Below are 57671 nucleotides of genomic sequence, written 5' to 3'. Positions count from 1 at the left end.
GACTTGAGCTACCTGGTTTCGCAAAAAGGCCTGCAAACCTGCATCACCGAGATGGCCGAGTACATCCGCGCCGACTACCTGCGCTGGCAGGACTTTGAAAAGTGCGCGCGCCTGGCCAACCATTCCCCCGAGGGCGTGATCGAGTTGATGCCGGTGTCCGACGCGTCGCTCTACGCCTTCAAATACGTCAACGGCCACCCGAAAAACACCCAGAGCGGCATGCTCACCGTGATGGCCTTCGGCGCCCTGGGCGATGTGGACACCGGCAAACCGGTGCTGCTGGCGGAAATGACCCTGACCACCGCGATCCGCACCGCCGCCACCTCGGCCCTGGTGGCGCGCTACCTGGCCCGGGACAACAGCCGCAGCATGGCGCTGATCGGCAACGGCTCCCAGAGCGAATTCCAGGCCCTGGCCTTCCACGCGATGCTGGGCATCAATGAAATCCGCCTGTTCGACATCGACGCCAAGGCCACCGCCAAGCTGGCCGCCAACCTGAAAGCCTTCCCGGCGATCAAGGTGATCCTGGCCGGCAGCGTGGCCGAAGCCGTGAAAGGTGCCGACATCGTCACCACCGTGACCGCCGACAAGGCCTACGCCACCATCCTGACGGACGAGATGATCGAACCGGGCATGCACCTCAATGCCGTGGGCGGCGACTGCCCGGGCAAGACCGAGCTGGACCGACGAATCGTCGAACGTGCGCGGGTGATCGTCGAGTACGAACCGCAAAGCCGCATTGAAGGCGAGATCCAGCACATGCCGGAAGATTCGCCGGTCACCGAGCTGTGGCAAGTGATCAACGGCCAGGCCCCGGGCCGCGAAAATGCGCGCCAGGTCACCCTGTTCGACTCGGTGGGTTTTGCCATCGAAGACTACTCCGCCCTGCGTTACGTGCTGGACGTGGCCAAGGCGCTGGACGTGGGCAGCGAACTGGAACTGGTGCCGGACCTCGCCGACCCCAAAGACCTGTTTGCCCGCCTGGCCCAAGCGCCGGCTGCACAGCAGAAAAAGCGCGCCTGAGACCGCTCTGGCCTGCCGCTTTGCGTGAGGGGCAGGCCGGAAAAAACCAATCGACAAGCCGATTTAGCGGGTGTCGCAGCCGTTTCCGCTGCCGCTCGCGTTTTAACAGCACATTCCGCGCGCCGCAGCGGGGGTAAACGACACAAAAAACGCACCATCTTGAAGCATTCTCTCTGCCAAGAAACAGCCCAATGTGGAGAGGGAGCTTGCTCCCTCTCCACAAAAGCCAGCTCGCCTTAGCTTTCAGCTTTCTACTGCCCTGACATCAATTACAAAATATAGGGAATACACATGACTCCGCTCCGATCACTTTTCGCTGCGCTGCTCCTGCCATTGGCCGCCACCGCTGCCCAGGCCCAGGAATGGAAAGAAATCCGCTTTGGGGTCTTCCCCGAATACCCACCGTTTGAATCGGTCGCCGCCGACGGCAGCCTGCAAGGCTTCGACATCGACCTGGGCAACGCCATCTGCGCCAAGCTTGAAGTCAAATGCGTATGGGTCCACAACGAATTCGACGGCATGATCCCGGCCCTGCGCGCGCGCAAGTTCGACGCCATCATGTCCTCCATGGCCGTGACCCCGGCCCGCCAGAAAGTCATCGACTTCAGCGACCGCCTGTTCCTCAGCCCGACCTCGGTGATCACCCGCAAAAGCGCCGACTTCGGCGACACCCCCGAGTCCCTGAAAGGCAAACAGGTCGGCGTACTGCAAGGCTCGCTGCAGGAAGCCTACGCCCGTGCGCACCTGGCCAAGCTTGGCGCGCAGATCAAGGCGTACCAGTCTCAGGAACAGAACTACGCCGACCTGCAAAACGGCCGCCTCGACGCCACCCTGACCGACAAGCTCGAAGCCCAGCTCAACTTCCTGTCCAAGCCTGAAGGAGCCGACTTCAAGACCGGCCCGGCGTTCAAGGACCCGACCCTGCCGCTCGACATCGCCATGGGCCTGCGCAAGAACGACAAGGACCTGGTGGAGCTGATCAACAAAGGCATCGCCGCCGTCCAGGCCGATGGCACCTACGCACAGATCCAGAAGAAATACTTCGGCGATCAGGACATCTACAACGAGTAAAAACAACGCCCCCCCCCGTAGCAGCTGTCGAGCGCCAGCGAGGCTGCGTTGGCCGCACTGCAGCCCTCGAGCCAAGCCAAGTACAGAGGCGCGCCTGACGCAGCCTCGCTGGCGCTCGACAGCTGCTACGGGGGGGTAGTTAGAGATGCGTTGTTTCACCCCACAGAGATCTCCCCTCCATGAATGAATTCCTCAACTTGCAAGGCTTCGGCCCGCTGCTGGCTCAGGGTGCCTGGATGACGGTCAAGCTGGCGTTCCTGGCGCTGGTGCTGAGCCTGTCCCTGGGCCTGATCGCCGCCGGCGCCAAGCTCTCCAGCGTCAAGCTGCTGCGGGTTCCGGCCACGCTCTACACCACGCTGATTCGCAGCGTGCCGGACCTGGTGCTGATCCTGCTGATTTTCTACAGCCTGCAACTGTGGCTGAACGACCTGAGCGAAATGCTCGGCTGGGCCTACTTCGAAATCGACCCGTTCACCGCCGGCGTCATCACCCTCGGATTTATTTACGGGGCGTATTTCACCGAGAACTTTCGCGGGGCGATCCTCAGCGTGCCCGCCGGCCAGTTGGAAGCCGCCACCGCCTACGGCCTGAGCCGCTGGCAGCGCTTTCGCCTGGTGCTGTTCCCGCAGTTGATGCGCTTTGCCCTGCCGGGCCTGGGCAATAACTGGCTGGTGCTGCTCAAGTCCACGGCACTGGTGTCGATCATCGGCCTGTCGGACCTGGTCAAGGCCGCACAGAACGCCGGCAAGACCACCAACGACCCGCTGTATTTCCTGATCCTCGCGGGCCTGGTGTACCTGGTGATCACCACCCTCTCCAACCGCATCTTCAAGCGCCTGGAACGGCGCTACAACGTGGGCATCAAGGGGATGGCACGATGATCGAACTGATCCAGCAATACGGCCTGGCCTACCTCTTCACCGACGGCAACGGCTTTTCCGGGGTGGCCATGACCCTGTGGTTGTTCATTATCTCGGTGGTACTGGGCTTCTTCCTGTCGATCCCGCTGGCCATCGCGCGGGTGTCGGAGCACTTCTGGATTCGCTGGCCGGTTGAGGTCTACACCTACCTGTTTCGCGGCACGCCGCTGTATATCCAGTTGCTGATTTGCTACACCGGCCTCTACGGCCTGGACGTGGTGCAGGACAACGCCCTGCTCAACCAGTTTTTCCGCAATGCGCTGAACTGCACGCTGCTGGCGTTTGTGCTGAACACCTGCGCCTACACCGTGGAAATCTTCGCCGGGGCGATTCGCAACATCCCCCACGGCGAGATTGAAGCGGCCAAGGCCTACGGCCTGCACGGCTGGCGCCTGAACCTGTTCGTGGTGGTGCCCGCCGCGCTGCGTCGCGCATTACCGGCCTACAGCAACGAAATGATCCTGATGCTGCACGCCACCTCCCTGGCGTTCACCGCCACCATCGCCGACATCCTCAAGGTGGCCCGCGACGCCAACGCCGAGACGTTCCTGACGTTCCAGGCCTTCGGCATCGCGGCCCTGTTGTACATGCTGCTGTCCTTTGCACTGGTGGGCCTGTTTCGACTGGCCGAACGTCGCTGGATGCGTTTTCTTGTTCCTACCCGAGGCTAACCCATGACTCAGTCCGCGCAGGCCCTGGCCGCTTATCCCACCGATGTACGCCCTGCCTCCAAACCGGTGGCCGTGGCCGAAAACGCCAACGTCAAACTCCAGGTCGAAGGCCTGCACAAACGCTATGGCGACCATGAGGTGCTCAAGGGCGTCTCCCTCAACGCACGCAATGGCGACGTGATCAGCCTGATCGGCGCCAGCGGCTCCGGCAAAAGCACGATGCTGCGCTGCATCAACTTCCTCGAACAGCCGGACGCCGGGGTCATCACCCTGGACGGCATCAGCATCGAAATGCAGCAAGGCCGCGCCGGCACCCGCGCGCCGCACCAGGCGCAACTGCAGAACCTGCGCACCCGCCTGGCCATGGTGTTCCAGCACTTCAACCTGTGGAGCCACATGACCGTGCTGGAAAACATCACCATGGCCCCGCGCCGGGTGCTGGGGGTGAGCGCCGCCGAGGCGGAAAAACGCGCACGGATGTACCTCGACAAGGTCGGCCTGCCGGGCCGGGTGGCAGACCAATACCCGGCATTCCTTTCCGGCGGCCAGCAACAGCGGGTGGCCATCGCCCGGGCCCTGGCGATGGAACCGGAGATCATTCTGTTCGACGAACCCACCTCGGCCCTCGACCCTGAACTTGTAGGAGAAGTCCTTAAAGTCATACAGACGTTGGCTGAGGAAGGTCGTACCATGCTCATGGTCACCCACGAAATGGGCTTTGCCCGGCAGGTGTCCAGCCAAGTGCTGTTTCTGCACCAGGGGCGCGTCGAGGAACAAGGCGCAGCGGAAATCCTCGACCAGCCGAACAGCGAACGCCTGCAGCAATTTCTTTCCAACCGATTGAAGTGAACACCACACACCATGGATACCAAGGCCACCGGATCGAACGCCTCCCCTGTGCTGGACCGCATCGATGAAGCCATCATCGACGTGTTGCGGCACCAGGGGCGCATCACCTACGAAAAACTCTCGTCGCTGGTGCACCTGACGCCCAGGCCGTGCCTGGAACGGGTGCGTAAACTGGAGCGACGCGGGGTGATCCGGGGGTATGGGGCAATCATCGATGTACAGATGGTTTCGCCGGGGTTGTCACTGCTGGTGCTGGTGGCCCTCTCCAACCAGAGCGGGCGCTCGGCGCAGAAGGCCTTCGAGGCCTGCGTCAAAGCCTGCCCGCAAGTGTTCGAATGCCAGTTGATCAGCGGGCCGTTCGACTACAGCCTGCGCATGCGCTGCCGGGACATGGAGCACTATCGGGTGCTGACGGAAACCTGGTTGAACAACGACGAATTGCACATTGATAAATTGGTGGCGCATCCGGAGTTGGCGGTCGTAAAAAACACCGCGACTGAACTGGCCTGAACCTCATTCCCCGAAACACCGAAGATCAACTGTAGGAGCTGGCTTGCCGGCGATAGCATCACCTCGGTCTAACTGAAATACCGAGCCGCCTGCATCGCTGGCAAGCCAGCTCCTACATTAACCGTGCCCGCTTGAGATTCTCTTGCCCGGCCTGGCCCCAATCATCTTCGCCTGCCCATCCCGCTGCTTGCCCGTACGCGCCTCGCTGATCAACCCCGGAATCAACTTGCCCTCCGGCAGATTCTTCCAGAACCGGCTCGGCAAATGCCCTTCCATCACCTTGGGATTCAACCGCGCCGGGTTAAAGATATGGCTGTAATACGTCAACCACATCGCACTGTGGGGATCCTCGACATTCTGCGCCAGTTGCTGCCACTCCACCGGGCACTGCCGCTGGTGAGTCAACTGCTTCCCATCGTAATAAACCCCATCCAGCGGTGTAGCGATCATCCAGCGATGGCGCCCCATGCGCCCGACAAAATGCTGACTGGCCACCTTCAAGATATCGTGAGCCGGCTCATGCCAGGCCACATACTCCGGCAACTCCACCCCCGCCCCCGCCGGCAATGCGATAAACCGCACAAACGCATGCAGGTGATGGGCCTCGCGCTGCACCTGCTTGATCCGCCGCTGCAACTCGCTGCCCAGCTTGTCACCCGACATCATCGCCGTGCGATCACCATGGCTCACGCGCCATAACACCTCATACAGCAGGCTCCAGCGCTGCTCACCGTGATAACACGCGGCAGACTCCAGCAGCTCCAGCAGCGCCTTGGGAATCCGCGCCTGGAACGGCCCGCACTCGGCCGGGTACTGCTCGTCGGTGGCAAACAGGTCCGCCACCTCGGCCACGCCCCAACTCACATGGCTTGGGTCAATCTGATGGCTGAGCAACCAGCGCGCCTGCTCGCGCCAGGTGCCGAACAGGTTGTCGCACTCCAGGCTGATCATCCCCACAGCCCCATCTGCTGCGGCTGCGGGCGATCCCGCAGTTGCTCACGCAGCAGCACGCTGGTGCTTTCCGCCTGCTGCGGGTGGTAGTCGCTGGTGATGAAAAACGGCTTGGCCTTGGCCAGCACGCAACGCATGCGCGCCAGGTCTTCGAAGCGGATCTTGCGCTGGCGGCGCAGGTCCACCAGCCGCTGGGTGGTGCGCAGGCCGATCCCGGGTATACGCGCAATCAGCGTCGCCTCGGCGCGGTTCAGGTCCAGCGGGAACACCTCGCGGTGCTCCAAAGCCCAGGCCAGTTTCGGGTCGATGTCCAGGGCCAGGTCACCCGGCCCTTCGAACAGTTCATTGGCGCTGAACCCGTAGCTGCGCAGCAGGAAATCCGCCTGGTACAAGCGGTGCTCGCGCATCAACGGTGGCGCGGCCAGGGGCACGCTTTTGGGGCTATTGGGAATCGGGCTGAACGCCGAGTAATACACCCGGCGTAACTTGAAGTTGCCGTACAACGCCTCGGCGCTGTGGAGGATGGTGCTGTCGTCGGTGTCATCGGCGCCGACGATCATCTGCGTGCTCTGCCCCGCCGGCGCAAAACGTGGTGCGCGGGGTTCGTTGAGTACGGTCTGTTCACCGGTGTAGATGGTTTGCATCGCCTGCTTGATCGAAACAATCTGCTTCTCGGGCGCCAGGGTCTGCAGGCTCTTGTCGGTGGGCAACTCGATGTTCACGCTCAGGCGATCGGCATAGCGCCCCGCCTCGGCAATCAGCGCCGGGTCAGCTTCGGGAATGGTCTTGAGGTGGATATAGCCGCGAAAGTCATGCTCTTCGCGCAGCAGTTTGGCCACCCGCACCAACTGCTCCATGGTGTAGTCGGCCGAACGGATGATGCCGGAGCTGAGAAACAGCCCGCTGACGCAGTTGCGCCGGTAGAAATCGAGGGTCAGGGTCACCACCTCCTCCGGGCTGAAGCGTGCACGGGGCACGTCGCTGGAGCGGCGGTTGACGCAGTATTGGCAGTCGTAGAGGCAGAAGTTGGTCAGCAATACCTTGAGCAAGGATACGCAGCGACCGTCGGGCGTGTAGCTGTGGCAGATGCCCATGCCATCGGTGGAACCCAGCCCCGCCTTGCCCTCCGAGCTGCGCTTGGGCGCGCCGCTGCTGGCGCAGGACGCGTCGTACTTGGCGGCGTCGGCGAGGATGCTGAGCTTTTCGATCAACTGCATGGGGCTTCTACCGATACTGGTTTTTTGTACAGTATCAGCAGCTGCGCGCCAATTCCAGTGCCGTCTGTAGGAGCGAGCTTGCTCGCGAAAAACCTGAGAGCGCCGCGTTGAATCAGGATGCCAGCGTTATCGTTGGCGACCTTCGCGAGCAAGCTCGCTCCTACAGTGGGCAGTGGGCGGTCCTCAGCTAGCCGTCGCCAGTAAGAGGTCCTGCACCGAACGGCTCTTGCCGCGGTTGCGATCGTGCTCGTACAGCGACGCGGCAATCTCGTCGGCACGGATCGGCAAGATCGACAGCAAGGTGTCGCTCAAGCCATGGCTGGCCTGGCTGAAGCCCTGCATGTAGATGCCGGCCTTGCAGCGCTCGTCGGTGACGATGCGATAGTCGCGGCTGACTTCGAAGTCGCCCATATAGTCGGCCAACGGCGCCAGCAACTGACGGTGCATCTGGCGTTCGTAACCGGTGGCCAGCACCACGGCGTCGTAGTGGTTGAGGCTGGTCTCGCCAGTGGCGTTGTTGCGCAACGCCAACTCGACGCCCAGCGGCCCGGCCGTGGCTTTTTCCACGGTGGTCAGGGTACGGAACGCGTGACGGGCAATGCCGGAGACTTTCTGGCGGTAGAAGATCCCGTAGATGCGCTCGATCAGGTCCAGGTCCACCACCGAATAGTTGGTGTTGTGGTACTCGTTGACCAGGCGCTCGCGCTCGCTGCCGTTCTGCTGGAACACCAGGTCGGTGAATTCCGGCGAGAACACTTCGTTGACGAACGGGCTGTCGTCCGCAGGCTTGAGGGCCGAGCCGCGCAGGATCATGTCCACCTGCACCGACGGGAAACTGTCGTTCAGGTCGATAAAGGCCTCAGCCGCGCTCTGGCCGCCGCCGATGATCGCAATGCGCATCGGCTTGCCGTCCACACACGGCTGCTGGGCCATGCGCTCCAGGTACTGGGAATGATGGAACACCCGCCCGTCCTCCTTGAGCGCCTTGAAGGACTCGGGAATGCGCGGCGTGCCGCCGGCGCTGACCACCACCGAACGGGTGGTGCGCACATGCTGCTCGCCCTGCCCATCCCGGGAAATCACCCGCAGCGCCTCGACCTGCTGCTGATGCAGGATCGGCTCGATGGCCAGCACTTCCTCACCATAACGGCTCTGCGCCTGGAACTGCCCGGAAACCCAGCGCAGGTAGTCGTTGTACTCCATGCGGCACGGATAGAAGGTGCCCAGGTTGATGAAATCCACCAGGCGGCCGTGGGCTTTCAGGTAATTGACGAAGGAATACGGGCTGGTGGGGTTGCGCAGGGTCACCAGGTCCTTGAGGAAGGAAATCTGCAATTCGCTCTGGGTCACCAGGGTGTTGCCATGCCAGCGGTAGTCGGCCTGCTTGTCGAGAAACAGCACGTCCAGCTTGCCCTGGGCTTTCTCGCGTTCCTGCAGGGCGATGGCCAGCGCCAGGTTCGAGGGGCCGAACCCGATACCGATCAGGTCGTGAACGGCGGGCGATGCAATTGCCTGTGTCATTCCAGTGTCCTCTGGATAAGCCCCGTGGCAGTGGGGCGGGAAAGCCTCAGAGACCTGAAGGCACAGCAACAGGTCGTGTGTTGATAGGAGACGAGGACAATGAAAAAAAATTTAGCTGGCGCTGGAATCAGTGCGCATCCCACTCACGCATGCGCGCTCGGCAATGCTTCATGGCATTGACGATGTGTTTTTCCACCAGCGCGCGGGAAATACCCAGGCGCCCGGCGATTTGCAGGTGGGACAGACCATCGATCTTGCGCAGCAGGAAGCTGTCGCGGCAGAGCGCCGGCAACTCCGCCAGCGCGCGCTCCAGCATCTCCAGGCGCTGGTCGTGGTCCAGGCAGTGATGGGGCGAAGAAAGCGCAAAGCGCTCCTCGCTGTCGAGTACTTCCAGAGGTTCATCCTGGCGCAGAGCGTTGCGTCGATGACCGTCGATCACCAGGTTCAGCGCCGTGCGATAGAGAAACGCCCGGGGCTGCTCGATCGGAACCTCACTGGCGCGCCCCAGCACCCGCACATAAGCGTCATGCACCACATCTTCGGCCACCTGGCGGTTGCCCAGCTTGGCGTTGAGGAAACACACCAGCTCGCGATAGTAGTTTTCCAACATGACTCCCGGCCGCCTGGGGGCGGCATTAGGTCCTTTGAGTACGAAGATAACGGCCGATTCGGTGATGCAGCACGATGATGGCAGTTTGAGGCATGTGTAATTTATAGTAATTCTCATCTAGTTTTAAACAAGACTTGCATAAACGACCCAATAATTTATCTCCAGCACCTGTAACCGCATATGTAACAGCCTAAATTTCCGGGCAAATTCCTCGTTTACCTTGCAGCTTCCCGCACCTGTTGCTTGATCGGCGGCCCCAGGCTTGTGTCCTGAGGCGACCCGAGTGAGTGGCAGCCCGACCGTCCCTGGCTGGAACCCTGCATGAACCGTCCCCGACAAACCCGGCGCGCCCTGGTTGTGGCACTTTGCCTGATCCCGATGATGGCCGTCGCTGCCTGGCAATTCATACCGCCCGGGCGCGACAAATTCGCCACTCTTGAAGTGCGCCGCGGCGATATCGAAAGCAGCGTCACCGCCCTCGGTACCTTGCAGCCCCGGCGCTATGTCGACGTCGGCGCCCAGGCCTCCGGGCAGATCCGCAAGATTCATGTTGAAGCCGGCGCCCAAGTCAAGGAAGGCGACCTGCTGGTGGAGATCGACCCATCCACCCAGCAAGCCAAGCTCGACGCCAGCCGCTTCTCCGTGGAAAACCTGCAAGCGCAATTGCAGGAGCAGCGCGCACAACATCAACTGGCCCGGCAGAAGTACCAGCGCCAGCAGCGACTGGCAGCCGGCGGTGCGACCCGCGAAGAAGACGTACAAACAGCCCAGGCGGAGCTCGACGCCACCCAGGCGCGCATCGACATGTTCCAGGCACAGATTCGCCAGGCCCAGGCCAGCCTGCGCAGCGACCAGGCCGAACTGGGCTATACACGCATTTACGCGCCTATGTCCGGCACCGTGGTCGCCCTTGATGCGCGCGAAGGCCAGACCCTCAACGCACAACAACAGACGCCACTGATCCTGCGGATTGCCAGGCTATCGCCAATGACCGTCTGGGCCGAAGTCTCGGAAGCCGATATTGGCCACGTCAAGCCGGGCATGACGGCCTACTTCACCACCCTCAGCGGCGGCAACCGGCGCTGGACCAGCACGGTGCGGCAGATCCTGCCGGTGCCGCCCAAACCACTCAACGAAACCAGCCAGGGTGGCGGCAGCCCGAGCAGTTCGAGCAAGAGTGGCAGTGGTCGCGTGGTGCTCTACACCGTGTTGCTGGATGTGGACAACGCCGATAACACGTTGATGGCCGAAATGACCGCCCAGGTATTTTTTGTCGCCAGCCAGGCCAGCGACGTGCTGACCGCGCCCGTTGCCGCACTGCAGGTAGGCGCCCACGCTGACAGGCAGCTCGCCCGGGTCGTGACCAGGGATGGCAGCATCCAGGAGCGCGAAGTGCGAGTCGGCATCAGCGACCGCCTGCGGGTGCAGATCCTCGACGGCCTCAATGAAGGTGACCACCTGCTTATCGGCCCCGCTGATGGCAGCGGAGGTTGAATGTTGCCCCCTCTGATCGAACTCAAGGACATCCGCAAATCCTACGGTGGCGGCGACAGCCCGCAAGTCGACGTGCTGCGAGGGATCGACCTGTCGATCCACGCCGGTGAATTCGTGGCGATTGTCGGCGCCTCCGGCTCCGGCAAATCCACACTGATGAACATCCTCGGCTGCCTCGACCGCCCCACCGCTGGCGACTACCTGTTTGCCGGGGAAAACGTCGCCCACCTGGGCAGTGACGAACTCGCCTGGCTGCGCCGTGAAGCCTTTGGTTTCGTATTCCAGGGCTACCACCTGATTCCCTCAGGATCAGCCCAGGAGAACGTCGAAATGCCGGCGATTTATGCTGGCATCAGCGCCGCTGAACGCCACGCCCGCGCCAGCGCCCTGCTCACCCGGCTGGGGCTGGCAGAGCGCACAGGAAACCGCCCTCATCAGCTGTCGGGCGGCCAGCAGCAAAGGGTATCCATCGCCCGGGCACTGATGAACGGCGGCCATATCATCCTCGCCGACGAACCCACCGGCGCCCTCGACAGCCACAGCGGCGCCGAGGTCATGACCCTGCTGGACGAGCTCGCCAGCCAGGGCCATGTGGTTATCCTCATCACCCACGATCGTGAAGTGGCGGCACGGGCCAATCGCATCATCGAAATCCGCGACGGGCTGATCATCAGCGACAGCGCCGACACCTCGCACACCAAGCCCGCGCTCACCTCGGGCGCCTTGCAAGCGGTAGACCTGCGCCAGCGGCTGGCCAGCGGCGCCGAGCACAACGGTGCGTGGAAGGCCGAACTGCTGGACGCCGTGCAAGCGGCCTGGCGCGTGATGTGGATCAACCGCTTTCGCACCGCACTGACCCTGCTGGGCATCGTGATCGGTGTGGCCTCGGTGGTCGTGATGCTGGCGGTAGGCGAAGGCAGCAAGCGCCAGGTAATGGCACAGATGGGCGCCTTTGGCTCGAACATTTTGTATGTCAGCGGAGCGGCGCCCAACCCGCGCACCCCGCCTGGCATCATCACCCTTGGCGATGTCGCCGCCCTCGCCTCACTGCCTCAGGTCAAACGCATCATGCCAGTCAATGGCGCCGAAGCCGGTGTACGGTTTGGCAACGTTGACCATATGGCCTATGTCGGCGGCAACGACACCAACTTCCCGGCGATTTTCAACTGGCCAGTGGTCGAGGGCAGTTACTTTACCGAGGCGGATGAGCACGCCGCCGCCACCGTGGCGGTCATCGGCAAAAAGGTCCGTGACAAATTGTTCGGTGACGCCCGCAACCCCATCGGGCAGTACATCCTGATTGAAAACGTACCCTTCCAGGTAGTGGGCGTGCTTGCCGAGAAAGGTGCCAGCTCCGGCGACAAGGACAGCGACGACCGCATCGCCATTCCCTACTCCGCCGCCAGCATTCGACTGTTCGGCAGCTACAACCCCGAGTACGTAGTGATCGCCGCGAGCGACGCGCGGATGGTCAAGGAAGCGGAGCAGGCGATTGACCAGCTACTGGTGCGGCTGCACAACGGCAAGCGTGATTTTCACCTGACCAACAATGCCGCGATGATCCAGGCCGAAGCCAGGACCCAGAACACCCTGTCATTGATGCTCGGCGCAATTGCCGCGATTTCGCTGCTGGTCGGTGGGATCGGCGTGATGAATATCATGCTGATGACGGTGCGCGAACGTACCCGTGAAATTGGCATCCGCATGGCTACCGGTGCACGCCAACGCGATATTTTGCGCCAGTTTCTGACCGAGGCAGTGATGCTGTCGGTGGTCGGGGGCATAACCGGGATTGGACTGGCGCTGCTGGTCGGCGGCGTGCTGATCCTCAGCGACGTGGCAGTCGCCTTCTCGCTGGTGTCGGCTGTCGGCGCCTTCGCCTGCGCCCTCGTCACCGGCGTCATCTTCGGCTTCATGCCGGCCCGCAAGGCGGCTCGACTTGACCCGGTCACGGCCCTTACCAGTGAATGAACGCCCTATGAAAGCACACTTGACGCTCCTCGCCGCCAGCCTGCTGCTCGCGGCCTGCAGCAACCCTGCACCACGCCCGGACAGTGGCTTGCAAGCACCCGTTGCCTGGAACGAAGCCGCCGACAGCCGGGTACGCGACAACCGGCAATGGTGGATGAGCTTCACCAGCCCACAGCTCAACCGCCTGATCGAGCAGGCGCGAACCGGCAGCTACGACCTGGCGAGCGCCACCGCCCGCGTGCGCCAGGCCCAGGCCAGCGCCGTAATCGCAGGCGCACCGTTGCTGCCCGAACTCAAGGGTGGGCTGAACGCCAGCCGCCAGAAACTGTTGCATGGCAAGGGCTACAGCCAACTGAGCGCCGACAGCGATGACAGGGCCGTGGATTACTTCGACGCCAGCCTGACCGCCACCTATGAGATCGACTTCTGGGGGGGCAAGCGCGCTGCCCGTGACAGCGCCTTACAAGAGGTGCGCGCCAGCGAGTTTGACCAGGCCACCGTGGAACTGACCCTGCTCAGTGGCGTCGCCACCCTTTACACCCAAGTGCTGGCACTCGGCGAACAGTTGCATATTGCCGAACTCAACCTGGCCAATGCACAAGACGTACTGGCGCTGGTGCAGACCCGCTATGACTCGGGGTCTGCAACGGCCCTGGAGTTGGCGCAGCAAAAGAGCCTGGTGGCTACCCAGCAGCGACAACTGCCGCTGGTGCGCCAGCAAGCGCAGGAAGCCCGGGTCAGCCTTGCCGTCTTGCTGGGCCAGCCGGTCCAGACGCTGACCCTGGACCCGCAACCCTTCAATCAACTGACCTGGCCAGACATCGCGGCCGGTGTTCCCAGCGAACTGTTGAGCCGACGCCCGGACATCGCCAGCGCCGAGGCGCGACTGGCAGCGGCCCAGGCCAATGTCACCGTCGCACGCGCTGCCATGCTGCCCAGTGTGACCCTCACCGCCAACCTGGGCTCGGGTGCCGACCGAGCCGCCGACATCCTGCGCAGTCCGTTTTACAACCTCACGGGCGGCCTGATTGCCCCGATCTTCAACAATGGACGCCTCAGTGCCGAGCGCGACAAGGCCAGCGCGCGCCAGGAGGAGCTGCTGCAAACCTATCGTGGCGCGATCATCAACGGCTTTGCCGACGTGGAAAAGGCCTTGAGCAACATTCGCGGACTGGACGAACAACGCCAATGGCAGGACGAGGAGTTGCGACAGGCCCAGACCGCCTTCCAGATTGCCCAGAGCCGCTATCAGGCCGGGGCCGAGGACCTGCTTACAGTGCTCGAAACCCAGCGCACGTTGTATGCCGCTCAGGACCTGAACGTGCAACTGCGCCAGTCACGGCTGACGGCCAGCATCGCCCTGTACAAGGCACTCGGTGGCGGCTGGCAGGTACGCTGAGACCTGCCAGACCTGCGCGAGCCTGCTGACCTAAAGGATCTTCAAGTGGCGCGCGTACCACGGACGGCGAGGCACCTTGCGAAACAGCTGTGCGAGTTTGTCTTCGTCGGCGCTGAAGGTGATACGCAGCGCAAGCTTCATGGTTTCCGGGTCCATCTCCATCGACTTTCCCACTTGCAACCCTGGCGTCGTGCTGCACCCGTGCGTCACCGGGCCCAGCCACGGGTCGTCGACTTCCACCCAGCGTCCCGGCGCAAACCAGGGCACACCATTGACGTGCAAGCGGCTGACTTCTCCCGGGTGAAAGCGCTCGTGAGCCCGGAACCAGTCTTCAATACGGTCGTCGATCCAGCCATGAAAATGCCAGAACACCGGATTGACGTGGGACGAGAACGGATCACCCAGAAAGTCATTTTCGGCGGCGTACCAACGCGGTGAGAAGTCGTCCAGTTCACGCGCCAATGGCACGGGTGCGCCATTGGAAGGATCACGCGGCACCGAGGCCCAGCGCATGTGCAGCCAGTCGTGCAAGCCCAATTCGATTTCAGAACCGAACTGACCCAGGGTCAGTCGCGACAGGTAACGAGGGTCGGTGTACCGCGATTCCCAGACCTGGAAATTGCCGTGAAAGGTATCCGCCTGCTTGATATCACTGATCCAGCGGGTGAACGCTGCATCCCCGGGGGCCGTCCAGGTCGGCGGCAAGGCGAAGCCATCATGATTATCAAAGTAACGCGCAAAGCCTTCACGGTCGCGGTCCAGCTCTGGCTGTGGCGTGGGAAAGCACGGCCACGACGGCAAGTCCTGCATGGACCTCGCCGTACTCAGCATGTGCCGGTGCATGAAAAAGAAGTCGACACCTGAGCCGTTACGGTCCTTGTGCACGCCCCGGGCGTCGCGCTCGGTGTCGCGGGGACCAGGCTGCCAGCCGATACCGCGCAACGCATTGCGTTTGTCTTCAGGCAGGGTGTGCCACTTGTCCCGGGACGCATGCCAGAGCTGATGGAACAGGCGATGTTCGGGCGAAACCAGCCAGGCGAGCAGGGGCGGGTTCAAACCAATGCGCTGGCGCGCCTCGGGGAACAGCCGCTTGGTGGCGACAAAACGATTGGCCAGTGCCGGCAAGGACAGCGGCCGATCCAGTGGCGCGATGTGCCCGCTGAGGGTACCGCTGCCCGCATTGCCGAACTCGGCCCACACCTCGTCGTGTTTCACGCTCAACTCATAGACCGGCACGGGTACCCCGGCCTCGGTACGCAGGAGTCGCCAGTACAGTTCAGGCGCGCCCGGCTCGGCCAGCTCACCACGCACCTGGTAGCGCGGCGTTGCACCGCTGCGCAAGACCTCGGCAGTATCCAGCCAGCCGCTCAGGCCTCGGCCACGCGGGGCAACATCAAGAAACAGCTCCAGGCCTTCCAGGGGCAACCCCTGCAGCCCGGCATCCGCGCCGTCGAAACGAATGTCCCAGATGCCACGCAACTGATTGGCCAGGTGCTGGCCAGGGGCATCCGCCAACTCGACTGTCGCCTCGCCGGGCGTGATGGGTTCTTCCTCCCGGGTCAAATGCCGATGTGCATAGTAAGCCGCCGGCACTGCTGCACCCGTCACCGCCAGACCTGCAATAAATCCCCGCCGCGAAATCGTCATTGCCCTACCTGTTTCAGCCATGGAGCAGGCCTTATCCAAGCTAAAACGTTTAGCCGCCGGGCAAATTTACCGTTCACGCGCGCGCCGATGCGCCCGAGCTAAATTTCTGCCCGGGCCACTCGTTCTTCCCTGATAGCAAAGGCCCCCTGTGCCTGGACCTTGACCGCGAACCTGACAGAGATGGCAATGATAAAACGACGTTCGAAAAAAGCCCTGTTCATCGGCCTGCCCCTGGTATTGGCGATCAGTGCCGGCGCAGGTTTCCTGGCGTGGGAATACGGTTTTGGAACCGGCCCGGGCTACCCCCTCAAACTGATGAAGCAGGCTGACGAGCTGCAGGACCGGATCATTTCCTTCGACAGCCATATCACGGTGCCTCTCGACTTTGGCACCGAAGGGCACGAAGCCGACAAGGACGGTCCTGGCGAATTCGACCTGGCCAAGGCCGCACGCGGAAGACTCTCGGCGGCGGCCCTGACGATTTTCGGTTGGCCAGAGTTGTGGAACGGCCCCAACGCGCCCCACAAACCAACCGCCGGCTTCGTCGAAGAGGCCCGCAACCAGCAGGAAGTTCGCTACAAGATCATCAGCGCCATGGTGCGCGATTACCCAAACCAGGTGGCGATCGCCTACACCCCGGATGACATGCGGCGCCTGCATGGCGAGGGCAAGTTCGCGATTTTCATCAGCATGCTCAATGCCTACCCCTTGGGCCATGACCTCGACCTGCTGGATCAGTGGGCAGCCAGGGGCATGCGCATGTTCGGGTTCAGTTACGTCGGCAATAACGACTGGTCCGACTCCTCCCGCCCGCTGCCCTTTTTCAACGACTCGCCGGACGCCCTTGAAGGGCTTTCCGACATCGGCAAGCAGGCCGTACACCGCCTAAACGACCTGGGTGTGATCATCGATGTGTCGCAAATGTCGACCAAGGCCCTGATGCAAGTCGCTCAGTTGAGCCGCACCCCCATGGTGGCCTCGCACTCGGCCCCACGGGCCATGGTGGACATCCCGCGCAACCTCAGTGACAAGGAGCTGCAACTGATCAAAAACAGTGGCGGCGTGGTCCAGGTGGTGGGCTTTTCTGCCTATCTACGCCCATTGACCCAGGCCACCCAGGACAAGCTCAACGCCCTGCGCGCCCGCTTCGACCTGCCACCGCTGCCCAACCAGGCCGTGGCCCTGATGCCCGGCGACCCGATCATTGCTGCCTGGCCTGAACAGAAGTTCGGCCAGTATGCCCAGGCGCTGTACGCGATCCTGGACGAAGAACCGAAGGCAAGCCTCAAGGACCTTGGCGACGCCATCGATTACACCGTCCGCAAGATCGGCATTGACCACGTCGGCATCGCGTCCGACTTCAATGACGGCGGCGGCATCAAGGGCTGGAAGGATGTCAGTGAGGCTCGAAATGTCACCGCCGAACTGCTCCAGCGCGGCTATTCGGAAGCGGACGTTGCCAAATTGTGGGGCGGCAACTTCCTGCGGGTGTGGGACCAGGTGCAAAAAGCAGCCAAACCCGCCAGCCCCATTGCCGGGATAAGCCATTGATCATGAATGACCGTCGTCGCTTTCTGAAACAGGCCGGCCTGATCGCTGCTGCACTGCCTTTGGGCTGCACCCTTGCCCAGGCCAACCAGGGCGCCCCGGCCGCCAGCCCTGCGTCCACCGGACACGACCGCTGGAGCCAACTGCGCCAGCTGTTCCTGCTGGACCCGGATTACCTGCACTTCTCGAACTTCCTGATCACCTCCCATCCCACCCCGGTACGCGATGCGATCGCGCGGCACCGTGCCGACCTGGACCGCAACCCGGGCCTGGCGATGGACTGGGACCTCGAGGAAACCTGGAAACGCGAAGCCCAGGTTCGGCATTGGGCCGGACAGTACCTGGGGGCCAGGCCCGGGCAAATCGCCCTGACCGGCAGCACCACCCAGGGCCTGGCGATGATCTATGGCGGGATTCACGTACGCGCCGACCAAGAGATCCTCACTACCGAACACGAGCATTTCTGCACACAGAGCATTTTGGAATTTCGCACCCAAAAGGAAGGCACAGCGGTGCGCAAGATCAGGTTGTTCAAGGACCCTCACCAAGTGTCCACCGACGAGGTCATTGCCTCGATCGCCAGCAACATCCGCCCTAACACCCGCGTGCTGGGCATGACCTGGGTGCAATCAGGCAGCGGGGTGAAACTGCCACTTGCCGAAATCGGTGCCCTGGTGGATGAACATAACCGCAACCGCGACGACAAGGACCGCATTCTCTATGTGGTGGATGGCGTCCATGGGTTTGGCGTCGAAGACCTGAGCTTCAACGCCATGAACTGCGACTTTTTTATCGCAGGTACCCACAAGTGGATGTTCGGGCCCCGCGGCACCGGCATCGTCTGTTCACGCTGGGAGGAGGCAAAGTACGTGACGCCCAGTGAGCCGACCTTTTCCGAAGACACCAACTTTGCCACCTCAATGTCCCCTGGCGGCTATCACGCCTTCGAACATCGCTGGGCACTGGACGAGGCCTTCAAACTGCACCTGGGGCTTGGAAAACCCCAGGTGCAGGCACGCATTCACCAGCTCAACGACTATATCAAGCACCGTTTGCAAGAGCTGCCGGCCGTTGAACTGGTCACGCCGCTGAGCCCCGAGCACTCCGCCGGCTTCACGTTTTTTCGGGTCAAGGGCCGCAAAAGCGATGAGATCGCAGCGCGCCTGATGGCCCAGCGGGCCGTGGTGGACGCCGTGCACCGCGATGTCGGCCCGGTGATTCGAACCGCCCCCGGCCTGCTCAACAACGAAGATGAGATCGACCGTTTCATGGCGCTGCTGAACAAGCAGGTGTAAGCCATTACGCCGCCAGGATGATGCCCTTTTTTTTTCGACGAGGTGACCCATGAACAACAACCTGCCACGCCCCCACGGCCATTCTTCTGCCAGGGTGCTGCGCGCTGTGATCCTGGCTGCACTGTGCAGCTCTCTGCTACCGGGAATCGCACAGGCCGCCAGTGCCAGCCTGGCTCCGGGAAAAGTGTTCAAGGACTGCAAGGACTGCCCGGAAATGGTGGTGTTACCCACCGGCACCTTCACCATGGGCACACCGGAGGACGAAGCCGGCCGCCAGCCCGATGAAGGCCCGATGCATGAGGTGACCTTCAGCAAACCCTTTGCCATCAGCCGCTTTCAGGTTCTGCAGGGTGAATGGGATGCCTACATTCGCGATACCGGCTATGTAATGCCCGACGGCGACACTCGCCCCGGACGCGAATGCAAGGCGGGCAAGCCGCGCTACCCGCAGAGCCCGAAGCAACCGGCGGTGTGCATGGACTTTGCTGAAGCCAATGCTTATATCGCCTGGCTGTCAAAAAAGACGGGCAAGGCGTATCGCATGGTCAGCGAATCGGTTCGCGAGTACGCCGCCCGCGCGGGTAGCAGCGGACCGTTCCCGTTCCCGTTTGACGAGGGCAAGGAATACAGCATCGCCAAGCACGCCAACACCTACGGCGCGGCAGACGGTTACAACTACACCTCGCCAGCCGGCAGCTTCCCGCCTAACGCGTTCGGGGTATATGACATGCACGGCAACGTCTACGAGTGGGTAGCCGATTGCGCACACCGCAACTACATCGGCGCCCCTACCGACGGCAGTCCATGGCTGGAAGCCAATTGCACACTGCAACAGATCCGCGGCAACGACTACGGCGAAGCACCCATTTTCTCTCGCTCCGGCAACCGCAACGACCTGTTCCCCGCCGAGCGCGGCGACTGGATCGGCTTTCGCGTCGAACGTGATCTCTAAGCCATCAAGCCCTGGCGACCACCGTCTGGCGGTCGCCTTAAATTAGCGTGTGCCCTGGTCGTTCCTACAGGACAGGCATCGCCGCCAGGCACCGCCCCAACGCCTCCCTACCCCTCTTTTACCTGAAGCGGAACGACGCCCATGACCAGCACCTCACGCGGAGCCCTCAGTGAACTGTTTGCCCTGCTCAAGCCCTTTTGGCCCATCGTGGCGATTTCCATCGCCCTGGGCATGGTCGGTGGCCTGAGTGTCACCGCCCTGTTGGCCACCATCAATAATGCGCTGCACGCTGACGCCAACCTCACCCAGGGGGCAATGATGGGCTTTGCCGGCTTATGCCTGCTGGCGTTGATCAGCGCGATTTGCTCTGACATCGGTACCAACTATGTGGGGCAAAACATCATTGCCAGGTTGCGCAAGGAGCTGGGGGAGAAGGTGCTCGCCGCGCCCATCGACCAGATCGAGCGGTACCGCAGCCACCGGCTGATTCCGGTGCTGACCCACGACGTCGACACCATCAGCGACTTCGCCTTCGCCTTCGCCCCCCTGGCCATTTCCATGACCGTTACCCTCGGTTGCCTGGGTTACCTGGCCATGTTGTCCTGGCCGATGTTCTTGTTGATGCTGGTGGCGATTGTCATTGGCACCGTGGCCCAATTCATCGCCCAGGCCAGTGGCGGCCGGGGGTTTGAAGCCGCGCGCGCCTCCGAGGACGAGCTGCAGAAAAACTACAACGCCATCGCTGAAGGGGCCAAGGAGTTACGCATCCACCGCCCCCGCCGCCACCGGATGTTCGTCCACGGCATCCAGGCCACCGCCGACTTCATCTGCAAGACACAAATCCGCGCAATCAATACTTTTGTCATCGCCAAGTCGTTTGGTTCGATGCTGTTCTTCGTGGTAATTGGCATGGCTCTGGTCATGCAGTCATTCTGGCCGAGCCAGGACAAGGCCGTGATGAGCGGTTTCGTGCTGATCCTGCTGTACATGAAAGGCCCGCTGGAACACCTGATCGGCACCCTGCCGATCGTCAGCCGCGCGCGCATCGCATTCCGCCGTATTGCCCAATTGTCGGAGCAGTTCTCTTCCCCCGAGCCACACTTGCTGCTCAGTGGCAGCGTAGAAAAACCGGCACCGGTACACACCCTGGAATTGTCCAACGTCGCCTACGGCTTCGCCCCGGTAGAAGGCAGCGAACCGTTCCACCTCGGGCCCGTCAACCTGCGTATCGAACAAGGGGACATCATCTTCATCGTCGGTGAAAACGGTTGTGGCAAAACCACCCTGATCAAGTTGCTCCTGGGCCTTTACCCACCGCAACAAGGCGAGATCCGCCTCAATGGCCAGCCGGTCAGTGCAGTGAACCGCGATGACTACCGACAGTTGTTCACGACCATTTTTGCCGACTACTACCTGTTCGACGACGTGGTCCAGGGCGACCAGCAGATTCCTGCCGACGCCAACAAGTACCTGCAACGCCTGGAAATTGCCCACAAGGTCAGCGTGCGCGATGGCGCCTTTACCACCACCGACCTGTCCACCGGGCAACGCAAGCGCCTGGCCCTGATCAACGCCTGGCTGGAAGAACGGCCAGTGCTGGTGTTCGACGAATGGGCCGCAGACCAGGACCCGACCTTCCGGCGGATCTTCTACACCGAGCTGCTGCCGGACCTGAAACGACTGGGCAAGACCATCATCGTGATCTCCCACGATGACCGTTACTTCGACGTGGCGGACCAGTTGGTGCGGATGAAAAACGGCAAAGTCACCGCGGAATTGGTGGGCGCCTGAAAAGCGCCCTGATTTTTTCCGGTTTTGGTTCTCAGGTGCGTCTCATTATCAATAACAACGAGAACACCTCCCAACCTTCATCACAATGAGCATTTCGGATGTCGCCACGTCACTCACTTACACCTCTGGCAACGCTGGTCATGCGCTGCACACTGAACCTCAAGACATTGCCTCGGCTGTCCTTGCTGATAGCGTTGCCTTTTGCCACACAGGCCCAGGCGCAAGACATCAGCTTTGCGATCCCCGCACAGCCGATGGCCAGCGCGCTGCAAGCATTTGGCCAACAGAGCAAGTTGCAGGTGCTGTACAACCCGCAGGACCTGCAAGGGTTGACCAGTAACGCATTGAACCAGCGCCTCTCACCGACCAACGCACTGGGGGTGTTGTTGAGCGGTTCGGGGCTTAGCTTCAACCAACAGGACAACGCGGTGGTCCTGGTTTCGAAAAGGTCAAACGGGGCCGGCCTGGAGCTGGGAGCAACCACCATCAGTGCCGCGGGTGCGAGCGAAAGCAGTGAGTCAACGCATTCGTATACCGTCGGCAAGACCACCACGGCCACGAAGCTGCCCATGTCGCTGCGCGAAACTCCGCAGTCCGTCACCGTGGTCACTCGCCAGCGCATGGACGACCAGGCCATGAAGAACCTGGACGATGTGATGCAGAACGCTACCGGCATCACCATCGTCAAAAACGGTGCTGAACGCTCGCTGTATCAGGCTCGGGGCCAACTGGTCGATACCCTGCAAATCGACGGTATCCCGACTAACGTCAGCAACGCCTATTCCATGGATGCCATTTCCAAACCGACGACCGATATTTATGACCGTGTAGAGATCGTACGCGGCGCAACCGGTTTGATGGAGGGCGCAGGCAACCCGTCAGCGGCCATAAACCTCGTGCGCAAACGCCCAACGGCAACGCCCCAGGCCCTGATCGAGACGTCCGTAGGCTCGTGGGATGACTACAAGACCATGGTCGACCTGTCTTCCCCACTGAACCAGGAAGGCACACTCCGTGGGCGTACCGTACTGACCTACAACAACGCCAACAGCTACATGGACACGGCGAAAAAAGAAAACCAGGTGTTCTACAGCATCCTGGAAGCCGACCTGGCGGAAAACACCATGGCGACCCTGGGGTTCACCTACCAGAAGGACCGCAACTCCGGTTATGACTGGTCGGGTTTGCCGACGCGAGCAGACGGTGGTTTCTATCCACTGTCGCGCTCCACGTCACTGACCGGTAAATGGAACCACCTGGACAAGCGCAACACCACGGTCTTTGCCGATATCCAGCACTACTTCGACAACGATTGGAAACTGGTAGTCTCGGCCAACCAGACTTGGGCCAAATCCGACTTCCTCGGCAACTTTACCCAGCGTGTGAGCGGGACGGATGACAGCTTCCGCCTGCAACCACGACACTTCCGCTACGACGATACCCAGACTGGGGTGGATACGTACCTGTCAGGCCCTTTCCAGTTCCTGGGCAAGCAGCATGACTTCGTCGTCGGGAGTAACGTGCGGGTCGATGATTTCGACTATCACGGCGGTAACGACACCACCTACAACTACGTCTTCGACATCAACAACCCGAATGCCTTCGACCCACCGAAGCCAACCGCGTTGAACGTCAGCAAATGGAAGTACAACCAGACCCAGAAACAGGCCGGTGTGTATGCGGCGAGCCGCTTCAGCCTGACCGACTCGACCAAATTGATCCTGGGCAGCCGGGCCAGTTGGTTCAAATCGGAAAGCCTGACCAATGTGACGCGGCCCATCCGCGGGGAATACACCAAGAAGGGCGAGATCACACCGTACGCCGGGCTCGTGCAGGAGCTGAATGAAAACTTCTCGGCCTATGCCAGCTACACCGAGATTTTCAAACCGCAGAGCAACCTCGACGCCAGCGGCAAGACGCTCAAGCCAATGACCGGTTCCAACTATGAGTTGGGCTTGAAGGGCGAGTTTCTCGACAAGCGCCTGACCACGGCCATTGCCTTGTTCCAGTCCGACCAGACCGGACGCGCAGAGGCCGTCAGCGAAAGCGAAGCAGAGATCATTTGCCCGAATGGCTGCTACCGCGCCTCGGAAAAAGTCCGTAACCGCGGGATCGACCTGGAGATCAACGGAGCCCTGACGTCGGACTGGAACGTATCGGGTGGCTACACGTACACCCAGTCCAAATACATCTCGGGCGAACAGAAAGGTGATGACTTCTCGGCCTCCTCCCCGCGCCATCTGTTCAAGATCGCCACGGACTACCGTCTGCCAGGCGTGCTGAACAAAACACGCGTGGGCGGCAGCATCTTTGCCCAAAGCAAGATGACCCAGACCGAAGTGGGCGAAACCTACAAAATCCAGCAAGGCGGCTACACCCTGACCAACCTGCACGCGATCTACGAGATCAACAAGAACCTGGAAGTGCAGTACAACCTGGACAACGTCTTCGACAAGAAGTACATCCAGACCACGGGCAACACCAACTACTGGAACTTCTACGGCGAACCCCGCAACTTCAACCTGGCGCTACGGGCCAAGTTCTAAGCAAAAAAAGACAGGGTGCCCGGCACCCTGTCTTGTTTTCTCCCGCCTTTAAACCCTCCCCCGACTAACCCAGATAGCTCTTCAGCGCCTGAGCAATCAGCGCCTGTGCGTCTTGTGCCTCGTCCACCAGCGCATCCATGCGCAAGAAATCATGGGTCATGCCTTCAAACACCTGCATATCCACGGCCACCCCGGCCTCGCGCAAGCGTGCGGCATAAGCCACGCCCTCGTCGTGCAGCGGATCACACTCGGCGAGTACCAACAACACCGGTGCCGCCTGGGCGTTAGGGGCTCCCAGCAGAGGTGAAAAACGCGGGTCCAGGCGGTCCTGAGGGGTGCGCTCATAATGCTGGTAGAACCACTGCAAGGTTTGCGCTTCCAGCAGGTGGCCGGTGGCATAACGCGCCGTCGAGGCGGTGCTGGCACTGGCATCCGTCACCGGGTAGATAAGCACCTGCACCCTTGGCTGGTGCGCCCTGTCGCAACCGTTGGCCACCACCGTCGCCAGGCTGCCACCGACGCTGTCTCCGCCGATCGCCAGTCGCGCCGGGTCGATGCCCAGGGACGCAGCATGATGGCGCAACCAATGCCAGGCGTCCTGCGCATCCTCGACGGCAGTGGGAAATCGCCATTGCGGTGCCAACCGATACGCCACCGACAGCACCACGCAATCGGCCAGCTCAGCCAGTGTGCGGCACAACGCGTCATGGGAGTCGAGACTGCCCACGACGTAACCGCCCCCATGGAAATAGAGCAAGGCCGGCTGCGGCGCATCCAGGGTCGGTGAACGACGGCTGTAAAGACGCGCCGGCAACAGGCTGGCGTCACGTGCCGGTACTTGCAGTTCTTGAACATGCTCAAGCTCGTCACTGGCGATGCTCATCAACAAGGAAGACTGGTCGAAACCCACCCGGGCGTCTTCAGGAGTCGATGCGTGCATCGGCACGGTCTTGCCTTCGGCACGCGCATTGTTGACCAGCTGCAGGTAGGCCGAAATATCGGGATTTACAGACATGAATTACCACTCCAGGCCGGTCCCCCTATGGGACCGGCCGATTGACAATCAAAAAGGATCAGCAGGTCACTGCCGAGGTATCCAGCTCAGCCAGGGCACTTTCCAGAGCCAGGACAAACGCTGCGTCACGGGGGATTTCAAAGTGCCCGCAACGCAAGACGGTGCCCTCCAGCGGTTGACCAATCTGGGAAGCCAGCACCTGGCGCTCCGCTTCGCGGCCCGGCGTCCACCAACTCATCGGCGTGACACTCACCGGCGTGCAGCAAGCCAGCTGAATCGACAGCCGCTTGAGCCGCCGTGCCACACTGAACACATTGGCCAGCTCTTCGCCGCCCAAGGCGGCGTAAGCCGAAGAGTCCGGGCCCTGGCTCGCCGCCTCGGCCATTGCCGCGTCCATCACTTGGCGTATCCCCGCGGGGCTTTCCTCCAACGGGATCGGACCCGGGTTGACGCCCGGCAGCAGCACCGCCAGGAACTGCTGCACGTCTTCCTGCCAGTCATCCACCTCGACACGCTCCATGGGCACAAAGCTGTCAACCAGCCCCACGAACGCAACCTGCTGCCCCTGACGCTCCAACTCTGCCGCCATCAGCAACGACAGCGTCGCGCCCAGTGACCAACCCGCCAGGTGATAAGGCCCTTGAGGTTGCTTCAGCCGGACATCGGCCACGTAGTCCCGAGCCATGCTGGCAAGGGACTCATCCTGCCAGGCCGGGTCCAGCAAGGTACGGTTGCCGATGGCAATCACCTGGCGCTGGCCATTGAGCTGCCTGGCCAAGGTTTCGTAGTCGAATACGGTGCCGAAGCCTGCATGGACGCAGAATAACGGCGGGGTCTCACGCACTTCGGTATTGAGGCTCAACAGCGCCGACACTGCCGGTTGCCGAGCCTGCGCGCCGACACTGGCCGTTAGTTCGGCAATGGTCGGTTTCTGCACCAGGTCCCGCAACTTCAAGCGCAGACCGTGGGACTGCAAGCCACGCGCCTTGGCCACCACTTGCAGGCTGAGGATCGAGTCACCGCCCAATTCGAAGAAGCTGTCGTGGATACCCACTTGCGGCACCTTGAGCACCTTCTGCCAAATCTGCGCCAACGCGCTCTCGAGCTCCGTGCGCGGGGCCACATAGGTGTGGGTGCCTTGTACCGCGTCCGGTGCCGGCAAGCCTTTGCGGTCCAGCTTGCCATTGGGGGTCAGCGGCAAGCGCTCCAGTACGACCAAGTGGGTGGGCACCATGTAGTCCGGCAAGCTGCGTTTGAGCTGTTCGCGCAAGCGCTCGCACAACACGTGCGGCGCAATTAAGGCGTCGTCCTGGACCACATAGCCTGCCAACTGCTTGCCGCTGCCACCCTCCCGGGCGACCACCACGGCGTCGGCCACGCCTTCGGCCTGGCGCAAGCGCGCCTCGATCTCACCCAATTCGATGCGAAAGCCACGGATCTTGACCTGGTTGTCTATGCGCCCAAGGTAATCAAACGTGCCATCCAGCCGCTGGCGCACCAGGTCACCGGTGCGGTACAGGCGTGCGCCGCTGGCACTGAACGGGTCTGCCACGAAGCGTTCGGCTGTCTGCCCTGCACGGTCGAGGTAGCCCCTGGCCAGGCCTTCGCCCCCCAGGAACAGCTCCCCGGCGAGGCCAACCGGCAACGGATTGAGGTCCAGGTCAAGGACATACGCGGTGCGCGCACCGACGACACTGCCGATCGGCGCGTAGGCCGCCCCGCAGTCGGTGTCGACCGACGCCTTCCAGAGCAATGGCGTGACCACCGTTTCTGTCGGCCCATAACCATTGATGATGAACTGCGGCCGCAGCGCGCGCCTGGCCAGGTCATAACTGGCCTGCGGTACCGCATCCCCACCAAAGCAGTAGATCCGCACCGGTGGCGGGTTACCGTCCTGCTCGGCGTGTTCGGCCAGTTGCTGCAGGTAGGCCGGCGGGAACGCCGCCACGGTCACCCCATGGCGATGCATGGCCTGGTAGGTCTGTTCCGGCGTCCACAGGCTGTCATCGCGCAACAGCAGGCGGCCACCGTGGGAAAGCGTCGTCAACCAGCGCTCATGAGCACCGTCGAAGGCAAACGACATGAAGTGCAGTTCACAATCCTGCGGGCTCATGCCGTAGCGCTCGCCAATCGCCTGACAGTGCATTGCCAGCGGCCCATGACTCACGGCCACACCCTTGGGCTGGCCACTGGAACCGGAGGTGTAAATCACATACGCCAGGTTCTCGGGCTGCACATGGCAGGCCGGTGCCGTCTGCGGCTGGTCGCTCACGTCCAGGGTGTCCAGCGCCAGCACCTGCAGGGTCTGAGGGATCGGTAACTGTGGCAGCGTCGATGACGCGGTCAGCAACAACGCGATACCCGAATCCGCAATCAAATAGCTCAAGCGTTCGCGGGGGTAGGTTGTGTCCAGTGGCACATAGGCCCCGCCGGCCTTGAGTACGGCCAGCAAGGCCACTATCAGCTCGGCATCGCGGGGCAAGGCCACACCCACCCGAACTTCGGGACCGACGCCCTGGGCAATCAGGCAATGGGCCAGGGCATTGGCACGTTGTTCAAGCGCTGCAAAACTCATCTGCTGCTCACCGAACAATACGGCGGGGTGCTGCCCGGCTTCCACCGCCCACCGGGCAATGTGCTGGTGCACCAGCGGCAGTGCTGGCGCTGGCGGGTGTTCGAGCACGCTCGTCCTGCGGCCGCTTGGCAAGCCGATTTCGCCCAACGGCCGGGCGGCGTCGCTGGCCAATTGCAACAACAGGCCTTCCATGTCCTGGCGCAAGGTATGCACGGCCGACTCGGGGAAATGTTCACGCAGGAACATGTATTCGATCACCAACCCTTCTTCCAGGGTCACCATCAGGTCCATCGGGAAGTTGGTCAGGCCGGCGCTGTCCATCTCGCCAAAGCGCAAGGACTCGCCGCTCCACTCCCGCAAGGTACGGTCTACCGGCTGGTTTTCAAACACGATGATGCTGTCGAATAACGATTGGCCATTGCGCCCGGACCAGCGCTGGATATCCGTCAGCGGTGTGTATTCGTACTCGCGCATTTGCAGGTTGTAACGTTGCAGCGCGCGCAGCCACTCGCCCACCGATTGCCCAGGTTCGATAACCTGGATCACCGGCAAGGTGTTGATGAACAACCCCAGAATCTGTTCCGACTGTGGCAGGCTCGCGGGGCGCCCGGCCATGGTTGCACCGAAGGTCACGCTGCGCTGGCCGCTGTAGCGGCTGAGCAACAAGGCCCATGCGCCCTGCACCAGGGTATTGAGCGTGATCTGCTGAGACCGGGCAAAGGCCTTGAGCCGCTCGGTGCCCGAGGCATCCAGGCGGGTGTACAGCGCCTGGTGCCCACGCCCTTCGCCGCTGGCAACCGCATCGGCCAGGTAGGTCGGCTCATCGAGCATGGACAATTGCTCGCGCCAGAAACCTTCGGCACTCACCGGGTCCTGCTGGTTCAACCAGCCGATGTAGTGGTGATAAGGCACCGGCGCCTGGAGGGCCTGGCCCGAATAATGGGCCAACAACTCGCCCATCAGTGCGGAGGTGCTCCAGCCGTCGATCAGGATGTGGTGATAGGTCCAGATCAACTGATAACTGTCATGCCCCAGGCGCACCAGGAGGATACGCTGCAGCGGCGCCGACTCCAGGGCAAAACCGCGCTCGCGCTCGCTATCGGCCAACGCTTGCAGACGCTCTGCGCTGCAATCCTCATCGCGCCAGTCAAGTTCGCTCAACGGCACCGGCAAGTCCTTGAGGACAAACTGCAACGGCTCTTCCAGGTCTTGCCAGAGGAAACCTGTACGCAGCACCGAATGCCGCTCGCACACAGTTTGCCAGGCCGCCTTGAAGCGTGCGCTGTCGAGTCCATGGACATCAATGCTCAACTGGTTGACGTACATGTCGTCCTGCGGAGCATTCAACCCAAGGAACAGCATGCCTTGTTGCATCGGTGAAAGGCGGTACAGGTGCTCCACCTGGTCGTGTGGCAACGGCAAGGCCAGGCGTTGAGCCTCGCTCAGGCCGTGCAGCACCTGCGCCTCAGGCATGGCCGGCGCCGGTTCAGGCTGCGCGGCCGTGCAGCAGGCGGCCAGTTTTTCAATGGTCTGCTGCTCGAACAGGTCCTTGGGACTCATCTGCAACCCGGCCTGGCGAGCACGGCTGACCACCTGGATTGAAATGATGGAGTCGCCCCCCAGCGCGAAGAAATTGTCGGTCACCCCCACTTGCTCAAGGCCCAGCACCGCTTGCCAGATACCCGTCAATGTGTGTTCGGTGGCGGTGCGCGGCGCCAGATAAGTGGCCTGCAACGCGCTGACATCGACCTTGGGCAGCGCCTTGCGGTCGAGCTTGCCATTGGGGCTCAACGGCATCTGCGCCAGCAGTACGGTCTGGCTCGGCACCATATAGTCGGGCAAGCCACTCAACAGTTGCTCGGCCAATTGCTGATGGAACCCGGCGCTGTCCTGAACCGCTTCGTCGTTGGGCACCACGTATGCCACCAACCGCTTGCCACCGTTGACGTCCACGGCCAGTACCACGGCTTCACGCACGCTTGCCTGCTCCAGCAAGGCCGACTCGATCTCCCCCAGCTCAATGCGCAAGCCACGGATCTTGACCTGATGGTCGCTGCGGCCCAGGTAGTCGATGACCCCATCCGGACGATGACGGCAGAGGTCACCCGTGCGGTAAAGGCGCTCGCCCGGCACAAACGGGCTGGCAACAAACCGCTCTGCGGTGAGACCGGGACGACGATGATAACCACGGGCCAGGCCAACGCCGGCCAGGTACAGCTCGCCGATCACACCCGCCGATACGGGCGCAAGCTCGGCATCAAGGATGTAGGTGCGCAGGTTGGCAATAGGCTGCCCAATCGGCACGCTTGCGGCCTGCTCGGCCACGCAGGTCCAGTGGGTGACGTCGATCGCGGCTTCGGTGGGGCCATACAAGTTGTACAGGCCGGCCCCCGGCAAGCGGGCAAATACCTGCTGCTGGGCATCCACGGGCAGTGCCTCGCCGCTGCAAACAATGCGCTTGAGGCTGGAGCACCGCTCTACCGTCGGGTCCTGCAAAAACGCCTGGAGCATCGACGGGACAAAGTGCAGGGTGCTGACCTGGTGATGCACAATCAGCTCGATCAGCTTCAGCGGGTCCCGGTGATCTCCGGGGGCGGCCATCACCAGGCGCGCACCGATGATCAATGGCCAGAAAAACTCCCAGACCGACACGTCGAAACTGAACGGGGTTTTCTGCAAGACCCCGTCCTGGGGCTGCAACCCATAGGCCTGTTGCATCCAGTACAAGCGGTTGCTCAAGGCCACATGACGGTTGCCGGCGCCCTTGGGCTGCCCGGTAGAACCGGAGGTATAGATTACGTACGCCAGGTTGTCCGGCGCCACGGGCACCAGGGCATTGCCCGCTTCGGCACCATCGTCCGGCAGTTGATCGAGCAACAGCGTCTGCACGCCCTGGCTCAGGGGCAGGCGATCAACCACGGTGACCTGGGTCAGCAGCAACCCGATGCCGCTGTCGTCAATCATGTAGGCCAGGCGATCCCGCGGGTAATCAGGATCGAGGGGCACGTAGGCGCCCCCTGCCTTGAGTACCGCCAGCAGGCCCACGACCATTTCCAGGCTGCGCTCCATGGCAATGCCCACCAACACGTCCGGCCCGACGTTGAGTTCGATCAAACGCTGGCTCAGGCGATTGGCCCGCCGGTTCAGCTCGACATAGGTCAATTGATGGGTGCCGAACACCAGGGCAATCGCTTGCGGCGTACGGCTGACCTGGGCCTCGAACAATCGTTGTACGGCGTATTCGCCCGGGTAGGTGGTGTCGGTGGCATTCCAGGTGTCCACCTGCTGCTGGTAATCCTCGCGCCCCAAAACCTGCAATTCGCCCACCGGGCGCTCGGCGAAATCGGGCATCTGCAACAGCACCTGCGCCATCTGGTTGCACAAACGTTCAATGGCCTGCGGGCTGAAGTGGCTGCGATTGAAGCTCATGTGCAGCGACAACACTTGACCGAGGCTGACCGCGAGGGTCAACGGGTAATTGGTCTGTTCATGAACGCTGACATCCCCAAACACCAGGCCCTGTGGCTGACCTTGACGCAATGCCTGCGACACCGGGTAGTTTTCAAACACCAACAGGGTGTCAAACAGCGCCTCGCCTTCCAGCCCGGACCAGCGCTGGATGTCGAACAACGCACTGTGTTCATGTTCGCGCAACGCCAGGTTGGCGCCTTGGACCACTTGCAGGAACCCATCAAGACGCTGTTCGCCACGGGGCGAAGCGATCACCGGAAGGGTGTTGATGAACAGGCCGATCTGCTGCTCGATCCCTTTCAGATCGGCTGGGCGCCCCGCCACCGTGGCGCCAAATGTCACGCAATCCTTGCCGGTATAGCGCTGCAGGATCAATAGCCAAGCGGCCTGGACCAATGTGTTGAGGGTCACCTTCTGCTGCCGGGCGAACGTGGCCAGGCGCTCGGTCTGGGCCTCATCCAACACACGGGCATGCTCACCCGCCCCCACCTCATCGGCGTCATGGGCAATAGCCCGGGCCAGGTGAGTAGGCTCGTTCAAGGGGGCCAGTTGCTCTTTCCAGAACCGCTCACTGGCGACACTGTCCTGGCGTTGCAGCCAGGCAATGTAATCACGGAAACGACCCGGTTGGCGCGCCACGCTCTGGTTACAGTAATGCTGGAGTACTTCACCCAGCAGCTGCGAGTTGCTCCAGCCATCCATCAGCACGTGGTGGTTGGTATAAATCACCTGATACCGCGAGGCCTCAGTGCGAACCAGCACCAGGCGCAACAGCGGCGCCGCGGCCAGGTCGAACCCTTCGCGGCGCTGCTGCAGGGCCAGTTCATCCAGGTCTTGCGCCAGTTGCGCGCGCTCGCGCCAGTCGTACACCTCAAACGGCAACCGGGCCTGTTTGTGAACCACCTGTATCGGCCGCTCGAACGCGCCGTGCCAGATGAACCCGGTACGCAAAATATCATGGCCATCGACCATGGCTTGCCAGGCCTCGCGGAAACGCTCGGGATCGAGGCCATCGACATCCAGCCGCAGCTGGTTGATGTAGAGCCCCTGCTCCTGCTCGTAAAGACTGTGGAACAACATCCCCTGCTGCATCGGCGACAACGGATAGATGTCTTCGATCTGCGACGGTGCCATTGGCAGGCTGTCCAACTGAGCCTGACTCAACGACAGCAAGTTGAAATCGCTGGGGGTAACCCCCTGATGGTCGGGCTCGCAGCAATGCTCGATCAACTGACGCAGTTGCCCGGCATATTCATCCGCCAGGTGCTGGATCAGCGCCGGTTCGAAACGCTCGGCACTGAACGCCCAGTTCAAACTCAGCTCGCCACCAAACACTTGGCCATTGAGCGTCAGCCAGTTGCCCAAGGGCGCTTGCGCGCTATGGTCTGCACCGGCATTTTCCGTGGCCGGGGTAAACAACGCGCCTTGCGTATCATCAAAACTGGCGTCGAATTGCCCCAGGTAGTTGAAGGTAATCCGTGGTAACGGCAACTCGCGCAAGGCCTGTTGCGTGGCCTCATCGCCCAGATAACGCAGCACACCAAAGCCTATGCCCTTATCCGGCACCGCGCGCAGTTGCTCCTTGATTGACTTGATCGAAGCGCCAAGATCCTCCTGAGGCACCAGGTTGACCGGGAACACGCTGGTAAACCAGCCCACGGTACGGGTCAGGTCAATGTCTTCGAACAGCGTTTCCCGGCCGTGGCCCTCCAGCTGGATCAATGTCGAGGGTTGCCCCGTCCACTGGCAGATAACCCGGGCCAGGGCCGTCAACAGCAAGTCATTGACCTGTGTGCGATACGCAGCCGGCGCGCCCTGCAACAGGCGCTCGGTCAAGCCTTTGTCCAGGCGGGTCTGGACCGTTCCAGACAAGCCTTGACCGGCGTCACTGGCATGTTCGCGGCATGGCAAGTCGAGCGGCGAATTGCGCAAGCGATCCTGCCAGCCTTGCACCTCCAGCTGGCGCTCAGGCGCTCGGGCATAGCGCTGTAAACGCTCGGCCCACAGGCGATAGGCGCTGGTCTTGGCCGGCAGGGTGCACGGCTGGCCTTGCAGCGCCTGCTGATAGGCTTGCTGCAGGTCATCGAAAATAATCCGCCAGGACACGCCATCCACCACCAGGTGATGAATGATCAACTGCAAGCGTTGGCTGCCATCGGCCAGGGTCGACAATACGGCACGCAACAGAGGGCCGTGTTCCAGGTCAAGGCTGGCCTGCGCTTCATTGCCCAGCGCTTCAAGCTCGTTAGCGTCAGCAAGGGAGGCTTGCCACAACAGGTTGTCGGCATCGGCCTCGATTGCGCGGTAATTCGCCTGCCCCTGGGCAAAGCCCAGGCGCAATGCATCGTGATGCTTGACCAATGCCGCCAGCGCACGCTTCAGCGGCTCTACCGCCAACGGCTCGGCCGGCTTGAGCAGCACAGACTGGTTCCAGTGATGTCGCTGGGGGATATCCGTCTCAAAAAACGCTTGCTGCACCGGCAGCAATGGAGACGCGCCGGTGACAGGCCCCTGGTCAATGACCTGGGCACTCGCCCCCGTTTGCGCCACACCGGCCAGCCCCTGGACAGTCTGGTACAGGAACAGGTCCTTGGGGGTAAAGCGAATCCCGGCCTGGCGGGCACGGCTGACCACCTGAATGGAGATGATCGAATCGCCGCCCAATTCAAAGAAATTGTCGGTCAGGCCGACCCGCTCCAGTTTGAGCACCGCCTGCCAGATCCCGGCAATGGCCCGCTCAAGCTCGGTCCGGGGTTCTACGTAGCGTTGCTGTTGCAAGGCGCTGACATCAGGCTTGGGCAAGCCCTTGCGGTCCAGCTTGCCATTGGGCGTCAAAGGGAACTGTGCAAGAAACAGGATATGCGCCGGCACCATGTAGTCTGGCAGGACCGTCTTGAGCTGGCTGCGCAGGTGCTCTCCCAGTCCTTCGTGGCGCAGGTCCTGACGTGCAATAACGTAGCCCACCAGTTGTTTGCCAGACCCGCCTTCCTGGGCGATGACCACCGCATCCGCAACCTCAGGCAGCGCCTGCAACCGCGACTCGACTTCTCCCAGTTCAATCCGGAAACCGCGAATCTTCACCTGGTTATCAATGCGTCCCAGGTAGTCAAACGTACCGTCGGCGCGCTGACAGACCAAGTCGCCGGTACGGTACAAACGACCGCCCGCCTGGTCGAACGGGTCCGCCACAAAACGCTCGGCGCTCGCCCCTGGGCGGTCCAGATAACCGCGTGCCAGGCCTTCGCCGCCCAGGTACAACTCGCCCTTGGCGCCAGCCGGCAACAGGTTGAGGTCGGCATCCAGGACACAGGCGCGGCGCTGGCCGATACGGCTGCCGATCGGCGCGTAAGCCGCGTCGCACCGATCCTGCGGTCCTGCCTTCCAGATCAGCGGGGTGACCACGGTTTCGGTCGGGCCGTAGCCATTGATAATGTGCTCGGGCTTAAGCGTGTGCTTGACCAATTCGAAACTGGCATGAGGCACGGCATCACCACCGAAGCAGTAGATCCGTACCGCGGGCGGGTTGCCCACGGCCAGGGCATGCTCTGCCAACTGCTGCAAATAAACCGGCGGAAACGCCGCGACGGTCACGCCGTGGCGATGCATCTGCTGGTAGGTCTGCTCCGGCGTCCACAGGCTGTCATCGCGCAGCAACAGGCGCGAACCGTGGGTCAGCGCCGTCAGCCAGCGCTCATGGGCGCCGTCGAAGGCAAACGACATAAAGTGCAATTCGCAGTCGTCTGCGGTCATGGCGTAACGCTCGCCAATGGCGACGCAATGCATCGCCAACGGGCCATGGGCGACCGCGACACCCTTGGGCTGCCCGGTGGACCCCGAGGTGTAGATGACGTAGGCCAGAGTGTGCGGCGACAGCTCGACATGCGGCGCCGTGGCAGGCTGGTCGGCGACGCCAAACTGATCAAGGGCCAGCACCGCTACACCGGCGGGCACCGGCAATTGTTCGCGCAACACCGAATCACTGAGCAGCAAGCCGATCTGCGCATCACGCATCAGGTATTCCAGGCGCTCACGGGGATACTGGGTATCCAGCGGCACGTACGCCCCGCCCGCCTTGAGGACTGCCAGCAACGCAACGATCAGGTTTTCACCGCGCGGCAAGGCGATGGCTACCCGCACTTCCGGGCCTACGCCCTGCGCCACCAGCCCATGGGCCAGGCGGTTGGCACGCGCATCGAGCTGCGCAAATGTCACCCGTTGTTCATCGATAATCAAGGCAATGGCCGTGGGTGTCTCCCGGGCCTGCTGCGCAATGCGTTCATGCACCAGCGGTAACGCAACTGACGGCGCCTGCTGCCAATCCAGCAACAACGCCTGTTGTTCTTCACGGCCAAGCATCGGCAAGCGGGCCACCGCGCAGCTGGCATCAGCGACCACCCCGTGGAGCAGGTTCACCCAGTGCCGCGCCATGCGCTCGGCGGTGGCAGCGTCAAACAGGTCGGTGGCGTAAATCAGCGTAGCCGCCAGGCCCTGCGGCCCTTCAAGGGTATCGAGGGTCAAATCCAGGTGGGCGGTGCGAACATCCCACTCCAGGGCCTCGACCTGCAGATCCAGGTGCTGGGCGCGAGCGTCCTGTTTGACGGTCTGGTGGTTGTACATGACCTGGAACAACGGGCTGTGGCTCAGGCTGCGTTCCGGTTGCAGCGCCTCCACCAGTTGCTCAAACGGCAGGTCCTGATAATCCTGGGCCTGCAGCGCGGCATCCTTGACCTGTTGCAACAGGTCCAGGAACGGCGTGCTGCCGTCCACATTCGCCTTGAGCACCTGGGTATTGACGAAGAATCCGATCAACCCCTCAGTCTCCACCCGGTTACGGTTGGCCACCGGTACCCCGACACGAATGTCGTGCTGGCCGCTGTAGCGGTACAGCAACGCCTGGAACGAGGCGAGCAGCACCATGAACAAGCTGGCGTTGTGTTGCTGGGCAAGGTGTTTGAGGCCTTCGCTCAACTCGCCATTCAAGGGGATATCCAGACGCGCGCCACGCAGGCTTTGCACCGCCGGACGCGGATGGTCGGTGGGCAATTCCAGCACCGGCGGGTGGTCACCCAATTGGCGGGTCCAGTAGGCCAGCTGTCGATCGCGCTCGCCGGCTTCCATCCAGCGCCGCTGCCAGATCGCGTAATCGGCGTATTGAATCGGCAAGGGCGGCATGTCCAGCGTACGGCCCTGCTGGCTGGCGGCGTAACGCGAAATCAGCTCGTCGACCATCAGGCCCATGGACCAGCCGTCGGAGACGATATGGTGCTGTGTCACTACCAACACATGATCATCATCCGCCAGATGGATCAGCTTGACCCTTATAAGCGGACCGTTCAGCAGGTCAAACGGACGCCGGGTTTCGCTGCCCACCGCCTGGCGAATCTGCTGCAGGCGCTCGGCAGGATCGGTCGCCGCCGGCAAGGCATCCTGCTCGATGTGCAATTCGCCCTGCGGGGCAATGACCTGATAGACCCCGTTTTCGTCATCCTTGAAGGTGGTGCGCAGCGGTTCATGGCGCGCGATCAGTTGATTGAAACTGTGCTGCAGGGCGTCGAGATCAACCGTCCCCCGCAAACGCAGGGCACGCGGAATATGGTAGGCACTGCTTTCAGGCTCCAGTTGCCACAGGAACCATTGGCGCTCCTGGGCAAAGGACAACGGCACGTGTTCAAGGCTGGAACGGGTCTGGGGAATGGGCAGGTTCGCCGGTGATATCCCCTCTTCGAGCATTTTTTGCAGGTACACCTTGCGCTTTTCCAGCGGCAAAAGGATGAAGCGTCCAGCAATCTTCAGTGCAGCCGCGTTATCGTCCATCATGCTTCATCCACCTCATCCAACAAACTTTCCAAACGACTCAACCGGGAGGCATCCAACCGCGCTGCGGGGGCCTCCAGGTGGTCGACAAACTCATTCAGTGTTGGAAACTCAAAGACCAACTGTGCAGGCGCCTTGATCCCCAATTCCAGTTGCAGGCGCGACAGCACCCCCATCACCAGCAACGAATGGCCGCCAAGCTCAAAGAAGCTGTCGCCAAGCCCCACTTGCGGCACGTGCAAGACCTGCTGCCAAATCAGCGCGACCTGTTTTTGCAGGTCGGTTTCGGGCGCCTGGTAGGCCATGCGCACTGCCTGCATATCCGCCGCGGGCAAGGCTTGGCGATCCAGCTTGCCGTTGGCCGTCAGCGGCAGTTTTTCCAGCACCACCACCTGCGCCACTACCATGTGCTCGGGCAGGTGTTCACGCAGGTAGCTCACCACGGCCTCACGCATCGCCAACTGCCGGGACGGCGCCAGGTCCGCCGGATCGCGCGGTACCACATACCCCACCAACTGCTTGCCGTGGACGCCCTCCCGAGCCATGACCGTGGCGTCGCTCAACAAGCCAAGCCCGCGCAGGCACGCGCCGACCTCACCGGGCTCGACGCGGAAACCGCGAATCTTCACTTGGTCATCGATGCGCCCATGGCTTTCAATATGGCCGTCGCGCAGGCCCACTCGGTCGCCGGTGCGGTACAGTCGCTCGCCAGGCATACCAAAAGGGTCGGGCACAAACCGTTCGGCGGTCATGCCCGCCTGGCCCAGATAGCCCTGGGCCAGGCAAGGCCCGCCGAGATAAAGCTCACCCAGCACGCCCGGCGCCACCGCCTGCAAATTCTGGTCAACAACATGCGCCCGCACATTGGCCATCGGCTGGCCCAGGGGCACGATGCACCCAGGCTCAACCCGGCCGACGAGCCCCGCCAGGACACCTACGCACGTCTCGGTAGGGCCATAGTGGTTGAACACCTGACACGCCGGCGCCAGCGCTCGAACCTGGTCAAGCAAGGTGTTCGAACAGGCCTCGCCTCCCAGCACCAGGCAGCGTCGGGGCAAGGCGTTTGCGGGATTGACGGCCTTGAGCAGGGATTCAAGATGGGACGGCACCACTTTGATAGCGTCCACTTCATGGCGGTGCATGTACTCGGCAAAACCATTGGCGTCCATCGCCAACTCCGGATCGAGGACATGCAGGGTCCGGCCGGCGCACAGCGCACCGAACAGCACGGTGTAGCCAAGATCGGCAGCGACCGTAGACACCAGCGCCATGCTGCGGATATCCGCCATGGGCAGCAGGTCGAGAATCGAATCCACATAGTCGACCAAGGCCTCCCCGGTGACGACGACGCCCTTGGGTTTGCCGGTTGAGCCCGAGGTATAGACGACATACGCGGGCAACTGTGCCGGGTACACCGGGTAGTTCAGCGGCGGGCGCGCCGGACCGCTCACCAGGGCGTCGTGCAGGTCCAGGGTGGGAATCACCGCTACCTGACCGTCCAGTTCTTGCAGCCACTCGCCGGGAGCCATCAGCAAGGCAGCGCCGCTGTCTTGCAGCAAGCCGCCGATACGGCTGCGCTGGGCTCGCGGGTCCAACGGCAGGAACGCCGCCCCTACCCGCAAAATGGCCAACACCGTCGTCACAAACGCACTGCCTCGCTCAAAGCCGATTGCCACCAGGCTGCCCGGGCCAATGCCCAGGGTTTGCAGGCGCTGCGCCAGGCGCTCCGCCCGCTGGTCGAGCTGCTGGTAGGTCAACTGCTCGGCGCCACACACCAACGCAATCGTCTGCGGCACACGTGCGACCTGGGCCTGGAACCGCTGCTGGACACTGTCACCAGCGCGGGCTTCGCGCACCGGGCCGGTACACAGCGCGGCCGCCGCCCGACGGCTGGCTTCGTCCCCCAACGGCACCTCGCCGACGGGCTGGCGGGCATCCGTGACAAACGCCAGCAACAATCGATGCCAATCTTGCAGTTGCTGGCTGGCGGTCCGGCTGTCGAACAAGTCGCGGGCATAGATCCACGACACGCCGATGCCTTCGGCGGTTTCTGTGGTTTCCAGGGTCAGGTCGAACTTTGCCAGGGTGTCATCCCCAACCAACGCTTCGACCGCCAGCCCGCCAGGCAACTGTGAAAAGGCACTGGCTGACTGCACCTGATGATTGAACATCACCTGGAAAACCGGACTGTGGCTCAAGCTGCGTTCGGGCTGCAGCGCCTCTACCAGTTGTTCGAACGGCAGGTCCTGGTATTCCTGGGCCTGCAAGGCGTGCTGCTTGACCTGTTGCAGCAGGTCGACAAAAGACCGCCGCCCCTCGACGTCGGCCTTCAGCACCTGGGTGTTAACGAAGAACCCGATCAGGCGCTCGACCTCAAGACGATGCCGGTTGGCCACAGGCACGCCAACACGGATATCCGACTGACCACTGTAGCGGTACAGCAGCACTTGAAACGCAGCCAGCAGCACCATGAACAGCGTCACGCCCTGCTCTTGGGCCAGACGCTTGAGGGCATCACTCAGGGACGCATCCAACAACAGGTCACAGCGAGCACCACGCTGGCTTTGCTGCGCCGGCCGCGGGCGATCGGTGGGCAATTGCAACACCGTCTGCGGCCCGCCCAACTGCCGGGTCCAGTAGCCCAATTGACGCTCACGCTCGCCGCCGTCCATCCATTGGCGCTGCCAGGCAGCGTAATCGGCGTACTGGATCGCCAATGCCGGCCGCTGCAAAGACCGCCCCGCGCAACCGGCTTCATAGCCGGCCATCCATTCCTCGACCATGACCTGCATCGACCAGGCATCCGAGGCAATATGGTGCTGGGTCAGCACCAGTACATGGTCGTCTGCGCCAAGACGCAGCAACTCGACACGCAACAGCGGGCCACGCTCCAGATCAAAAGGACGCTGGACCTGCACCTGGGCAAATGCCATGACCTGGGCGTCGCTGGCCTCCTGTCCGGTCCAGTCATGCCGGCTTATGCAAACGCCGGTGTCGACGGCGATAACCTGGACAGGGCCCGTATCACTGTGCACGAAGGTCGTGCGCAGGGGTTCATGGCGAGCCACCAGGGCATTGAAACTGTCTTGCAAGGCGTCGACATTCAGCGGCCCGCGCAAGCGCAAAACGCGGGGTAAATGATAGGCCGGACTGTCCGGCTGCAATTGCCAGAGGAACCACTGCCGCTCCTGGGCGTAGGACAGCGCCAACGGCTGGTTCCGCGCCACCGCCCGCATCGGCAGGACATGATCAGCCTGCCCCTCGGCCAGCGCCCTGGAAAAAGCCGCGAGGGTGCTGTGCTCAAACAAGCGGCGCAACGCAAGGGTTCGCCCAAGCTCATTGCGTACCCGGGACATCACCTGAGTGGCCAGCAACGAATGGCCGCCCAACTCAAAGAAGTCATCATTGAGCCCCACCCGAGGCACCTTCAGCACCTCCTGCCAGATCGTTGCCACTTGCTGCTGCAAGGGACTCTGTGGCGCCTCGTACGCCACCTGCATCTGGTTGATATCCAGCGGCGGCAATGCCTTGCGGTCGAGCTTGCCGTTGGGGGTCAGGGGCATCGCGCTGATGAACAACAAATGCGCAGGCACCATATAGTCGGCCAGCTCACATTTGAGCCAGGCCTTCAGGGTGTCACGTACGGCCGCCTGGGCCAGCGCATCGCCCTGCACCAGCACGGGTTCACGGGGCACGACATAGGCAACCAACTGATCGCCCGCGGTGCCCGGCAAGGCCACCACGGCCGCCTCACGCACATGCTCGCTGGCCAGCAAGCGGGCTTCGATCTCACCCAACTCAATACGAAACCCGCGGATCTTGATTTGATGATCCAGCCGCGCGAGGTACTCGATGACGCCATCGGCCCGGGAACGGACCAGGTCACCGGTACGATACAAGCGACCGCCCGCCGGGCCATGAGGATCGGGCACAAACCGTTCGGCAGTGAGGGACGGTCGGTGGTGGTAGCCGCGCGCCAGGCCGTCGCCACCGATCAGCAGTTCGCCGCTGGCGCCGACGGGCACGGGCGAAAAATCCGCCCCCACGATAAACAGCGAAGTGTTGTCGATCGCCCGCCCCAGATAGGGCACGGGCTGCTGGGCCGTGACCTCATGGCAGGCGGACCAGATGGTGGTTTCCGTCGGTCCGTAAAGGTTCCATACCGGGCCGAGGGCCTCGATCATCCGTGAGGCCAACGCCTGCGGCAGGGCTTCGCCACCGCACAGCACCTTGCATCCCTTGAGGCAGCCTATTTCTGGATGGTCCAGCAACATCCGCCAAGTGGACGGTGTGGCTTGTACCGCGGTAACACCCTGCCGGGCGACCAGTGCGAGGATTTCCCCCGGGTCCTGGGCAACGTCCTGGCCGGCGAGCACGATGGTCGCACCCGTCACCAGCGGCAGGTAAATTTCCAGGCCAAAGATATCGAAGCAGAACGTGGTCAGCGACAACACCCGGTCAGTGGCCGAAAGGCCCGGACGCTGCGCCATGCTCTGGACAAAGTTGTTCAGCCCGCCGTGGCGCACCATCACGCCCTTGGGCTTGCCCGTGGACCCCGAGGTGTAGATGACATAGGCCAGGTCATCGGGCGCAACGCTCACCTGCGGGTCCGCCTGGGCATCCAGGCCCAGCCGGGACGGCTGCTGGTCGAGCAACAACAGGCGCAACCCAGGCAGCCCGGCAAACCGCGGTGCCAGGGAGGCCTGGGTCAGCAACAGGCCGATGCCGCTGTCTCCAATCATGTAGTCCAGACGTGCCTGGGGATAAGCCGGATCCAGCGGCACATAGGCACCGCCCGCCTTGAGCACGGCCAGCAGGCCAACCACCATGTCCAGGCTGCGTTGCGCCGCGATACCGACCAGAACGCCGGGGGCCACGCCCTGCTCGATCAGGGTATGGGCCAGGCTGTTGGCCCTGGCTTGCAACGCCTCGAAGGTCAAGGCCTGGCCATCCACCGTCAATGCCTGTGCAGCGGGAGTGCGGCGGGCCTGCTCGGCAATCTGCTGGTGCACGGCCTGTACAGGTACCGGTTTGGCCGACGGGTTGCTGTGATGCAGCAGACGCTGCAACTCCAATGCGTCAAACAGCGGCAGTTCATCCACCGATTGGCCCGGGCAAGCGACAATGCCCTGGAGCAGGTTCAACCAATGAGCCTGCAGCCGCTCGATGGTCGCGACCTCGAACAGATCCGTGGCGAATACCAGCGAGGCCGATAGGCCTTCCCGGGTCTCATAGGTTTCCAGGGTCAAGTCGAACTGCGCCGTGAGGTGAGCCACTCCCATGTTCTCGACCGACAACTGCGGGAGCTGCGCCACCACCGGGTTGGAGCGTTCAAGCCCCTGATGGTTGTACATCACTTGAAACAGCGGGCTGTGGCTCAGGCTGCGCTCAGGCTGCAACAGCTCCACCAATTGTTCGAACGGCAGGTCCTGGAACTCTTGGGCTTGCAACGCCGTCTGCTTGACCTGCGCCAGCATTTGGCTGAAAGGTGCACGGCCGTCAACCAGCGCTTTCAAGACCTGAGTGTTAACGAAAAAACCAATCAGCCGCTCGGTCTGCGCACGACTGCGATTAGCCACCGCCACGCCGACACGCACATCCGTTTGGCCGGTGTAGCGGTACATCAAGATCTGCCACGACGCCAGCAGCAGCATGTACAGCGTCACGCCTTCGCGTTGCGCCAGGTGTTTGAGGCCTGCCGCCAGCTCCGGCGCCAGCACACAGTCCAGACGCGCACCGCGATAACTCATCATCGCGGGGCGCGGGAAATCGGCAGGCAGTTGTAAGGTCGGCTGCTCGCCCCCCAGTTGTTTCTGCCAATAGGCCTGCTGGCGCTCACGCTCCCCAGCCTGCATCCAGTTACGCTGCCACAGGCCATAGTCGGCGTACTGGATCGCCAGCTCTGGCAATACCGCAGGTCGCCCGTGCTGAAAACCGGCATAGAGCTCAATCAGTTCCTCGACCATGATCTGCATCGACCAGCCATCGGAAACGATATGGTGCTGAACCAGCACCAGCACGTGCTCATCCGCCGCCAGCCGCAGCAACTTCACCCGCAACAGCGGCCCATGCTCAAGGTTGAAGGCCTGCTGGGTGCAGGCCTCGATGACAGCGTGCAGGGCGGGGTCACTCAAGCCCTGCGTGCTCACATCCTGCAGTTCGATGGTCAGGGCGGCGCTGGCGGCAACCCGTTGCACGGTACGCCCCTGCTCCTCGGCAAACGTGGTACGTAACGGCTCATGGCGAGCAATCAAACTATTGAACGCTGACTCAAGCGCAGGCACATCCAGCGACCCGCGCAGACGCAGGACCGATGACATGTTGTAGGCGGTACTCTTCGGGTCCAGTTGCCAGAGAAACCACAGGCGCTCCTGTGCGTAGGACAGCAACAGCGGCTCTGACGCATCGCGCTTGAAAACGGGGGTCAAGCCATACAGGTTGATGCCCTTTTTCCCAAGCAAAACGGCGAGCGCTTTTCTTTCTGCCAGAGAAAGCGTTCCCACCGATTCGATTAACTTTTGCACGCCGCAGTCCTCACTAGGAAATCAGATTTTCAAGCTCATCAGCAGATAGACGTTTGAGGGCGGCCAAGGATTTAGCCAACTCGTCTTGAAGAGGTTGAATTTCGGACTGCAGCGTGCGGACTTGCTGGACAAAATCCCCGAGTGTTTCGGTGACAAACAGGGTTTTGAGTGGAACGTCGAGATTTGCCTGGGCGCGAATCTGCATCATCATTTGCGTCGCCAGCAGGGAGTGCCCGCCCAACTCGAAAAAATTGTCGCCCAGGCCTACCCGCTCCAAACCCAGCAGTTGCTGCCAGATCCCTGCAATCTGACAGGCCAGTGCATCCTGGGGCGCCAGGTATTCAGCGCGGGCGCGGGCTGTATCCGGGGCCGGCAAGGCCTTGCGGTCGAGCTTGCCATTGGGGCCTACAGGCAAGGCATCGAGCAGCAGAAGCTGAGTGGGCACCATATAGTCCGGCAACCCTTGGCGCAGCGCGGCACGGACGGCGTCCAACCACTGCGGTCGTGCGGTTTCGTCGAGATTCGCCGACGTCGGCACCACATAGCCCACCAGTTGCAGGCCGGCCGGCGTTTCAACCGCCAGCACTGCCGCTTCACGCACGGCCTCCTGCTCCAGCAGTCGGGCCTCGATCTCTCCAAGCTCAATGCGCAACCCGCGCAATTTCACCTGATGGTCGATACGCCCGCGGTACTCGATAACCCCGTCTGCCCGCTGGCACACCAGGTCACCGCTGCGGTACAGCCGCTCACCCGGCACAAACGGGCTGGCGACAAAGCGCTCGGCCGTCAGGCCCGCACGACGGTGGTACCCACGCGCCAGGCCTTCGCCTCCCAGGTACAACTCACCGATCACCCCGGCCGGCACCAGTGTCAGGTCCGGGCTCAGGACGTAGGTCTGCAGGTTCGCGATCGGCTGGCCAATCGGCACGCTGTCGCGACCTTCTTCGCGGCAGGTCCAGTGGGTCACGTCGATGGCCGCCTCGGTGGGCCCGTACAGGTTGTACAGCCCGGCATTCGGCAGCTTGCTGAAGACTTGTTGTTGCGCGTCCACCTGCAACGCTTCGCCGCTGCACACGATGCGCGTCAGGCTGGTGCACTGGCTGACCTGAGCGTCCTGCAAGAACACCTGCAACATCGAAGGCACAAAGTGCAGCGTGGTGATCTGCCGGGCCGTGATCAACTGCACCAGTTTTGTGGGCTCACGATGATCTCCCGGGGCCGCCACCACCAGCCGCGCACCGCTCATCAGCGGCCAGAAAAACTCCCACACCGAGACATCGAAGCTGAACGGCGTCTTCTGCAACACCGCGTCGTCGGCCGTCAGCCTGTAGGCCTGCTGCATCCAGCACAGGCGATTGGTCAACGCCTTGTGCCGGTTGCCGGCACCCTTGGGCTTGCCGGTGGACCCGGAGGTGTAGATCACGTACGCCAGGTTTTCCGGCGCCAGGCTGATGCCCGGGCACGTGGTGGGGAACGCTTCGGCGCCCGGTTCGTCCAGGCACAACGTGGCCAGGCCGGCCGGGATCGGCAATTGCGCCAACAGGCGACGCTGGCTCAGCAGCAACCCGATGGCACTGTCTTCGATCATGTAGGCCAGGCGTTCCGTCGGGTAGTCCGGGTCCAGCGGGACGTAGGCCCCACCGGCCTTGAGCACCGCCAGCAAGCCAATGACCATCTCCAGGCTGCGCTCCATCGCCAGTCCCACCAGCACGTCGGGGCCTACGCCAAGGCTGATCAGTTGATGGGCCAATTGGTTGGCGCGCTGATCAAGCTCCCGGTACGTCAACTGCTGTTCGCCGAACTGCAACGCGATGGCTTGCGGCGTGCGAGCTACCTGGCCTTCAATCAGTTGGTGAACCGCGCGTTCAAGGGGGTAGACCGTGGCGGTAGTGTTCCAGCCCTGCGACAACTCTCGTTGCTCGTACGCATCCAGCAGCGGCAACTCACCCAGGCTTTGTGCCGGGTTGGCAACGATGGCGTGCAACAGATTGAGCCAGTGTCGACTCAGGCGTTCCACGCTCGCAGCCTCAAACAGGTCTGTCGCGTAGGTGAAGGTAGCCGCCAGCCCCTGCCCCGGATCCACCGGTTCACTGACATCCAGGGTCAAGTCGAATTGGGACGAAACCTGAGGTCGCGGCACCGCCTGTACGTGCAGATCACCAACCTGCGCACCGGCGCCCGCCGTGCCCTGCTGGTGGTTGTACATCACCTGGAACAACGGACTGTGGCTCAGGCTACGCTCCGGGTGAAGTGCCTGCACCAGTTGCTCGAACGGCAGGTCCTGATGGTCCTGGGCCTCTTGCGCAATCCGCCGCACGTCCTGCAGGAAGCTGTCGAAACCACGAGTGCCATCGAGGTCTGCCTTGAACACCTGAGTGTTGACGAAGAAACCGATCAGCCGCTCAGTCTCCAGACGATTGCGATTGGCGACCGGGACGCCTACGCGGATATCCGTCTGCCCGCTGTAGCGGAACAGCAAGACTTGAAACGCTCCCAGCAGCAACATAAACAACGACACATCCTGATGCTGCGCCAATGCCCGCAAGCGCTCGGTCAGGGCCGGCGGCACGCCGAAGTCCAGGCTGGCGCCACCGTAGCTTTGTACCGCTGGCCGTACATGATCCAACGGCAACGCCAGCACCGATTGCTCACCCGCCAACTGACGTTGCCAGTACGCAAGCTGGCGCTCGCGCTCGCCAGCTTCCAGCCATTGACGCTGCCACTGGGCGTAATCGAGGTACTGGATCGACAAGGCCGGCAAATCCGCCACCTCCCCTGCCAGGTCGGCACGGTAGTACTCAAGCAACTCCTGCACCATGATTCCCATGGACCAGCCATCCGTGATGATGTGATGCACAGTCACCACCAGCAAATGATCGTCGGGCCCCAGGTTCAACAGACGCACACGCATCAACGGCCCCTGTGTCAGGTCAAAGACCCAGGCGGCCTCTACAGCCAGGCACTGGTCGATGGCCTGCCCGGGGGTTGCCGCCCCCAACGCAGGGTTGTCGACAACGACGCGCGCCGAGTCGGCGGGCAACACCCGTTGCAGCGCCTGGCCATTGTCTTCAAAGAACACCGTGCGCAAGCTGGCATGCCGGGCAACCACGTGGTCAACGCTACGCGCAAGCACGTGCGCGTCCAGCGGGCCTTGCAGGCGTATGGCCGAGCTTATGTTGTAAGCGCTGCTGCGAGGCTCAAGTTGCCAGAGAAACCATTGGCGCTGCTGGGCATAAGACATCGGCAAGGCGCCGGTCTCGCTGGCGGGAAGAATTGGCAAGCGGGCCACATTCACCCCGGACTGAGCCAGCTTGCTGAACAGTTGTTGGCGCTTGTGGCCCTCCAGCCCCTTGATTCGCTCAAGCATTTCCTGGGAGCGCAACGGGTCGGGCTTAAGCATCGTCTTTCTCCAATTGATCAAGGGCGTCGAAAATCAAATCGAATTCGAGCACCGATTCCGCCCCGGCGGCCGCTTGCAGATGGGCCGCCAGGTCTTCGAATTTGCGCAAGTCATAGAACGCCTTGAGCGCCAGCTCTACGCCAAAGGCATTACGTACACGGGACAACAGCATCACCAGGTGCAGGGAGTGGCCACCCAACGCGAAGAAGTCATCATCGAGGCCCACCTGCTCGACGCTGAGCACGTCACGCCACAGGTCAGCCAGCAGGCATTCAAGCTCGCTGCGAGGCGCACGGTGGGCCGCCCGAGCATGGGCATCCGGAGCCGGCAAGGCCTTGCGGTCGAGCTTGCCATTGGGGCTCAACGGCAGCGCGGCCAGCATCAGCAGGTGGCTGGGCACCATGTAGTCCGGCAGGGTGTGCGTCAGGTGCGCCTTGAGCGCATCACGCAACGCCGCCTGCACGTCGGGCCCGCCGTCCATCACGTCAGGAGAGGTGGGCACCACGTAGCCCACCAGTTGCAGGCCGGCCGGCGTTTCAACCGCCAGCACTGCCGCTTCACGCACGGCCTCCTGCTCCAGCAGTCGGGCCTCGATCTCTCCAAGCTCAATGCGCAACCCGCGCAATTTCACCTGATGGTCGATACGCCCGCGGTACTCGATAACCCCGTCTGCCCGCTGGCACACCAGGTCACCGCTGCGGTACAGCCGCTCACCCGGCACAAACGGGCTGGCGACAAAGCGCTCGGCCGTCAGGCCCGCACGACGGTGGTACCCACGCGCCAGGCCTTCGCCTCCCAGGTACAACTCACCGATCACGCCGGCCGGCACCAGTGTCAGGTCCGAGCTCAAGACGTAGGTCTGCAGGTTCGCGATCGGCTGGCCAATCGGCACGCTGTCGCGACCTTCTTCGCGGCAGGTCCAGTGGGTCACGTCGATGGCCGCCTCGGTGGGCCCGTACAGGTTGTACAGCCCGGCATTCGGCAGCTTGCTGAAGACTTGTTGTTGCGCGTCCACCTGCAACGCTTCGCCGCTGCACACGATGCGCGTCAGGCTGGTGCACTGGCTGACCTGAGCGTCCTGCAAGAACACCTGCAACATCGAAGGCACAAAGTGCAGCGTGGTGATCTGCCGGGCCGTGATCAACTGCACCAGTTTTGTGGGCTCACGATGATCTCCCGGGGCCGCCACCACCAGCCGCGCACCGCTCATCAGCGGCCAGAAAAACTCCCACACCGAGACGTCGAAGCTGAACGGCGTCTTCTGCAACACCGCGTCGTCGGCCGTCAGCCTGTAGGCCTGCTGCATCCAGCACAGGCGATTGGTCAACGCCTTGTGCCGGTTGCCGGCACCCTTGGGCTTGCCGGTGGACCCGGAGGTGTAGATCACGTACGCCAGGTTTTCCGGCGCCAGGCTGATGCCCGGGCACGTCGCGGGGAACGCTTCGGCGCCCGGTTCGTCCAGGCACAACGTGGCCAGGCCGGCCGGGATCGGCAATTGCGCCAACAGGCGACGCTGGCTCAGCAGCAACCCGATGGCACTGTCTTCGATCATGTAGGCCAGGCGTTCCGTCGGGTAGTCCGGGTCCAGCGGGACGTAGGCCCCACCGGCCTTGAGCACCGCCAGCAAGCCGATGACCATCTCCAGGCTGCGCTCCATCGCCAGCCCCACCAGTACTTCGGGGCCTACGCCAAGGCTGATCAGTTGATGGGCCAATTGGTTGGCGCGCTGATCAAGCTCCCGGTACGTCAACTGCTGTTCGCCGAACTGCAACGCGATGGCTTGCGGCGTGCGAGCTACCTGGTCTGCAATCAGTTGGTGAACCGCGCGTTCAAGGGGGTAGACCGTGGCGGTGGCGTTCCAGTCCTGCACCAGGATTTGGCGCTGCGCGTCGTTCAACAGGTTCAGCTCGCCCAGTGTCCGTGCAGGCTGGGCGCACATCTGCTCGAGCAGGCAACGCAAATGGCCGTCCAGCGCCTCAATGAACGGCGCACTGAAGTGCTGCCGATCGAAGCTGTAATGCAAGGCCAGGGTCTGCCCCAGGGTCACACCAAGCGTCAGTGGGTAGTTGGTCTGGTCATGATTGGCCACCGCGCCAAACGCCAGGCCGCTCGGCGCACCGTGTTCCAGTGCCTGCGAGACCGGATAGTTTTCGAACACCAGCAACGTGTCGAACAACGCCGCGCCGCTGTGGCCCGACCAGCGCTGCACATCGAACAACGCCGTATGCTCATGCTCGCGCAACGCCAGGCTGTGCGCCTGGACGGCTTGAAGCCATTGATCAACCGTCTGTTCAGGCTTGGGATTACCCACCACCGGTAACGTGTTGATGAACAGGCCCAACTGCTGCTCGATGCCGGCAAGGTCAGCCGGACGTCCGGCCACGGTGGAGCCGAAAGCAACGGCGTCACGGCCGGTGTAGCGCTGCAACAGCAGCAACCACGCGGCCTGGACCAGCGTATTGACGGTCACCTTGCGCTGCCGGGCAAAGCCTTCCAGCTGCCGCGTTTGTTCAGCCGGCAGCGCCTGGTGGAACAGGCCATAACCCGAGGTATCCCGGGATCGATCGCCGCCCGTCAGGGCCGATGCCAATAGTGTGGGCTCCTGCAATTGCGCCAGGTGTTCTTTCCAGAACACCTCGTCCGCCGCGCCATCCTGGCGCTGCAACCACTCGATATAACTGCGGAAACGCCCCACCGGCTGTGCGGGCGCGTGCCCGCCATACCGCAGGAAAACCTCGCCAAGAAGCTGCGAACTGCTCCAGCCATCCATCAGGATATGGTGGTTGGTAAACACCAGATGATGACGCCGTGGCCCGGTCTTAATCAGCGTCAGGCGCAACAGGCCCGGGCGCTCCAGCTCAAACCCTGCCGCACGATCGGTCTCGACAAAATTCGCCAGTGCCAAAGCCAGGTCCCCTCGGCCTTGCCAATCTTCACAGGTGAACGTCAATGCGAGCCGACGATGGATCACCTGCAGCGGCTTGGCCAACTCGCCCTGCCAGAGGAAGCTGCTGCGCAAGATGTCGTGGGCATCGACGCACGCTTGCCAGGCCGCGCGAAACCGCTCGACGTCCAGGCCATCGATATCCACGCACAGCTGGTTGATATAGGTGCCGTTTGCCTGCTCGTACAAGCTATGGAACAGCATGCCTTGCTGCATGGGCGACAGCGGGTAGATATCCTCGATATTCGCCGGATTCTCCAGGGTATCCAGACGCTCCTGTTGCAGCCCCGACAGCGCCACGTCCGACGGTGTAAGCCCCGCCGCCTGCGCGTTGCAGCAATGCTCAATCAGCTGTTGCAGGGCCGTACGGTAATCGTCGGCCAGACGCTGCACGGTGGAGGTAGCGAACATTTCGCGACTGAACGTCCAGCGCAACTCCAACTCACCGTCATAGACCTGACCCTCAATCGACAGCCAGTTATCCAGCGGGGCGTCGGCGTCCTGCTCGGCGCCTGCGCCCTCGCCTGCGGGTACGAACAAGGCGCCTTGCCCGGCGTCGAAACTGCCGTCGAACTGCCCCAGGTAGTTAAAGGTTATCCGGGGTTGCTCCAGCCCCTTGAGAATCCGCCGGGTCGCCACGTCACCTTGATAACGCAATACGCCAAAGCCAATACCTTTAAGCGGAACGGCGCGCACTTGCTCCTTGATCTGCTTGATCGATGCCGCCAACGAGGCTGCCGTGGTCAGCCGCAACGGAAACAGACTGGTGAACCAGCCGACACTGCGGCTGAGGTCGATGTCGTCAAACAACTCTTCGCGGCCGTGGCCTTCGAGTTGGATCAGCGTATCGGCCTGCCCCGTCCAGGCCCCTGCCACCTGTGCCAACGCGGTCAACAAAAGATCGTTGACCTGGGTGCGATAAGCCCCGGGCGCGTCCTGCAGCAATTGTCGGGTCAACTGTGGGCTCAGACGGCTGCGCACCACGTGGGCATGCCGGCACTGGAGGCTGCCGTGAGGGTTTTCACAAGGCAGCGGGCGGCTGGCGCCGTGCAGTTGCGCCTGCCAGTACGCCAGTTCCCGTTGCGCGTCCTCACGGCGCGCGTACCCCTGCAAATGCTTGCTCCAGGCTTTGAATGAACTGGTCTTGGCCGCCAGGTTGACCGGCTGTTCCGCCAGCGCCTGACGATAGCCCTGCTGCAGGTCCTCCAGAAGGATGCGCCAGGACACGCCGTCCACCACCAGGTGATGGATGACCAGCAACAGCCGCTGGCTGCCATCGGCCAGCGTCGCCAGGACCGCACGCACCAGGCTGCGTTGCAGGTCGAGGCTGCGCTGCGCGTCAAGCCACAGTGTTTGCAATTCAGCATTATCCCCGACAGTGGCCTGCCAGAGCACGTCATCGGGCACCGTAGCCGGCTCGGCAATCTCGGCACTCCAGCCATCTACGCCGTGGGTGAACCGGGCCCGCAGGTTGTCGTGATGAACCATCAAGGCACACAAGGCTCGGCTAAGCGCGTCGGCCTGCAAGGGTTCCAGCGCGCGCAGCAGCACCGCCTGGTTCCAGTGATGCCGTACCGGCACTGGGGTTTCGAAAAAAAGCTGCTGGATCGGGGACAGTGCCAGCACACCGGTGACCGGGCCCTGGTCCACGGTAAAAGCCTCGCCGTCGAGCCGGGCAACGCCCGCCAGGGCCTTGACGGTCTGGTGAATGAACACATCCCTAGAACTCAGGCCTATACCCGCCTGACGCGCTCGGCTCACCACCTGGATGGAAATGATCGAATCACCACCCAACTCGAAAAAATTGTCGTGCAAGCCCACCTTCCCAAGCTTCAGCACGTCTTGCCAGATACCCGCGATGGCCTGCTCCAGCGGGGTTGCGGGCGCAACGTAGGTTTGCTGGACCTGGCCGGCGTCCGGCAATGGCAAGGCCTTGCGGTCCAGTTTGCCATTGGGGCTCAACGGCAATGCATCAAGGAACACCACGTGCCCGGGCACCATGTAGTCCGGCAAATGCTCGGCAAGCTGTGCGCGTATCGCCTCGCGCAACGAGCCTTGTTCCTGAGCCTTGTCGGCGGGCACCACATACCCCGCCAACTGCAGGCCGCTGGGTCCGGGAACTGCCAGGACAATTGCGTCACGCACGGTGGGCAATTCCAGCAGACGCGCCTCGATTTCCCCCAATTCAATACGGAAACCGCGGATCTTCACTTGGTGATCGATACGCCCGACGTATTCGAGCACACCCTCGGTGTTGAACCGCGCCAGGTCGCCGGTGCGATACAGGCGCGCACCCGAGCCGCTGAACGGGTCAGGCATGAAGCGCTCGGCGCTGAGGGATGGCCGGCCGAAGTAGCCACGGGCCAACAGTTCACCACCGATCACCAACTCACCCACTACGCCGATGGGCGCCGGCAGGCCGTTGTCGTCCAGCACGTACAGGCTGCGCCCAGGCAGCACATGACCAATAGGCAGCGTCAGCGGGATCGGCTGAGCGCCCAGGACATAGTCGGTGCAGTCCAGCGTGGTGGCGGTGACCGTTGCCTCTGTCGGCCCATAGGTATTGAGCAGGCGCACCGCGCAAAGTCCAGCCTGGCGCCAGGCCAAAAGGCCTTCGGGCGGCATTGCTTCACCGCCACTGTGTACCTGGCGCAGTACGCCATAATCCCTGGGGCCCACGGCGGCGAACTCCTTGGCGAGCATGTTCCAGTAGGCGGTGGTCAGGTCCATGACGCTGATACGCTGCTCGATCAGTTGGCGATACAGGGTCTCGCTGTCCCAGATTTCGTTGCCGCGCAACACCACCGATGCCCCGCAGATTAGCGCCGGGTACAGTTGCTCGACGAAACCGTCGAAGTTGAAGGTGGAAAATTGCAGCACCCGATCGGAGGCGCTCAGGCCAAAGAACTGCAACGACACAAAGGCATGTCTGGTCAGCGACGCATGGGTAATGCCGACGCCTTTCGGGCGGCCGGTGGAGCCCGAGGTGAACATCACATAGGCCAGGTTCTCGCCATCGACGGTACCGACCGGATTATTGCCGTCAGCCTCACGCCAGGCGTGGTCCTGGTCCAGGCACACACGTTGCACCGCGGGTGGTATTGGCAGGCGCTCCTGTAACGAGGACTGGGTCAGCACCAGCACACAGGCGCTGTCTTCGATCATGCACAGCAGACGGTCGACCGGATATTGCGGATCCAGCGGCACGTAACCACCACCGGCCTTGAGCACCGCCAGCAGCCCCACCACCATGTCCAGCCCGCGCTCGACGGCAATGCCCACCAGCACTTCAGGGCCTACACCACGCGCGACCAGATGGTGGGCCAAACGGTTGGCGCGCGTATTCAGCTCGCCGTAGCTGAGCACCTGCCCTTCGAAGATCAACGCCACTGCGTCAGGCGCCTGGGCGGCCTGCTGTTCGAATAGTTGGTGAACCGGGAGCTGGCTCGGATAAAGCGTGTCATGTCGCCCCCACTCACTCATCAGGCGCTGACGCTCATCGACACCAAGCAATTGCACTTCACCAACGCGCTGGGCAGGATCGTCCACGATTCGGCGCAACACGCTGTGCCAATGTTGCGCCAGGCGCTGGATCGACGCGGCTTCAAACAGGTCGGTGGCGTAGGTGAATGAGGCGTGCAACTGCCCGGCTTTCTCGAAGGTATCCAGGCTCAAGTCAAACTGAGTGCTGCGGCTCTCCCACTCGATCACGCCCAATTGCAGCCCGGACTTCAAGGTGAGCCGGGTAACGTCCGCGACCTCTGGCTGATGGTTGTACATCACTTGAAACAGCGGGTTGTAGCTGAGACTGCGCTCAAGCTTGAGGGCCTCGACCAGGCGCTCGAACGGCAAGTCTTGATGGGACTGCGCGCCCAACGCGGCTTCCTTGACGATCGCCAGCAGTTCACGGACCGACGTTTGCCCATCGAACGGCAGGCGCAGTACCTGAGTGTTGACGAAGAAACCGATCAGCCCTTCGATTTCATTACGGTTGCGGTTGGCAATGGGTACACCGATACGCAGATCGTTCTGCCCGGTGTAGCGCTGCAACAGGACGGCAAAGGACCCAAGCAACAACATGAACAACGTCACGCCATGCTGGCGAGCCACCTGGCGCAGTTGATCGGCCAACCCACTGTCGAGCGTCAACTCATGGCGTCGGCCGTTGTAGGTGGGAATCGATGGGCGGGCACGGTCCGCTGGCAACTCCATCACCGGGTGCTCATCCCCCAGTTGCGCGAGCCAGTAATCCAGCTGGCGTTGCTGCTCGCCAGCCTCCAGCCAGCGACGCTGCCACAGGGCGTAATCACTGTATTGAATCGGTAGCGGCGCCATCTCCAACGGGGTTGCGCCATCGTGGGCGTCGTAAAAACGGCAGAACTCGTCGATCAACACATTCATCGACCAGCCATCGGAGACGATGTGGTGCAGCGTCAGCAGCAGGACGTGTTCGGTATCGGCCAGCTTGAGCAGGCGTACCCGCAGCAGCGGCCCCTGGGCGAGGTCGAACGGGCGCAATGACTGCTGCTCGACCTCCAGCACCACCTCGGACTCACGTTCGCCGGCAGGCAAGGCGCTCAAATCCACATGTTCAAGGGTCAAGCCCTGCTGCGCCGGCACTTGTAGAAGAGTGTCATCGGCTTGCATCTGAAACACCGTACGCAAGGTCTCGTGACGCTCGATGAGGCTGACGAACGCCTGCTCCAGGGCAGAAATATTCAGGTGCCCGGTCAGACGCACTGCCGCCGGCAGGTTATAGGCGCCGCTGTGGGGGTCCAGATGCCAGAGAAACCACATCCGTTGCTGGGCGTAAGACAGCGCCTGGCGGTCCTCTGCTTCTACGCCTGCCGGAATCGGAAAACGCGAAAATTCCACCCCTTCCCTCTGCAACGCCTGGAGGAACATCTGGCGTTTTTCCAGGGGCAACCCGATAAACCGGCGAGCAAGTTTCAAGGAGTCTTCAGCGTTCATTTCTTGGGATCCGGGGCAATAGGCAGGAAGCACAAAGGCACGTCGTCCCTATAAAACGAATCCGGAGGGGAAAAATTAGCGGGGGATTTGGAGCGCAGGCAACGGTGTCATCAAGGGTTACATCAAACACCGAGAGGCTCGGCGAGGCTGTCCTATCATTGACGCAACCCATCAATTGCAACTACATTTAGTTACAGGCAAGGATCGCCGTGTCGAAAAATGAAAAGCTGCTGGCCAAACTGCTCAATGAGCACTCGGCCTTTACCTGGCCCGAACTCGTCACACTGCTGCGGCGCCTGGGCTACACGCAAATCGAAGGGGCGGGTAGCCGGGTCAGGTTCGACAGGGGCGACCCCAGTGCAATGATTACCCTGCACAAGCCTCACCCCGGCAACGAACTGAAACACTACATTCGGCGCCAGATCATCGAACAATTGAAATCAGGAGAACTGATTCAGTGAACAACCAGCTGAAACACAAAGGCTACATCGGCTCCATCGAAGCCAGCATCGAAGACAATTGCCTGTTCGGGAAGCTGCTTTTCATCAAGGCCCTGGTCAGTTACGAGGGAAAAACCGTCGCCGAGTTGGACGCGGCTTTTTGCAACGCCGTAGACGACTACATCGAGACCTGCCAGGCCCTTGGGCAAACACCGGAAAAGCCCTGCAAGGGTTCGTTCAACGTCCGTGTCGGCCATGACCTCCACTTGGCCGCTGCCCTCGCAGCAACCCGGCAAAAAGTGACGTTGAACGATCTCACGCGGCAGGCGCTGAACGAATTCCTGCAACATCGCGGCGCACTGGTGACAGGGTAATCACCCCAACCGCCGATACCCCAACACCGCCGCACCCAGCACCACCGCCCCCGCCGCCAGCGCCACCCAGAACCCGCTGGGTGCGCCAAAGCGGTCGATCATCCAGCCCGAGCTGGCGGCGCCAATGGCCACGCCGATGCTCAGGCCGGTGATCAGCCAGGTCATGCCTTCGGTCAGGCGGCTCGGCGGGACGATTTGTTCCACCAACGCCATGGACACGATCAATGTCGGGGCGAAGAACAGGCCAGAGATGAAGATTGCCGCCGCCAACCCGGGAATGTTCGTCACCAGCAACAACGGCAGCGTAGTGATCGCCGTCGCCACGCCGCAGTACAGGAACTGGCGAGGCAACGGGGCTTTCAATTTCAGGGCACCAAACGCCAGCCCGGCCAGGCACGAACCGATGGCGTACACCGACAGCACAATGCTCGCGGCAGCCGGCTGGCCCTGGTGCTGGGCGAAGGCGACGCTGACCACGTCCACCACGCCGACGATGACGCCCATGGCCATCAACAGCACCATCAGGATCAACACCGAGGGCGAGGCGATCAGCCAACGCCCGTGTTCGGCGTGGTGCTCATGCACCGGTGGTTCGGTCTGGCGTTGCAGCACGAAAGCGGTGACCCCAACCGCCAGGAACAGCGCCGCAATCAACGGCCCCGCTTCGGGGAACAGCAGCACGCATAAGCCCACCGAGACCGGCGGGCCAATAATGAACACCACCTCATCAAGCACCGACTCCAGGGCAAACGCGGTTTGCAGCTTGGGCTGGCCGCGATACAGCTCGGTCCAGCGCGCCCGTACCATGGCCGACATGTTGGGCATGCAACCGGCCAGGGCGGCGAAGATGAACAGCGTCCAGGTCGGCGCCTGCATGCGGGTGCAGAGTAACAACAGCAACAGCGCGCCGCCGCCGATGGACGCCGCCACCGGCAACACCCGGCCCTGGCCATAACGGTCCACCCATCGCGAGACCTGGGGCGCGCAAAACGCCGTGGCCAGGGCGAAGGTGGCGGTCACGGCGCCGGCCAGTCCATAACCGCCGTGTACCTGCGAAAGCATGGTGATCAAGCCGATCCCGGTCATGGAGATCGGCATGCGGGCGAGCATGCCCGCCAGTACAAAAGCCCTGGAACCTGGCGCCTGGAACAGCTCGGCGTAGGGGTTTGCCATGGTGTGTAACCTCTTCCTGAGCGCCCTGAAACTTGCTATTCGAGGTTTTCGGGGCAAAATACATACGGTGCGTATGTGACAAATCATGCGTAACATACGCGTCGTATGTCAATCACCTATTGTGAGCCTTATCCATGAGCCGAGCCCGTGCCGACATGATCGAAGACACCCGCGCCCGCCTGATCGCCAGCGCCCGCCAGGCCTTCGCCACGCAAGGCTACGCCCAGACGTCGATGGATGATTTCACCGCTCGCGCCGGCCTGACCCGGGGTGCGTTGTACCATCATTTTGGCGACAAGAAAGGCTTGCTGGCGGCGGTGGTTGCGCAGCTCGACGGTGAAATGGATGCGAGCCTGCTCCGTATCTCCGAGCGGGCCGAGAACCCTTGGGACGGGTTTTGCGAACGCTGCCGGGCCTATTTGCGTATGGCTCAGGATGCCGAGGTCCAGCGCATTGTGCTGCAGGATGCGCCGGCGGTGCTGGGGACGACCGACCAGCAGCAATGCGTGGATTCGCTGTGCCGGTTGCTTGATGACCTGATGCAGGCGGGGGTCATCGAGCATGCGTGCAGCCAGGCGTTGGCGAGGCTGATCAATGGCAGCATGGTGAGTGCATCGCTTTGGATCGCCCAGGATCAACGCCCGGGCGAGCGGCTGGAAGAAGCTTTGCAAGGGTTGGAGTTGTTGTTGCGGGGGTTGAAGGCCCATGCCGTTCGCTGAACGAATGCGGCGGGGGGGTTCAGGGATGCTTTGGGATTGAGTACATATCCGTTGCTGCGGTAACGGCCGCTTATGGTTTCGCTCTTACAGCGACTCACTTTGGAAAAGCCGGAATGCCGGCCCAGCCCAAAGTAAGCAAAAGGCTCTGCCCCGCCTGTCGGCACCTCGCCTAGGCTCGGTGTTCCCTCACTCCGGCATTGCTCCGCGGGCCGCCGCGACGGGGCGTCCCTGCCCCGTCGCGGCTAAACCGGCGTCCTGCCGGTTT

At 62.4% G+C, this 57671-nt stretch carries 28 protein-coding genes and 1 pseudogene (1 of these 29 running past the window's edge); 17 read left to right on the top strand and 12 right to left on the bottom strand.

The window, feature by feature from the left end; genetic code table 11:
- The 6 genes from M2400_RS25565 to M2400_RS25540 all read left to right on the top strand — a co-directional run.
- Nucleotides 1–1023, top strand: partial view of an ornithine cyclodeaminase gene (locus M2400_RS25565; protein WP_177071794.1) — the 3' portion only. 24 nt of this gene lie to the left of the window's left edge; 1023 of the gene's 1047 nt are visible here — the last part of the coding sequence; its start codon lies off the left edge, out of view; its stop codon occupies nt 1021–1023.
- Nucleotides 1024–1314: 291 nt separating this feature from the next.
- Entirely contained in the window at nt 1315–2094 is a 780-nt protein-coding gene (locus M2400_RS25560) for an ABC transporter substrate-binding protein (protein ID WP_010166754.1), read from the top strand.
- A 179-nt stretch (nt 2095–2273) separates the two neighbouring features.
- Nucleotides 2274–2975, top strand: a complete 702-nt coding sequence (locus M2400_RS25555; RefSeq protein WP_010166737.1) for an ABC transporter permease — start codon at nt 2274–2276, stop codon at nt 2973–2975.
- Nucleotides 2972–3685 carry an ABC transporter permease gene (locus M2400_RS25550; RefSeq protein ID WP_008434490.1) on the top strand — a complete coding sequence of 238 codons (714 nt, stop codon included), beginning with the start codon at nt 2972–2974 and terminating at the stop codon, nt 3683–3685. Before M2400_RS25555 ends, M2400_RS25550 begins: the two co-directional genes overlap by 4 nt.
- 3 nt (nt 3686–3688) lie before the next feature.
- Nucleotides 3689–4534, top strand: coding sequence for an ABC transporter ATP-binding protein (locus M2400_RS25545; protein WP_259198878.1), 846 nt, complete (start codon nt 3689–3691; stop codon nt 4532–4534).
- A gap of 12 nt (nt 4535–4546) precedes the next feature.
- A complete protein-coding gene (locus tag M2400_RS25540) occupies nt 4547–5044 on the top strand; it encodes an Lrp/AsnC family transcriptional regulator (protein ID WP_177040846.1) in 498 nt (165 codons plus the stop codon).
- Between the two features lie 117 nt (nt 5045–5161).
- Here M2400_RS25540 and M2400_RS25535 read toward each other — a convergent pair whose 3' ends face one another.
- The 5 genes and pseudogenes from M2400_RS25535 to M2400_RS25515 form a co-directional block, all read right to left on the bottom strand.
- Nucleotides 5162–5995, bottom strand: coding sequence for a TIGR03915 family putative DNA repair protein (locus tag M2400_RS25535; protein ID WP_259198879.1), 834 nt, complete (start codon nt 5993–5995; stop codon nt 5162–5164).
- Nucleotides 5992–7212: a putative DNA modification/repair radical SAM protein gene (locus M2400_RS25530; RefSeq protein WP_259198880.1), complete on the bottom strand. Its 1221-nt coding sequence runs from the start codon at nt 7210–7212 to the stop codon at nt 5992–5994. Before M2400_RS25530 ends, M2400_RS25535 begins: the two co-directional genes overlap by 4 nt.
- A 65-nt stretch (nt 7213–7277) precedes the next feature.
- Nucleotides 7278–7364: pseudogene (locus tag M2400_RS25525) on the bottom strand (outer membrane lipoprotein carrier protein LolA); the annotation flags it as partial.
- Between the two features lie 31 nt (nt 7365–7395).
- Nucleotides 7396–8733 (bottom strand): lysine N(6)-hydroxylase/L-ornithine N(5)-oxygenase family protein, encoded by a 1338-nt coding sequence (locus tag M2400_RS25520; RefSeq protein ID WP_259198881.1) that lies wholly within the window; start codon nt 8731–8733, stop codon nt 7396–7398.
- A 127-nt stretch (nt 8734–8860) separates the two neighbouring features.
- A complete protein-coding gene (locus tag M2400_RS25515; protein ID WP_177040838.1) occupies nt 8861–9343 on the bottom strand; it encodes a sigma-70 family RNA polymerase sigma factor in 483 nt (160 codons plus the stop codon).
- Nucleotides 9344–9664: 321 nt separating this feature from the next.
- Here M2400_RS25515 and M2400_RS25510 point away from each other — a divergent pair, with 321 nt between their 5' ends.
- From M2400_RS25510 to M2400_RS25500, 3 genes are read left to right on the top strand one after another with little or no spacing between them, the layout of a single operon-like run.
- Nucleotides 9665–10837: an efflux RND transporter periplasmic adaptor subunit gene (locus M2400_RS25510; protein ID WP_177040836.1), complete on the top strand. Its 1173-nt coding sequence runs from the start codon at nt 9665–9667 to the stop codon at nt 10835–10837.
- A complete protein-coding gene (locus tag M2400_RS25505; protein ID WP_259198882.1) occupies nt 10838–12808 on the top strand; it encodes a MacB family efflux pump subunit in 1971 nt (656 codons plus the stop codon).
- Between the two features lie 7 nt (nt 12809–12815).
- The gene (locus tag M2400_RS25500) at nt 12816–14207 is read left to right on the top strand and encodes an efflux transporter outer membrane subunit (RefSeq protein WP_259198883.1); all 1392 of its coding nucleotides are present in this window, start codon (nt 12816–12818) and stop codon (nt 14205–14207) included.
- A gap of 30 nt (nt 14208–14237) precedes the next feature.
- Here the strand turns inward: M2400_RS25500 and M2400_RS25495 are convergent, their stop codons facing one another.
- Entirely contained in the window at nt 14238–15854 is a 1617-nt protein-coding gene (locus tag M2400_RS25495; RefSeq protein WP_259198884.1) for a twin-arginine translocation signal domain-containing protein, read from the bottom strand.
- Between the two features lie 186 nt (nt 15855–16040).
- Here M2400_RS25495 and pvdM point away from each other — a divergent pair, with 186 nt between their 5' ends.
- The 5 genes from pvdM (at nt 16041) to M2400_RS25470 (ending at nt 23986) form a co-directional block, all read left to right on the top strand.
- The gene (gene pvdM, locus M2400_RS25490; protein WP_177121194.1) at nt 16041–17405 is read left to right on the top strand and encodes a pyoverdine-tailoring dipeptidase-like protein PvdM; all 1365 of its coding nucleotides are present in this window, start codon (nt 16041–16043) and stop codon (nt 17403–17405) included.
- 2 nt (nt 17406–17407) lie between these two features.
- Nucleotides 17408–18697, top strand: coding sequence for an aminotransferase class V-fold PLP-dependent enzyme (locus M2400_RS25485; protein WP_177040826.1), 1290 nt, complete (start codon nt 17408–17410; stop codon nt 18695–18697).
- 49 nt (nt 18698–18746) lie between these two features.
- A complete protein-coding gene (locus tag M2400_RS25480) occupies nt 18747–19649 on the top strand; it encodes a formylglycine-generating enzyme family protein (RefSeq protein WP_177040825.1) in 903 nt (300 codons plus the stop codon).
- A 141-nt stretch (nt 19650–19790) separates the two neighbouring features.
- Complete coding sequence (locus M2400_RS25475) at nt 19791–21440, top strand: cyclic peptide export ABC transporter (protein WP_177116131.1); 1650 nt, start codon at nt 19791–19793, stop codon at nt 21438–21440.
- A 98-nt stretch (nt 21441–21538) separates the two neighbouring features.
- Nucleotides 21539–23986 carry a TonB-dependent siderophore receptor gene (locus M2400_RS25470; RefSeq protein WP_256348010.1) on the top strand — a complete coding sequence of 816 codons (2448 nt, stop codon included), beginning with the start codon at nt 21539–21541 and terminating at the stop codon, nt 23984–23986.
- 64 nt (nt 23987–24050) lie between these two features.
- Here M2400_RS25470 and M2400_RS25465 read toward each other — a convergent pair whose 3' ends face one another.
- Genes M2400_RS25465 through M2400_RS25445 form a run of 5 tightly spaced genes read right to left on the bottom strand, consistent with a single transcriptional unit; the run spans nt 24051 to nt 54700 of the window.
- On the bottom strand, nt 24051–25001 hold the full coding sequence (locus tag M2400_RS25465; protein WP_177121192.1) for an alpha/beta hydrolase: 951 nt from the start codon (nt 24999–25001) through the stop codon (nt 24051–24053).
- A 58-nt stretch (nt 25002–25059) separates the two neighbouring features.
- Nucleotides 25060–36861: an amino acid adenylation domain-containing protein gene (locus M2400_RS25460; RefSeq protein ID WP_405046210.1), complete on the bottom strand. Its 11802-nt coding sequence runs from the start codon at nt 36859–36861 to the stop codon at nt 25060–25062.
- The gene (locus M2400_RS25455; protein ID WP_259227786.1) at nt 36861–43385 is read right to left on the bottom strand and encodes a non-ribosomal peptide synthetase; all 6525 of its coding nucleotides are present in this window, start codon (nt 43383–43385) and stop codon (nt 36861–36863) included. Before M2400_RS25455 ends, M2400_RS25460 begins: the two co-directional genes overlap by 1 nt.
- A gap of 13 nt (nt 43386–43398) precedes the next feature.
- Complete coding sequence (locus M2400_RS25450) at nt 43399–46785, bottom strand: amino acid adenylation domain-containing protein (RefSeq protein ID WP_405046209.1); 3387 nt, start codon at nt 46783–46785, stop codon at nt 43399–43401.
- Entirely contained in the window at nt 46778–54700 is a 7923-nt protein-coding gene (locus tag M2400_RS25445; protein WP_259198887.1) for a non-ribosomal peptide synthetase, read from the bottom strand. Before M2400_RS25445 ends, M2400_RS25450 begins: the two co-directional genes overlap by 8 nt.
- Nucleotides 54701–54909: 209 nt before the next feature.
- Between M2400_RS25445 and M2400_RS25440 the strand changes: the two genes are divergently transcribed.
- A complete protein-coding gene (locus M2400_RS25440) occupies nt 54910–55161 on the top strand; it encodes a type II toxin-antitoxin system HicA family toxin (protein ID WP_010166695.1) in 252 nt (83 codons plus the stop codon).
- A complete protein-coding gene (locus tag M2400_RS25435; RefSeq protein ID WP_177048833.1) occupies nt 55158–55514 on the top strand; it encodes a type II toxin-antitoxin system HicB family antitoxin in 357 nt (118 codons plus the stop codon). The genes M2400_RS25440 and M2400_RS25435 overlap by 4 nt, the downstream gene beginning before the upstream one ends.
- Here M2400_RS25435 and M2400_RS25430 read toward each other — a convergent pair whose 3' ends face one another.
- The gene (locus tag M2400_RS25430; RefSeq protein WP_177134820.1) at nt 55515–56687 is read right to left on the bottom strand and encodes an MFS transporter; all 1173 of its coding nucleotides are present in this window, start codon (nt 56685–56687) and stop codon (nt 55515–55517) included.
- 134 nt (nt 56688–56821) lie between these two features.
- Here M2400_RS25430 and M2400_RS25425 point away from each other — a divergent pair, with 134 nt between their 5' ends.
- Nucleotides 56822–57406, top strand: a complete 585-nt coding sequence (locus tag M2400_RS25425; RefSeq protein ID WP_259198888.1) for a TetR/AcrR family transcriptional regulator — start codon at nt 56822–56824, stop codon at nt 57404–57406.
- Nucleotides 57407–57671 lie beyond the last annotated feature (265 nt).

The organism is Pseudomonas sp. BIGb0558 (genome assembly GCF_024807515.1).
Lineage (GTDB): Bacteria > Pseudomonadota > Gammaproteobacteria > Pseudomonadales > Pseudomonadaceae > Aquipseudomonas > Aquipseudomonas yamanorum_A.
The sequence above is the reverse complement of the archived record's forward strand: the minus strand, read 5'-3'. Positions and strand labels throughout refer to the sequence as shown.

What these genes read in the sequence shown, in the direction of transcription:
- M2400_RS25560 (WP_010166754.1), top strand. Translation starts at nt 1,315, where the DNA reads ATGACTCCGCTCCGATCACTTTTCGCTGCGCTGCTCCTGCCATTGGCC.
- M2400_RS25555 (WP_010166737.1), top strand. Translation starts at nt 2,274, where the DNA reads ATGAATGAATTCCTCAACTTGCAAGGCTTCGGCCCGCTGCTGGCTCAG.
- M2400_RS25550 (WP_008434490.1), top strand. Translation starts at nt 2,972, where the DNA reads ATGATCGAACTGATCCAGCAATACGGCCTGGCCTACCTCTTCACCGAC.
- M2400_RS25545 (WP_259198878.1), top strand. Translation starts at nt 3,689, where the DNA reads ATGACTCAGTCCGCGCAGGCCCTGGCCGCTTATCCCACCGATGTACGC.
- M2400_RS25540 (WP_177040846.1), top strand. Translation starts at nt 4,547, where the DNA reads ATGGATACCAAGGCCACCGGATCGAACGCCTCCCCTGTGCTGGACCGC.
- M2400_RS25535 (WP_259198879.1), bottom strand. Translation starts at nt 5,995, where the DNA reads ATGATCAGCCTGGAGTGCGACAACCTGTTCGGCACCTGGCGCGAGCAG.
- M2400_RS25530 (WP_259198880.1), bottom strand. Translation starts at nt 7,212, where the DNA reads ATGCAGTTGATCGAAAAGCTCAGCATCCTCGCCGACGCCGCCAAGTAC.
- M2400_RS25520 (WP_259198881.1), bottom strand. Translation starts at nt 8,733, where the DNA reads ATGACACAGGCAATTGCATCGCCCGCCGTTCACGACCTGATCGGTATC.
- M2400_RS25515 (WP_177040838.1), bottom strand. Translation starts at nt 9,343, where the DNA reads ATGTTGGAAAACTACTATCGCGAGCTGGTGTGTTTCCTCAACGCCAAG.
- M2400_RS25510 (WP_177040836.1), top strand. Translation starts at nt 9,665, where the DNA reads ATGAACCGTCCCCGACAAACCCGGCGCGCCCTGGTTGTGGCACTTTGC.
- M2400_RS25505 (WP_259198882.1), top strand. Translation starts at nt 10,838, where the DNA reads ATGTTGCCCCCTCTGATCGAACTCAAGGACATCCGCAAATCCTACGGT.
- M2400_RS25500 (WP_259198883.1), top strand. Translation starts at nt 12,816, where the DNA reads ATGAAAGCACACTTGACGCTCCTCGCCGCCAGCCTGCTGCTCGCGGCC.
- M2400_RS25495 (WP_259198884.1), bottom strand. Translation starts at nt 15,854, where the DNA reads ATGACGATTTCGCGGCGGGGATTTATTGCAGGTCTGGCGGTGACGGGT.
- pvdM (WP_177121194.1), top strand. Translation starts at nt 16,041, where the DNA reads ATGATAAAACGACGTTCGAAAAAAGCCCTGTTCATCGGCCTGCCCCTG.
- M2400_RS25485 (WP_177040826.1), top strand. Translation starts at nt 17,408, where the DNA reads ATGAATGACCGTCGTCGCTTTCTGAAACAGGCCGGCCTGATCGCTGCT.
- M2400_RS25480 (WP_177040825.1), top strand. Translation starts at nt 18,747, where the DNA reads ATGAACAACAACCTGCCACGCCCCCACGGCCATTCTTCTGCCAGGGTG.
- M2400_RS25475 (WP_177116131.1), top strand. Translation starts at nt 19,791, where the DNA reads ATGACCAGCACCTCACGCGGAGCCCTCAGTGAACTGTTTGCCCTGCTC.
- M2400_RS25470 (WP_256348010.1), top strand. Translation starts at nt 21,539, where the DNA reads ATGTCGCCACGTCACTCACTTACACCTCTGGCAACGCTGGTCATGCGC.
- M2400_RS25465 (WP_177121192.1), bottom strand. Translation starts at nt 25,001, where the DNA reads ATGTCTGTAAATCCCGATATTTCGGCCTACCTGCAGCTGGTCAACAAT.
- M2400_RS25460 (WP_405046210.1), bottom strand. Translation starts at nt 36,861, where the DNA reads ATGGACGATAACGCGGCTGCACTGAAGATTGCTGGACGCTTCATCCTT.
- M2400_RS25450 (WP_405046209.1), bottom strand. Translation starts at nt 46,785, where the DNA reads ATGCTTAAGCCCGACCCGTTGCGCTCCCAGGAAATGCTTGAGCGAATC.
- M2400_RS25445 (WP_259198887.1), bottom strand. Translation starts at nt 54,700, where the DNA reads ATGAACGCTGAAGACTCCTTGAAACTTGCTCGCCGGTTTATCGGGTTG.
- M2400_RS25430 (WP_177134820.1), bottom strand. Translation starts at nt 56,687, where the DNA reads ATGGCAAACCCCTACGCCGAGCTGTTCCAGGCGCCAGGTTCCAGGGCT.
- M2400_RS25425 (WP_259198888.1), top strand. Translation starts at nt 56,822, where the DNA reads ATGAGCCGAGCCCGTGCCGACATGATCGAAGACACCCGCGCCCGCCTG.